The organism is Bradyrhizobium sp. AZCC 1693 (assembly GCF_036924745.1).
GTDB lineage: Bacteria > Pseudomonadota > Alphaproteobacteria > Rhizobiales > Xanthobacteraceae > Bradyrhizobium.
In genome coordinates, this window is the sequence record NZ_JAZHSD010000001.1 from 2,374,752 (window position 1) to 2,432,271 (window position 57,520).

The 57,520-nt window shown below is 63.8% G+C and carries 52 protein-coding genes and 1 pseudogene (2 of these 53 only partly in view); 30 read left to right on the forward strand and 23 right to left on the reverse strand.

The genetic code is table 11. The features are described from left to right. The 3 genes in view from V1293_RS11595 to V1293_RS11605 are tightly spaced (at most 33 nt apart) and all read right to left on the reverse strand, a layout consistent with a single transcriptional unit that may run on beyond the window. Positions 1-174: the 5' portion of a DUF1491 family protein gene (locus V1293_RS11595; protein ID WP_334509521.1), read on the reverse strand. The gene continues 171 nt to the left of window position 1, outside the view; the window shows 174 of its 345 coding nt (coding positions 1-174); the start codon lies at positions 172-174; its stop codon lies beyond the left edge, outside the window. Between the two features lie 33 nt (positions 175-207). After that, complete coding sequence (locus tag V1293_RS11600; RefSeq protein WP_334509523.1) at positions 208-936, reverse strand: peptidoglycan-binding domain-containing protein; 729 nt, start codon at positions 934-936, stop codon at positions 208-210. After that, positions 920-2,737: a sensor histidine kinase gene (locus V1293_RS11605; protein WP_334509525.1), complete on the reverse strand. Its 1,818-nt coding sequence runs from the start codon at positions 2,735-2,737 to the stop codon at positions 920-922. Before V1293_RS11605 ends, V1293_RS11600 begins: the two co-directional genes overlap by 17 nt. A 424-nt stretch (positions 2,738-3,161) precedes the next feature. On the opposite strand from V1293_RS11605, the gene V1293_RS11610 reads away from it, so the two are divergent. Together V1293_RS11610 and V1293_RS11615 are read left to right on the forward strand one after the other, a co-directional pair. Continuing rightward, positions 3,162-3,581, forward strand: a complete 420-nt coding sequence (locus V1293_RS11610; RefSeq protein ID WP_334509527.1) for a DUF5330 domain-containing protein — start codon at positions 3,162-3,164, stop codon at positions 3,579-3,581. A gap of 82 nt (positions 3,582-3,663) precedes the next feature. Further along, positions 3,664-4,092, forward strand: a complete 429-nt coding sequence (locus tag V1293_RS11615; RefSeq protein ID WP_334509529.1) for a SufE family protein — start codon at positions 3,664-3,666, stop codon at positions 4,090-4,092. Between the two features lie 71 nt (positions 4,093-4,163). On the opposite strand, the gene V1293_RS11620 is transcribed toward V1293_RS11615, so the two are convergent. Both V1293_RS11620 and V1293_RS11625 read right to left on the reverse strand, forming a co-directional pair. Further along, positions 4,164-4,577, reverse strand: a complete 414-nt coding sequence (locus V1293_RS11620; protein WP_108513078.1) for a MucR family transcriptional regulator — start codon at positions 4,575-4,577, stop codon at positions 4,164-4,166. 266 nt (positions 4,578-4,843) lie between these two features. After that, positions 4,844-5,743 carry a DUF308 domain-containing protein gene (locus V1293_RS11625; RefSeq protein WP_334509532.1) on the reverse strand — a complete coding sequence of 300 codons (900 nt, stop codon included), beginning with the start codon at positions 5,741-5,743 and terminating at the stop codon, positions 4,844-4,846. A 349-nt stretch (positions 5,744-6,092) separates the two neighbouring features. On the opposite strand from V1293_RS11625, the gene V1293_RS11630 reads away from it, so the two are divergent. The 4 genes from V1293_RS11630 (at position 6,093) to V1293_RS11645 (ending at position 10,236) form a co-directional block, all read left to right on the forward strand. Then, complete coding sequence (locus tag V1293_RS11630) at positions 6,093-7,742, forward strand: glycosyltransferase family 39 protein (protein WP_334509534.1); 1,650 nt, start codon at positions 6,093-6,095, stop codon at positions 7,740-7,742. Positions 7,743-7,854: 112 nt separating this feature from the next. Beyond that, positions 7,855-8,634, forward strand: coding sequence for a class II aldolase/adducin family protein (locus tag V1293_RS11635; RefSeq protein WP_334509536.1), 780 nt, complete (start codon positions 7,855-7,857; stop codon positions 8,632-8,634). Between the two features lie 30 nt (positions 8,635-8,664). Further along, positions 8,665-9,648, forward strand: a complete 984-nt coding sequence (locus tag V1293_RS11640; RefSeq protein ID WP_334509538.1) for an NAD-dependent epimerase/dehydratase family protein — start codon at positions 8,665-8,667, stop codon at positions 9,646-9,648. A 150-nt stretch (positions 9,649-9,798) separates the two neighbouring features. Then, positions 9,799-10,236: a VOC family protein gene (locus tag V1293_RS11645; protein WP_334516703.1), complete on the forward strand. Its 438-nt coding sequence runs from the start codon at positions 9,799-9,801 to the stop codon at positions 10,234-10,236. Positions 10,237-10,289: 53 nt separating this feature from the next. On the opposite strand, the gene V1293_RS11650 is transcribed toward V1293_RS11645, so the two are convergent. From V1293_RS11650 to V1293_RS11660, 3 genes are all read right to left on the reverse strand, one after another. After that, complete coding sequence (locus V1293_RS11650) at positions 10,290-11,690, reverse strand: M20/M25/M40 family metallo-hydrolase (RefSeq protein WP_334509541.1); 1,401 nt, start codon at positions 11,688-11,690, stop codon at positions 10,290-10,292. Between the two features lie 16 nt (positions 11,691-11,706). Next, positions 11,707-13,029, reverse strand: a complete 1,323-nt coding sequence (locus V1293_RS11655) for a glycosyltransferase family 87 protein (RefSeq protein ID WP_334509543.1) — start codon at positions 13,027-13,029, stop codon at positions 11,707-11,709. Between the two features lie 77 nt (positions 13,030-13,106). Further along, entirely contained in the window at positions 13,107-14,735 is a 1,629-nt protein-coding gene (locus V1293_RS11660; RefSeq protein ID WP_334509545.1) for a helicase HerA-like domain-containing protein, read from the reverse strand. Between the two features lie 336 nt (positions 14,736-15,071). Here V1293_RS11660 and V1293_RS11665 point away from each other — a divergent pair, with 336 nt between their 5' ends. The 8 genes from V1293_RS11665 to scpA all read left to right on the forward strand — a co-directional run bounded on the left by V1293_RS11665 (position 15,072) and on the right by scpA (position 22,324). Continuing rightward, positions 15,072-15,437, forward strand: a complete 366-nt coding sequence (locus tag V1293_RS11665) for a DUF2267 domain-containing protein (protein ID WP_334509547.1) — start codon at positions 15,072-15,074, stop codon at positions 15,435-15,437. 56 nt (positions 15,438-15,493) lie between these two features. Beyond that, positions 15,494-15,901 carry a DUF4332 domain-containing protein gene (locus tag V1293_RS11670; RefSeq protein ID WP_334509549.1) on the forward strand — a complete coding sequence of 136 codons (408 nt, stop codon included), beginning with the start codon at positions 15,494-15,496 and terminating at the stop codon, positions 15,899-15,901. Positions 15,902-15,975: 74 nt separating this feature from the next. After that, positions 15,976-16,833 (forward strand): dihydropteroate synthase, encoded by an 858-nt coding sequence (gene folP, locus V1293_RS11675; protein WP_334509552.1) that lies wholly within the window; start codon positions 15,976-15,978, stop codon positions 16,831-16,833. Then, positions 16,830-17,207 (forward strand): dihydroneopterin aldolase, encoded by a 378-nt coding sequence (gene folB, locus V1293_RS11680; RefSeq protein WP_334509555.1) that lies wholly within the window; start codon positions 16,830-16,832, stop codon positions 17,205-17,207. The genes folP and folB overlap by 4 nt, the downstream gene beginning before the upstream one ends. Position 17,208: 1 nt before the next feature. Further along, the gene (gene folK, locus V1293_RS11685) at positions 17,209-17,700 is read left to right on the forward strand and encodes a 2-amino-4-hydroxy-6-hydroxymethyldihydropteridine diphosphokinase (protein ID WP_334509557.1); all 492 of its coding nucleotides are present in this window, start codon (positions 17,209-17,211) and stop codon (positions 17,698-17,700) included. A 92-nt stretch (positions 17,701-17,792) separates the two neighbouring features. Continuing rightward, positions 17,793-19,661, forward strand: coding sequence for a methylmalonyl-CoA mutase subunit beta (locus V1293_RS11690; protein ID WP_334509560.1), 1,869 nt, complete (start codon positions 17,793-17,795; stop codon positions 19,659-19,661). Continuing rightward, the gene (locus V1293_RS11695; RefSeq protein ID WP_334509562.1) at positions 19,658-20,125 is read left to right on the forward strand and encodes a GFA family protein; all 468 of its coding nucleotides are present in this window, start codon (positions 19,658-19,660) and stop codon (positions 20,123-20,125) included. Before V1293_RS11690 ends, V1293_RS11695 begins: the two co-directional genes overlap by 4 nt. 42 nt (positions 20,126-20,167) lie before the next feature. Further along, positions 20,168-22,324, forward strand: coding sequence for a methylmalonyl-CoA mutase (gene scpA / locus V1293_RS11700; RefSeq protein WP_334509563.1), 2,157 nt, complete (start codon positions 20,168-20,170; stop codon positions 22,322-22,324). 62 nt (positions 22,325-22,386) lie between these two features. Here scpA and V1293_RS11705 read toward each other — a convergent pair whose 3' ends face one another. Continuing rightward, on the reverse strand, positions 22,387-22,560 hold the full coding sequence (locus V1293_RS11705; RefSeq protein ID WP_334509565.1) for a hypothetical protein: 174 nt from the start codon (positions 22,558-22,560) through the stop codon (positions 22,387-22,389). 323 nt (positions 22,561-22,883) lie between these two features. Then, complete coding sequence (locus V1293_RS11710) at positions 22,884-23,360, reverse strand: SRPBCC family protein (protein WP_334509567.1); 477 nt, start codon at positions 23,358-23,360, stop codon at positions 22,884-22,886. Positions 23,361-23,577: 217 nt separating this feature from the next. Here V1293_RS11710 and V1293_RS11715 point away from each other — a divergent pair, with 217 nt between their 5' ends. The 6 genes from V1293_RS11715 (at position 23,578) to V1293_RS11740 (ending at position 29,974) form a co-directional block, all read left to right on the forward strand. Beyond that, complete coding sequence (locus tag V1293_RS11715; protein ID WP_334509570.1) at positions 23,578-24,570, forward strand: tripartite tricarboxylate transporter substrate binding protein; 993 nt, start codon at positions 23,578-23,580, stop codon at positions 24,568-24,570. A gap of 35 nt (positions 24,571-24,605) precedes the next feature. Further along, the gene (locus V1293_RS11720) at positions 24,606-25,091 is read left to right on the forward strand and encodes a tripartite tricarboxylate transporter TctB family protein (RefSeq protein WP_334509572.1); all 486 of its coding nucleotides are present in this window, start codon (positions 24,606-24,608) and stop codon (positions 25,089-25,091) included. 3 nt (positions 25,092-25,094) lie between these two features. After that, positions 25,095-26,606, forward strand: coding sequence for a tripartite tricarboxylate transporter permease (locus V1293_RS11725; protein ID WP_334509574.1), 1,512 nt, complete (start codon positions 25,095-25,097; stop codon positions 26,604-26,606). Between the two features lie 51 nt (positions 26,607-26,657). After that, a complete protein-coding gene (meaB, locus tag V1293_RS11730) occupies positions 26,658-27,650 on the forward strand; it encodes a methylmalonyl Co-A mutase-associated GTPase MeaB (RefSeq protein ID WP_334509576.1) in 993 nt (330 codons plus the stop codon). Further along, the gene (locus V1293_RS11735) at positions 27,647-28,291 is read left to right on the forward strand and encodes a pyroglutamyl-peptidase I (protein WP_334509578.1); all 645 of its coding nucleotides are present in this window, start codon (positions 27,647-27,649) and stop codon (positions 28,289-28,291) included. Before meaB ends, V1293_RS11735 begins: the two co-directional genes overlap by 4 nt. A 312-nt stretch (positions 28,292-28,603) precedes the next feature. Continuing rightward, positions 28,604-29,974 carry a TIGR03808 family TAT-translocated repetitive protein gene (locus tag V1293_RS11740; protein ID WP_334509580.1) on the forward strand — a complete coding sequence of 457 codons (1,371 nt, stop codon included), beginning with the start codon at positions 28,604-28,606 and terminating at the stop codon, positions 29,972-29,974. An 11-nt stretch (positions 29,975-29,985) separates the two neighbouring features. On the opposite strand, the gene V1293_RS11745 is transcribed toward V1293_RS11740, so the two are convergent. The 4 genes from V1293_RS11745 to V1293_RS11760 form a co-directional block, all read right to left on the reverse strand. Then, positions 29,986-30,489, reverse strand: coding sequence for a TIGR03809 family protein (locus V1293_RS11745; protein ID WP_334509582.1), 504 nt, complete (start codon positions 30,487-30,489; stop codon positions 29,986-29,988). Between the two features lie 545 nt (positions 30,490-31,034). After that, positions 31,035-32,774, reverse strand: a complete 1,740-nt coding sequence (locus V1293_RS11750) for a S8 family serine peptidase (RefSeq protein ID WP_442894231.1) — start codon at positions 32,772-32,774, stop codon at positions 31,035-31,037. A 39-nt stretch (positions 32,775-32,813) separates the two neighbouring features. After that, on the reverse strand, positions 32,814-33,527 hold the full coding sequence (locus tag V1293_RS11755; RefSeq protein ID WP_334509586.1) for a hypothetical protein: 714 nt from the start codon (positions 33,525-33,527) through the stop codon (positions 32,814-32,816). Further along, positions 33,524-34,093: a sigma-70 family RNA polymerase sigma factor gene (locus V1293_RS11760; protein ID WP_334509588.1), complete on the reverse strand. Its 570-nt coding sequence runs from the start codon at positions 34,091-34,093 to the stop codon at positions 33,524-33,526. Before V1293_RS11760 ends, V1293_RS11755 begins: the two co-directional genes overlap by 4 nt. A 417-nt stretch (positions 34,094-34,510) precedes the next feature. Here V1293_RS11760 and V1293_RS11765 point away from each other — a divergent pair, with 417 nt between their 5' ends. Together V1293_RS11765 and V1293_RS11770 are read left to right on the forward strand one after the other, a co-directional pair. Next, complete coding sequence (locus tag V1293_RS11765; protein ID WP_442894232.1) at positions 34,511-35,656, forward strand: GGDEF domain-containing protein; 1,146 nt, start codon at positions 34,511-34,513, stop codon at positions 35,654-35,656. A gap of 63 nt (positions 35,657-35,719) precedes the next feature. Beyond that, a complete protein-coding gene (locus tag V1293_RS11770; RefSeq protein WP_334509590.1) occupies positions 35,720-36,847 on the forward strand; it encodes a DUF2336 domain-containing protein in 1,128 nt (375 codons plus the stop codon). A 104-nt stretch (positions 36,848-36,951) separates the two neighbouring features. On the opposite strand, the gene V1293_RS11775 is transcribed toward V1293_RS11770, so the two are convergent. Both V1293_RS11775 and V1293_RS11780 read right to left on the reverse strand, forming a co-directional pair. After that, complete coding sequence (locus V1293_RS11775) at positions 36,952-37,590, reverse strand: DUF1109 domain-containing protein (protein WP_334509592.1); 639 nt, start codon at positions 37,588-37,590, stop codon at positions 36,952-36,954. 2 nt (positions 37,591-37,592) lie between these two features. Further along, positions 37,593-38,138 carry a sigma-70 family RNA polymerase sigma factor gene (locus tag V1293_RS11780; RefSeq protein WP_334509594.1) on the reverse strand — a complete coding sequence of 182 codons (546 nt, stop codon included), beginning with the start codon at positions 38,136-38,138 and terminating at the stop codon, positions 37,593-37,595. Positions 38,139-38,466: 328 nt separating this feature from the next. Here V1293_RS11780 and V1293_RS11785 point away from each other — a divergent pair, with 328 nt between their 5' ends. Both V1293_RS11785 and V1293_RS11790 read left to right on the forward strand, forming a co-directional pair. Beyond that, positions 38,467-39,180, forward strand: coding sequence for a hypothetical protein (locus V1293_RS11785; RefSeq protein ID WP_334509596.1), 714 nt, complete (start codon positions 38,467-38,469; stop codon positions 39,178-39,180). A gap of 118 nt (positions 39,181-39,298) precedes the next feature. Continuing rightward, positions 39,299-40,078: an enoyl-CoA hydratase gene (locus V1293_RS11790; protein ID WP_334509599.1), complete on the forward strand. Its 780-nt coding sequence runs from the start codon at positions 39,299-39,301 to the stop codon at positions 40,076-40,078. Positions 40,079-40,231: 153 nt separating this feature from the next. Here V1293_RS11790 and V1293_RS11795 read toward each other — a convergent pair whose 3' ends face one another. Then, entirely contained in the window at positions 40,232-42,085 is a 1,854-nt protein-coding gene (locus V1293_RS11795; RefSeq protein WP_334509602.1) for an acetyl-CoA hydrolase/transferase C-terminal domain-containing protein, read from the reverse strand. 314 nt (positions 42,086-42,399) lie between these two features. Here V1293_RS11795 and V1293_RS11800 point away from each other — a divergent pair, with 314 nt between their 5' ends. From V1293_RS11800 to V1293_RS11820, 5 genes are all read left to right on the forward strand, one after another. Further along, positions 42,400-43,815, forward strand: coding sequence for a TolC family outer membrane protein (locus V1293_RS11800; protein ID WP_334509605.1), 1,416 nt, complete (start codon positions 42,400-42,402; stop codon positions 43,813-43,815). A gap of 129 nt (positions 43,816-43,944) precedes the next feature. Further along, entirely contained in the window at positions 43,945-44,916 is a 972-nt protein-coding gene (locus V1293_RS11805) for an alpha/beta fold hydrolase (RefSeq protein ID WP_334509607.1), read from the forward strand. Positions 44,917-45,061: 145 nt separating this feature from the next. After that, positions 45,062-45,484 carry a hypothetical protein gene (locus V1293_RS11810; RefSeq protein WP_334509609.1) on the forward strand — a complete coding sequence of 141 codons (423 nt, stop codon included), beginning with the start codon at positions 45,062-45,064 and terminating at the stop codon, positions 45,482-45,484. After that, positions 45,477-46,577 carry a hypothetical protein gene (locus V1293_RS11815; protein WP_334509612.1) on the forward strand — a complete coding sequence of 367 codons (1,101 nt, stop codon included), beginning with the start codon at positions 45,477-45,479 and terminating at the stop codon, positions 46,575-46,577. Before V1293_RS11810 ends, V1293_RS11815 begins: the two co-directional genes overlap by 8 nt. A 22-nt stretch (positions 46,578-46,599) precedes the next feature. Next, complete coding sequence (locus V1293_RS11820) at positions 46,600-46,911, forward strand: hypothetical protein (protein ID WP_334509614.1); 312 nt, start codon at positions 46,600-46,602, stop codon at positions 46,909-46,911. Between the two features lie 4 nt (positions 46,912-46,915). On the opposite strand, the gene V1293_RS11825 is transcribed toward V1293_RS11820, so the two are convergent. After that, positions 46,916-48,514, reverse strand: a complete 1,599-nt coding sequence (locus V1293_RS11825; protein ID WP_334509616.1) for an FAD-binding oxidoreductase — start codon at positions 48,512-48,514, stop codon at positions 46,916-46,918. Between the two features lie 275 nt (positions 48,515-48,789). Here V1293_RS11825 and V1293_RS11830 point away from each other — a divergent pair, with 275 nt between their 5' ends. Further along, entirely contained in the window at positions 48,790-49,755 is a 966-nt protein-coding gene (locus V1293_RS11830; RefSeq protein WP_334509617.1) for an amidohydrolase family protein, read from the forward strand. Here the strand turns inward: V1293_RS11830 and V1293_RS11835 are convergent. The 5 genes and pseudogenes from V1293_RS11835 to V1293_RS11855 all read right to left on the reverse strand — a co-directional run. Further along, positions 49,743-50,651, reverse strand: a complete 909-nt coding sequence (locus tag V1293_RS11835) for a methylenetetrahydrofolate reductase (RefSeq protein ID WP_334509618.1) — start codon at positions 50,649-50,651, stop codon at positions 49,743-49,745. The two genes, V1293_RS11830 and V1293_RS11835, sit on opposite strands and share 13 nt — an antisense overlap. A gap of 15 nt (positions 50,652-50,666) precedes the next feature. Further along, positions 50,667-52,113, reverse strand: a pseudogene (locus tag V1293_RS11840) (hypothetical protein). A 97-nt stretch (positions 52,114-52,210) separates the two neighbouring features. Then, positions 52,211-55,333 (reverse strand): efflux RND transporter permease subunit, encoded by a 3,123-nt coding sequence (locus V1293_RS11845; protein WP_334509620.1) that lies wholly within the window; start codon positions 55,331-55,333, stop codon positions 52,211-52,213. A gap of 27 nt (positions 55,334-55,360) precedes the next feature. Beyond that, the gene (locus V1293_RS11850; protein ID WP_442894233.1) at positions 55,361-56,551 is read right to left on the reverse strand and encodes an efflux RND transporter periplasmic adaptor subunit; all 1,191 of its coding nucleotides are present in this window, start codon (positions 56,549-56,551) and stop codon (positions 55,361-55,363) included. A 196-nt stretch (positions 56,552-56,747) separates the two neighbouring features. Then, positions 56,748-57,520, reverse strand: the 3' portion of a protein-coding gene (locus V1293_RS11855; protein WP_334509625.1) for a CoA transferase. 622 nt of this gene lie beyond the right edge of the window; only the last 773 of its 1,395 coding nucleotides appear in the window; its start codon lies off the right edge, out of view — the gene reads right to left on this strand; it ends in the stop codon at positions 56,748-56,750.

Consider the following 57,520-nt stretch of genomic DNA (forward strand, 5'->3'; position numbering starts at 1 on the left):
ATAGACCGTCTGCGGCGCGGGTGCGTACAGCATGGCGTTGCCGTCGAGCAGCGCCACCTTGACGAACACCGCCCCCGCCTCCTCCGCCCCGCGCTTGCGCACGGCGCCAAAAATTCCCTCGGTCTGGCAGCGGCGCAGATAAGCGGCCACCCAGATGCTTGATTTCAATCGCATGGAATCGACGATAGGACAGCGACCACGCGGAAGCTAGTCGATCGGATGCCCGATCATCGCCGTGAGCTCCTTCACCAGCCGATCGGACATTTGCCCGGTCACCGGGAGCTTGCGGTCGCGCTCGAATTTCGAGATTGCAGCCTGCGTGTCTGAGCCGACCGCGCCGGTCGGCTTCAACTGGCCATAGCCATATTGGGTGAGCGCGCGCTGCACCGCCGCCACGCGACGCGCGCCGGCGCTCTGCGCGGTGGCTGGAATCGACGCGGGCGGACGCGCCACATTCGCGGGCGCAGCAGTGGGCGCACCGGTCGACTTAACCACCAGATTGGCCATCGGGTCAGGGTTCTTGGAATCGCCCTTGGAATCGCTCCTCGGATCGCCGCTCTTGATCTCGACGTGTTTGGGATCAGCGCTCCTCGCCTCGACCGGCCTGATTTCCGGCGGCTCTGCGTCGACCGGCCGTGCGGTCAGTTCGACCGGGCGCGGGCGCGGCAGCGGGCTCACGGCGGCTTGCGGCGCCGGCAGCGTCACCACCGAGCCGAACATCGGCGAGGGATGCCGGCCGGCCTGCAGGAACAACGCATTGGCGAGGATGGCGCAGATCGCGGCAGCGGCGAGCAGGCCCGCGACCATGTCTTTCGGACTATGCAGGAGGATGCGCATTACAAGGCCGCGCTCTTCCTCCACCTCAATCGCAGCCGCCTTCGCGCCGCGGCGGCGGCGGCGCGGCATCTCGTCATCGTCGTCAATTCGCCTGGGCACGCTTCTTCACCTGATGGGCTTGATCCTGTGATTCCGGTCGCTGCGCCGGTTTCAGCGTCGCGACGTTGCTTGAAGGCGTCAGCAGCGGCGCAAAGTCAAGCGGCAAGGCAACTGTCACCGTGGTGCCCTCGCCGACCGTGCTCTGCACGTTCATCTCGCCATTGTGCAATCCGACCAGGCCCTTCACGATCGACAGGCCGAGGCCGGTGCCTTCGTGCTTGCGCTGATAGGTCTTGCCTGCCTGGAAGAACGGATCGCCGATCCGTGCGAGATCCTCGGCGTCGATCCCGACCCCGGTATCGGTGACACACAGCATCAGCCGCGATCCCTCGACCGTTGCGGAAACCGTCACGCTGCCGCCGCGCTCGGTGAACTTGATGGCATTGGCGACGAGGTTCAGTGCGATCTGCTTGAATGCGCGGGGATCGCCGTTCATCACCGGCAAGTCTTCCGCCGCGCGGGTGATCAGATCGACGCCGTTGTCTCGCGCCTTCAGCGCGAGCAAATTGCAGCAGTGCAGGAGCGCCGTGCGCGGCGCGAACGGTTCCGGCGAAACTTCGAAATTTCCGGTTTCCATCTTGGAGATATCGAGGATGCCGTTGACGACCGACAACAGATGCTGGCCGGAATCGTTGATCAACTGCGCGTATTCCTTGCGGCGCGCGGCATCGAGCATCATCGCCTCTTCATGCACGATCATCTCGGAGAAGCCGATGATAGCGTTCAGCGGCGTGCGCAATTCGTGGCTCATGGTGGCCAGGAATCGCGTCTTGGAGGCATCCGCCTGCTCGGCGGCGGTGCGCGCCAGTTCGAGGGCTTGCTCCTGGACCTTGCGGTCGGTGACATCGCGCATCACGGCGACGACATCGGCCTCAGGCGAAACCTGCTCGAGCGGCCGGCAACGCATCTCGACCCAGATGAAATCGGCGGAAATGTTCTGGCCACGAACCGCGTCGCGACGCAAACGAAATTCGACGCGTTGCTCGCTGCCGCGCGCGGCATCCGACAGCGCCGTGAGATAGGCCGGACGATCGACGACATGGACACGGTCGAACAGGCCATGGCCGGTGAGCCGTGGGCCCGGCGTACCGAGCATGGCTTCCGCCGCCGGCGAAATGAATTCCACGGCGCCGTTGCGGTTGTGACGCGAAATCACGTCGCTCATGTTTCGCGCGAGCAAGCGATAGCGGTCTTCCTCCACATAGAGCAGCGCCACCGAAGTGCGCGCCAGCGATTCCGCGCTGACGGCCAGTCCTGCCGCATAGAGCGTCGCGGAAGCGACGCCGGCCCCCATCAGGACGCTGCGCAGGGCCGCGTTCGATTCCGGCACCGGCAGGAAGTGAAAATGTCCGAGCGCGATCAGCAAGGCGACGCATGACAGCGCCAGCGCGGAAGCGAACGCGACCACGCGGCGCGAGGCCGACAGCGCGGCTTCCAGGGGAACGACGATGAGCCAGACCGCGGCGAATGATTCGATGCCGCCGGTGGTTATGGCGACCATCATGACGAGGCCCGCCAGCGCCAGCGCGGAGAGGATATGCGCGCCTTCGTAGCGGCCGGTGCGCGACAGGAACCAGGACAACAGAATAGGTGCGATCAGCCAGGCGAAAGCCGCGACCTCGATCGCCGTGGGCGCCCCGCGCATCGCCAGATAGAGCGGAAAAGCCGCCAGCGCCACCAGGCTGCCGAGCAGCCGCGGCGCCATGAACGCGTGATGACGCGCGCGCGTCAACGCATCATATCTTGCCGAGGGATGCAGCAAGGCATCGAGACAATCGCGGATGATACTCAAAACAGTCACGGCTCTCGCGCTTCGGCTTGTTCGTCAGACAGACGCGCCGGAACGCCCCCTCAATCTTTGCGCCACCGTGTCAGAGCGAACTTAAGCGAACGCTAAGGCGCCGGGAGCGACCGACCAACACGGTGCATTCGCGGGCGTTTCACGCCCTCGCACGACGCTCATTCGGCCCGGATGGTGAACGACAGGTTTAGAGCCCCATCGATCTATGGTTTCGAAATGGTGGATGCGCGAACGGCGCGGACTTTCACGCGATAGTTGGTCGTCAATCGAAAATTTACGCCGAATCGAATCATTGCAATTTTCAGCGAATTTTCGACGACTTTACCTCAATGCAAACACTTCCGATTTATCGACGACTGTTAGTCAGGAATAAAGCTGCGGTTTAACCGCAACACAACCATAAGAGACGGACCGGGGTCGCGAGATGTTTTTTCTGCTTCGCATGGCATTCTGGCTCGGGCTGGTGCTCGTGCTGTTGCCCAGGGAAAAGACGCCTGAATCGGACAAGGTGCCGCAGATCGGCGCTTCCGAAGCCGTATCGGCTGCGACCGCCGCCGTCTCCGACATGGGCCAGTTCTGCAAGCGCCAGCCGGCGGCCTGCGAGGTCGGCGGTCAGGCGGCGACGGCGATCGGCCAGCGCGCCCAGGATGGCGCCCGCCAATTGTACAAGATCATCACCAAGCCCGACCATCCCGGCGTTCCGGACAAGAAGCCGGACCATACCAGCTCGATCGGCGACGACGCCGGGCCCGTGGCCGTGAACGCGTCGCCCGCCGACGCGCTGACGGAGGACGATATGGCGATCGAATGGCGGCTGCCGCGGACGCCGTTGGCCTCAAAATAGCTTGCGGAACCGGTTCCATTTCCGTCGCTTTCGTTCGATCCGCATCCTATATAAGGCCTTACGGAAACGGACGCGGACCAAGATGACGATCGACGAAATCAGGGACAATTTCGAGCTGCTGGAGGAGTGGGACGACCGCTACCGGTACGTCATCGAACTCGGCCGCATGCTTGACCCGATGCCGGAGGCCGAGCATTCCGCGGAGAACAAGGTCAATGGCTGCGTCAGCCAGGTTTGGCTCTCCAGGCAGATCGATCGCAGCGGCAACGGCGAACCGCGGCTGAAATATCTGGGCGATAGCGACGCCCACATCGTGCGCGGCCTGATCGCGATCCTGCTGACGCTTTATTCCGGCCGCACGCCGCAGCAGATCCTGGCGACGGATGCGCTTGCCGTATTCAACGAATTCGGATTCCGCGAGCACCTGACGCCGCAGCGCTCCAATGGCCTGCGCTCCATGGTCGAGCGCATCCGCTTCGACGCTCGCGAAGCGCTGGCCGCGGCTTCCTGACGTTCAGAGCTTATGTTTGACGCGTTTTCTTTACGCGAACCGGTACCCACTTCGCTTGAAAACGCTTTGAACTATTTCCGCTTCCGCGCCTGCTGGCCGAGGCCCATCTTCTTGGCGAGTTGTGAACGCGCCACCGCGTAGTTCGGCGCCACCATCGGGTAATCCGGCGGCAGGCCCCATTTGTCGCGATATTGCTCCGGCGTCATGTTGTATTGCGTGCGCAGATGGCGCTTCAGCGACTTGAAGCGCTTGCCGTCCTCGAGGCAGACCAGATATTCCGGGGTCATCGACTTCTTCACCGACACGGCCGGCTTGGCCGGCTCGAGCGGTGTCTCGGGGCGGCCGCTCGACACGCGCATCAGCGCGGCATGGACCTGGCTGATCAGGTTCGGGATTTCCGAGGCCTGGGTCGGATTGTTGCTGAGATAGGCCGATACGATATTGGCGGTCAGTTCGACGGGCGTCTTGCTGGCGGAATCGGTCATGGCTCAACCTTTTGGGGTCACGAATGCATCTGTCGGCCATACGGTTCGGGCAGTATCCAACCGCGCCTATACATCAGTGGAGTCTCGTACGACTTGGCGAATATGAACGAAGTGCCGGGAAACTGACAAGAACGACGGCGCTTTATTTTCAAGGACGGGCTTCGCGGCAAGTATTGCCGGTATCAGAGCATTTCCAGCGAAAGCCTGCCCCGGACTTGACCCCGGTGGGGACCGGTTCGCGGCAAGCAAACGCGCCAGATTAACATCTAGGACCGCTGATCGAGATGCGCGCGCAGTTCGTCGATCGAAGCGAAGCGCATCATCCCTTCCGGCATCTGGGCCTCGATCGAACCGTCGGAATAGAGCGAATAGGCCATGCCATCGACAACGCCCGATTTCAGCACCGTCACCTCCGGCTGATCCTCAGGCCGCGCCGGTCCGCCATTGGGTTCCGCGAGCGTTGGGGGCATGCGGCCGCCACGCCGCTGCGGCGAAATTTCACCGGGCCTTGCGCGTTCCGCTTTCGGCCAGGCATCGTCGAACGATGCTGGCTGCGGTTCGGCGGTTTCGACCGGCGGCGCGGTGGGCGGCCGGGGGCGCAGGTCCGACGACAGCAGGTCGGGCGGCAACGTCTCGCTGGACCGTGCCTGGGCGCGCTCGCGCTCTTTTCGCGACGTCGATGAAAACAGCAAATTGCGCTTCGGTTTCGAAGCCGACGACGGTTCGGGGTGCATCGGTTCCGGAATCGGATGATCACGCAGGACAGCCTCGTTCTGCCACGGCGGCGGCGGCGCTGGAGCGAACGCCGGCGGCGGCGCTGGAGAGAAGGGCCCGGGACCGCCCGGCTGCTCGGCGGCCGGGAAGCCGCCACTGGCGGGGGCGGAATCCCGCGTCGCGGCAACGGGAAGCACCGGCCGCATCATGGCCTCACCTCGGGCGTCCCCGTGCGCTTCAGGCACGCCAGTGCCGAGCCGGCGCGCGATCGTCTTCAATTCCCTGACCGCCATCCAGAGCGCAAGCATCATGGCGCCGGTACAAACAGCCATCACACCGGTGATGATGAGCGTGTTGCCAGTACTGAATTCCTTGATCGAGATTCCATAGCCGGTCGCCAACAGGCCCGCCAAAACAAGGCCGATCCCTGCGACCAACATAACGAACATCATTGAACTAACCCCTCAGCCGCGCCCGAAACGCTCGCAAGCCGCCCACCCACGCCACGATACCGTCATATTGTCCGCACCGCCAACCGCCAATTACATCCAAGGTTCCGCGAGAGCATTGTCACGTTGCAGGATTCCGGTCGCAGGCATTTGTGCCGCCATTCAGGTGCCGTTCAGCCCACCGGCCGTAGTTTTACCGCCTACCAATTACTGCCCTTTTGTTGCATTGCATCAGGGATTTAAGCCACAATTCCCAATTACTTGGAAATGGAACTACGCTATATGGGTACCCGGGGAATGAGGCTCAAGAATATCCACGCTGGGCCATAGGGACGCTGGGTTACCAATCGCCATGTCATCGATCACGACTTCTGCCCTCGATACGCCCGCGCGGCGCTCGGTGGAGCGGACCTGCGACGACCTTGCCATCTTTGTGCTGGCCGTGGTCACCCTTGTCGCAGGCCTGACCTTCCGTGACTACGGGCTCGGCTGGGACGACTACACACACGCCGAATATGCCGACCTGCTGTTGCGGATGTATGGTTCCGGTTTCAAGGACACCGGCGCGCTGTCGTTCGCCAACCTCTATATGTATGGCGGCGGCTTCGACATGGCGGCGGCCCTGCTGCACAAGATCATCCCGCTCGAACTGTTTGAAACGCGCCGCCTGCTCGGCGCCGTCGTCGGCGTCATTGGCCTTGCCGTGACCTGGCGGCTGGCGCGGCGCGTCGGCGGCCCGCTTGCCGGGCTCGCGGCGCTGCTGCTGCTGGCGCTGTGCCCGACCTTTTACGGGCACATGTTCATGAACCCGAAAGACGCGCCGTTTGCCGTCTCGATGGTGATCCTGATCCTGGGTCTGGTGCGCCTCGCCGAGGAATATCCCGCCCCCTCGCCGCGAACCATCCTGATCGTCGGCCTCGGCGCCGGTCTCTCCATCGGCTGCCGGATTCTCGGCGGGCTGGCGCTGGTCTATGCGCTGGTGGGCTTCGTCCCGCTGCTGGTCGATGACGTCCGCACGCAAGGTTCACGCGAAGCGATCCGCCGCTTCGCCCATGTCATGTACGTGCTGCTGCCCGGCCTCGTGCTCGGATACCTGATCATGGGCCTGGTATGGCCGTGGTCGATCATGGAGGCGGACCATCCCTTCAAGGCGCTGACCTATTTCTCGCACTTCTTCGAAAAGCCCTGGAAGGAAATGTTCGACGGCGCGCTGGTCTCGGTGCCTGATATGCCGTGGTCCTACCTGCCGACGCTGTTTGCGCTGCAGCTTCCCGAGGTGTTGCTCGCGCTGCTGCTCGCCGGCGTCGTCGGCACCTTGATGTCGCTGTCGCGCGCCGACGTGTCAGCCCGCCGCAAGACCATCTTGCTGATGCTGACGCTGGCGGCCAGCCTGCCGCTGGTGATCGCGATGGTGAAGCGACCGGCGCTCTACAACGGCATCCGGCATTTCGTTTTCGTGATCCCGCCGATGGCGGTGCTCGCCGGCATATCGTTCGCCTGGGGCATGAACTGGCTCAAGAATAATCACCGACGCTGGCAGCCCGCCGCGCTGGCGGTGTTCACGTTCGGCCTGCTGTTGCCGCTCAGCGAGATGATCCGCCTGCACCCCTACGAATACACCCATTTCAACCACATCGCCGGCACCGTGCGCTCCGCCGACAATTTCTTCATGCTGGACTATTGGGGACTGGCGCTGAAGCAGGCATCCGATGGCCTGCGCGAAGAGCTGGTCGAGCGGCAGGAATCAGCGCCGCAGGGGCGCAAATGGAAGGTCGCGGTGTGCGGCCCGCAGCGTCCGGCGCAGGTGGCGCTCGGCCCCGATTTTACGATCGGCTGGGACAGTCAGTCCGCCGACTTCGCGATGACGCTGGGCGAGTTCTACTGCAAGGGCCTCACCGCGCCCGTCATGGTGGAAATCAAGCGTGACGATGTCGTGTTCGCGCGCGTCTACGATATCCGCGGCCGCGCCATCTCGACCCTTCTGGCCATTCCAGCGCCGTAGCGGCGCATCGCCGCGATAGCATGACTGCCACGCAGGACATCCGCCTTGCTGCCCGTCCGGCACAGGGCTAGGCTCGCCTTCGAAATCAACAATTTTTCGGAGAAAGCGCGCCATGTCGCCAGTCGAAGCTCGCCTGCAGCAGGTTCCGTCCGGCATGACGGACGCCGAGTGGAACCAGCGCGTCAATCTCGCCGCCTGCTATCGCCTCGTCGCGCTGTATGGCTGGGACGATCTGGTCGACACCCACATCTCGGCGCGCGTGCCGGGCCCCGACCATCACTTCCTGATCAACCCGTATGGATTGATGTTCGAGGAAATCACGGCGTCGAGCCTGGTGAAGGTCGATCTCCACGGCAATCAGCTCAGCGAGAGCGAATACAGCATCAACCCGGCCGGCTTCACCATCCATTCGGCGATCCACGAGGTGCGCGCGGACGCCGGCTGCGTGCTTCATCTGCACACGCCCGATGGAACGGCGGTCGCAAGCTGCATGGAAGGCCTGCTGCCGATGAACCAGACCGCGCAATTCGTCACCCACGACCTCGCCTACCACGACTATGAAGGCGTGGCGCTGGACCATGACGAACGCCCGCCGCTGCAGAAGGACCTCGGCAACAAGAACCACATGCTGTTGCGCAACCACGGCACGCTGACGGTCGGCCGTTCGGTCGCCTCCGCCTTCGAGCGCATGTACCATCTGGAGCGGGCCTGCACGATGCAGGTGCGCACCCGCATGCTGGGCCCGACCGCCTACCCGATCGAACAGGCCGTGATCGACAAGAACGAACAACTGTTCGGCAATGCCGACTTCGCGGAACGGCGCTCGACCAATCTGGTGTGGCCGCCGTTGCTGCGCAAACTCGACCGCATCGATCCCAGCTACAAGACCTGAGCCGGGCGAACGCGCGAAAGGTTTGGCGGCGTGACGGTATTGGTGACCGGCAGTTCCGGCCATTTGGGCGAGGCGCTGATGCGCACGTTGCAGGCGCAACGGCGCGAGGCCATCGGCATCGATGTTCTGCCCGGCGCGTTCACGCATCAGGTGGGCTCCATCACCGACCGCGCCTTCGTGCGACGGTGCATGACGCGCGTCACGACCGTGATGCATGCCGCGACGCTGCACAAGCCGCATGTGGCGACGCATAGCCGGCAGGACTTCGTCGACGTCAACATCACGGGCACGCTCAACCTGCTCGAGGAAGCCGCCGCAGCGGGCGTCAAGGCGTTCGTCTACACCAGCACCACAAGCGTCTTTGGCGACGCGCTGGTGCCGCCGCCGGGCGAACCGGCGGCCTGGATCACCGAAGACGTCACGGCGGTGCCGAAAAATATCTATGGTGTCACCAAGGCGGCTGCGGAGGATCTGTGCCAACTGTTCGCGCGCAATCATTCGCTTCGCACCATCGTGCTGCGCACCTCGCGTTTCTTTCCCGAAGAGGACGACAACCGCGCGGTCCGCGAGGTCTATGCCGACGCCAACATCAAGACCAACGAGTTCCTCTATCGCCGCGTCGACATCGAGGACGTGGTCAGCGCGCACCTGCTCGCCGCCCAATCCGCGCCAACGGCCGGCTTCGCCAAATACATCATCAGCGCCACCACGCCATTCGCGCGTCATGACGCGGCAGATTTGCGCGATCACGCGCCGCAAGTCGTTCGCCGTTACGTGCCGGACTATGAGGCCGGATTCGCACGGCGCGGCTGGACGATGACGCCTTCCATCGATCGCGTCTACGTCAACGACCGGGCCCGGGCCGAGCTCGGCTGGCAGCCGCGCCATGATTTCCGCGCGCTGATTGCGCGGCTGCGGGCCGGCGAGGACATCCGCAGTCCACTCGCGCGCGAGATCGGCAGCAAGGGCTATCACGACCGCGTTTTTGGCGAGGGACCTTACCCGGTGGAGTGAGCGGTGGACGCGCCGCGCAGATGTGCTAAACTACCGGCTACATACCTCTACACGTCCAAACGCCGCCCAATCCCGGGCGGCGTTTTTGCTTTTCGTAAGGCGGGCAAAGCGGAGCATGCCCCCGATTTCGAGACCTTGGAGATTGGAAACATGGCGCTCAAGCGGATGGACAACGTAGGAATCGTCGTCGAAGACCTCGGAGGGGCGATTGATTTCTTTCGCGAACTCGGCCTCGAACTCGAAGGGCGGGCCACGATCGAAGGAGAATGGGCCGGACGTGTCACTGGACTGGGCAATCAGCATGTCGAGATTGCCATGATGCGCACGCCGGACGGCCACAGCCGGCTCGAGCTCTCGCGCTTCCTTGCGCCGCCTGTCGTCGCAGATCACCGGAACGCCCCGGTCAACGCGCTGGGCTACCTCCGCGTCATGTTCGCCGTGGACGACATCGACGAGACGCTCGAAAGGCTCCGCACGCGCGGCGCGCAACTCGTCGGCGAAATCGTCCAGTACAAAGACGCGTATCGGCTGTGCTACATCCGTGGGCCTGAAGGGCTTCTCATCGGACTCGCCCAGGAACTCATCTGAGCGCCATACGAAGACAAATGGCGAAGAGCGACCGATGTCAGTCGTAGGACCTCCTACTTCGCCTCGGCCAGTGCTCCCAAAATCCGCGCCCAGGAGCGGATGCCCTTGTGATAGCTCTTCAGGTCGTACTTCTCGTTCGGCGAATGGATGTTGTCGTCGTCGAGACCGAAGCCGATCAGCAGGCTGTCGAGGCCGAGCGTGCGCTTGAAATCCGCAACGATCGGGATCGACGCGCCGGAGCCGACCAGCAGCGCCTCCTTGCCCCATTCCTCGGTCAGCGCGCGCTTGGCAGCCGCCAACGGCTTCATGTTCCAGTCGAGCGCGATGGCCGCCCCGCTGGAGTGCTCGGTGAAGAGGGCCTTGCAGTCGCCCGGAAGCCGCGCGGTGACATAATCGCGGAACGCCTTCTTGATCTTCTGCGGGTCCTGGCCTTCGACCAGACGGAAGGAGATCTTGGCGGAAGCTTCCGCCGGGATCACGGTTTTCGAGCCCTCGCCAGTATAGCCGCCGATGATGCCGTTGATGTCGCAGGTCGGACGCGAGGACACTTGCTCGATCAACAGGCGATCCTTTTCGCCGGCGGGGATCGAGAGGCCGATTGGCTTCAGGAACGACTCCGGCGTGAGGTTCAGGTTCTTCCACTGCGCCAGAATGTCCGGCGGCAGATCCCTCACACCATCGTAGAAGCCGGGAATGGTGATGCGGCCGTTGTCGTCAAACAGGCCGCCGAGGATGTTGGTCAGCACGCGGATCGGGTTGCGCGCGCCGCCGCCGAACACACCGGAATGCAGGTCGCGGTTGGCGGCCTTGATGGTGACCTCGTCATACACCAAGCCGCGCAGCGAAGTGGTGATGGCGGGCGTGTTCGGGTCCCACATGCCGGTGTCGCAGACGAGCGCGAAGTCGGCTTTCAACTCATCCTTGATCGCCTCGATAAACGGCACGAAATTCTTCGAGCCAACTTCTTCTTCGCCCTCGATCAGGATCGTGATGTCGACCGGCAGTGATCCCGTGACCTTCTTCCAGGCGCGGCAGGCCTCGATGAAGGTCATCAGCTGGCCCTTGTCGTCCTCCGCGCCGCGCGCGACGATGATTTTGCGGCCATCGGCATGGTCGGTGACGACGGGCTCGAACGGCGGGCGGTGCCATAGATTGAGCGGATCGACCGGCTGCACATCATAGTGGCCGTAGAACAGAACGTGCGGCCGGCCGTCGCTGCTGCCGTTCGCTTTGGCGACGATCGCGGGATGTCCCGCCGTCGGCCTCACCTCGGCCTTGAAGCCGAGCGTCGCGATGTCCTTCGCCAGATGATCGGCGGCCGCCTTGCAATCGCCGGCGAAGGCCGGGTCGGCCGAGATCGACTTGATCCGCAACAGCGCGAACAGCCGCTCGAGGCTGTTGTCGAAATCGGCGTCGATGTGATCGAGGACCGGCTGGATATTGGCGTTGGACATGGCTGATTATCCTCAATTACCCTTGGCTGTGAGCCTTGCTATTGGCATCAAGTTGTAGCTTGCCTATAGCCTGAGGCAAGGCGGCATCCGCAGCGGGTGGATGGCGCAGGTGCCAGACCAGCCCCGCTACGAGCACGACGGTGGCGGCAAGATTGTTGCCATAGGCCTGCAGATCAACCGGAAACAGCGGCAGCGACAGGCACAACAAGCCGCCCGCAATGGCAAGCAACGCCCAGGTTCCGGTTTTGACCGCCGGGCGCGGATCGTAGGCGGCGCGGTGGACCAAAACGGTGATCGGAAAGAACAGCCACAGGAAGTAATACTGGCGGGCCAGCGGCGAAGCCGCCGTGATCAGGCAAAACAGGATACCGATCTCTTCGGCATCCGAACGTTCGGTGCGACGGGACGCCGGCGGCATCACCGCAAGATAACCGAGCCCGATTACAAGCGAGATCGCCAGCACGATCCAGTTCGCCGTTCTGAAATCGACATCGACGACGTTCATCGTGCGCACGGGCTTGGACGGATTGTCCTGATTGTAGTTGACGGGCCGCGTCAGTCGGTGCGTCACCGCGATGATCGACTGATTGACCCATGACCAGTTCTGCTCGTCGCGCTGTCCGAACCCCTTCTCCGAACTGGTCCCCACCATGCCCTGGTACCAGGTCTTCAGCTCCGTGACATTGTGCTGGAAGCCGCGAAACGGCGCCGGCAGCACGAACAGGAACAGGCCGACGAACACCAGCATGCTCGCCGCTGCCGCCCATTGTCTTCGCCACACCAGATAAGGCAGCACCGCCACCGGAAACACCTTGATGGCGGCGGCGAGCGCAAACATGCTGCCTGCCATCCAGCCACGGTGATCGCGCAGCAACCAGAATCCGTAAAGCATCAGCGCCAGCAGCACGAGGTTCGGCTGGCCGAGGTCGAACATGTCGAACACGAAGGTGACGGTGACGAAGCCCGGAAGCGCTTCCAGCCGGGGCCCGGGCTTGCGCCCCGATCCCGCCATCGCGTGCGAGAACTGCGCCGTCATCCACCACGCGACGACATTGAGAAACGACAGGCAGAGATAAAGCGGGATCTTGCCGAACCAGCTCGGGATCGCGAGCAGCAACGCCGACAGCGGCGGATAGATGAATTCGAAATAGGTGGCGGGATCGTCGGGGTAGAGATTGCTGCCCTGCAGCACCTGCTGCCCCGCCCAGAACCACAGCGGATAGTCCTTGGTCTTGCCGTTGCCCCAGATTTCCGGGACCAGGACATCGGCAGTCAAGGCGATGCAGCAGACCAGAAACAGGATATCGAGCGGCCTTCGTAGCGACGGATATCTCAGCACGCGCTCGTTCCGGATTCAGAGGAGATTACGTCGCAGTTCTTCACGCGAAACCGACTGCCACTTCGCTCGAAAAAGTCTTACCGCCGCAGCAATCCGCCGAGCGCGCCGCGCACCAGCGCGCGCCCGACCGAACTGCCAAGCGATCCGCCGACCGACTTGCCGAGATCGGCGACAATGCCGCCGACCACCTTGTTGGTGACCGACCGCGTAACGTCGCGCGCAATCACCTGGCCAGTCGACAGCCTGCCGCGCTTGACATTGGTGCCGAAGATCGTGCCGACGATCGAACCGATCTGTCCGAGAACTCCGCCGCCGGCACCAGCGCCGCCATCCGCTCCATCCGCAGGCGCCGCCGTTCCGGCCACGCGCTTCTGCAGCATCTCATAGGCGGATTCGGCGTCGACCGCGGTATCATATTTGCCCTTGACCGGGCTGTTGTTCATGATCGCCTTGCGCTCCTCCGGCGTGATCGGCCCGATCCGCGCCGTCGGCGGCCGGATCATGACGCGTTCGACCATGGTCGGCGTGCCGCCGCCTTCGAGGAACGACACCAGCGCTTCACCCTTGCCGAGTTCCATGATGACGCGGGCGGTATCGAGCTTGGGGTTGGGTCGGAAGGTCTGCGCCGCCGCATTCACCGCCTTCTGGTCGCGCGGCGTGAAGGCGCGCAACGCGTGCTGCACGCGGTTGCCCAATTGGGCCAGCACCTTGTCCGGCACGTCGATCGGGTTTTGCGTGACGAAATAGACGCCGACGCCCTTGGAGCGGATCAGCCGGACCACCTGCTCGATCTTGTCCAGCAGCGCCTTCGGCGCATCGTTGAACAACAGATGCGCCTCGTCGAAGAAGAACACCAGTTTCGGCTTCGGCAGGTCGCCGGCTTCCGGCAGTTCTTCAAACAGCTCCGACAGCATCCACAACAGGAAGGTGGCGTAGAGCCTGGGGCTCTGCATCAGCTTGTCTGCAACCAGGATATTGACCATCCCGCGACCGTCGCTGTCGGTCTTCATGAAATCCTTCAGCGCCAGCGCCGGCTCGCCGAAGAATTTCGTGCCGCCCTGGTTTTCCAGCACCAGAAGCTGGCGCTGAATCGTCCCCACTGTCGCCTTGCTGACGTTGCCAAAACCCTGCGCGGCCTTTCGGATCTCGGCAAGCGGATCTTCTTCGGCATCCGGGCCCTTCTTGCTGCCGTTGGGCGCGATCGCGTCCAACAGCGACCGCAGATCCTTCATGTCGATCAGCGTCAAGCCGTTTTCATCCGCGACGCGGAATGCGACATTGAGGACGCCTTCCTGCACGTCGTTCAGATCGAGCATCCGCGACAGCAATAGCGGTCCCATTTCCGTAACCGTGGCGCGAACCGGATGGCCCTGCTCGCCGAACACGTCCCAGAACACCGTCGAGAACTGGTCCGGCTGGAATTTCAGGCCCATCTCACCGGCGCGCTTGAGGATGAAATCCTTGGCCTCGCCGACTTCGGAGATACCGGACAAGTCGCCCTTGATATCGGCCGCAAACACAGGAACACCGGCGCGGGCAAAGCCCTCCGCCATGACCTGCAGCGACACGGTCTTGCCGGTCCCGGTCGCTCCGGTGACAAGGCCATGCCGATTGGCAAGCGCAAGCGCAAGCCAGGCTGTCTCTTCGCCCTTCCCGATGAAAATCTTCTCGTCGGTATCAGCGGTCTTGTTATCGGAGGTCGCCATCACATCGCCTCATCGCGCATCGGGGAGCTCTAGGTGTCAAGTCACACCATCATATCGCATCCTGTCCGCTGATTGAAACCGTCAGCGGCACCGTCGCAGCGCACCAAGGACCGTGCCTCTCATACTTTTTTCCGACCTCCGGCAGAAAAAACGAGGGCGCAGCGCAATAACTCTGTATGAATCGGGCATTCACTCTTGCATCGCTGCAACACTCGCCGCGCGAATCGAGAACCACACCGCCTTGATGTGCGTTGATCGCTTGTATTTCAGATCGCAGGCGCTCAAGATCAATTTACAAGCAGACGACCCGGTAAAACCGGTTGGGGACGGGGCAATATGGACGAACTGATAGGACGGTTGGCCTCCAAGGCCGGCATCGATAGCGTTGTCGCTGAAAAGACCGTCGGAATCGTTCTGGGTTTTCTCCGTAACGAGGGGCCTTCCGACAAGGTTCAGGCCCTGATCGACCAAATTCCGGGTGCCGAAGCTGCGATTGCGGCCTCCAGCGGCAATGGCGGCTTCTCGCGGCTGATGGGCGGAGGCTTGATGGCGGTCGGCACCAGGCTGATGGCGCTCGGTCTGGGCATGAGCGAGATTCAAAACGTGGCGCGTGAACTTTTCAGGTTCGGCCGCGACAAAATCGGAGCGGATCAAATGGGCGAAATCATTTCAGGGACGCCGGGCCTCAGCCAGTTAGCGTAATAGCGTATCTCTTCTGAGCACATTCGGCCTGAGCACATTCTTTTTTATTGAGTATCATGACATATCCCCTCTCCGAGATCGAAGGCTTGACCGCCTACTCCGCCTCGAAGCTGAAATCGCAGGGCATTCGCACAACTGAAGCGCTGCTGGAAGCCGCCCGCACAGTCAAAGGACGCAAAGCGCTCGCGGCGAAGACCGGCATCAGCGAACAGCAACTGCTCGAATGGGCCAATTTTTCCGACTACATGCGAATTCCCGGCATGGGCAAGGCCAAGGCCGGCCTGGTGCGCGCGGCCGGCGTCACCACCGTGCGTGAGCTCGCGCTCCGCAATCCGGCGCGGCTCGCCCAGAACATGAAAGACGTGAATACCAGGTGCAAGCTGGTCCGGGTTCTGCCCTCCGAAAGATCGGTCGAGCAACTGATCGAGCAGGCGCGCAAGCTTGCTCCGAAAATCAGCTACTGAAGCCGGTCAGGACGGCGCGCGGGAGCCGGCTGTCACGCCTTGACTCGGCGGCGCGGACCGCGCAAAGCGACCGCATGATCGCAGCCAAGCCCAGACCTACCGCCGCGACCGGTCCGGCCGGTCATCCGGTGCTGCCTGCGCTGCTGTCCAGGCCCTATCCGGCGGTAATGGGCGTCCTGAATGTAACGCCTGATTCATTCTCGGACGGCGGGCAATTCGCCGCCCCCGAGCGCGCGCTGGCCCAAGCCCGGCGGATGATTGCCGAGGGTGCCGACATCATCGACATTGGCGCGGAATCTACCCGGCCCTACGGGTCGGAACCGATCTCGGCGGACGAAGAATTGAAGCGCCTGCAGCCGGTGCTGCCTGACGTGGTCGCGCTCGGAATTCCCGTGTCGATCGACAGCATGAAATCGGCCGTCGTCGCCTGGGCGCTCCATCAGGGCGCCGCCATCGCCAACGATGTCTGGGGCCTGCAGCGCGATTCCGGCATGGCTGGCCTCGTCGCCGAGCGCGGCGCGCCCGTCATCATCATGCATAACCGCGAGAGTGCCGATCCTGCTATCGACATCATGCAGGACATCGCCAATTTCTTTGCAGCCTCGCTCGACATTGCTGCCCGCGCCGGAATTTCGCCTGACAAAATTATCCTCGATCCCGGTATCGGCTTCGGCAAGACGCCCGAGCAGAGCATGACCGCACTGGCGCGGCTCGCTGAGTTGCAGTCGTTCGGACTGCCACTGTTGGTCGGCGCCTCGCGCAAACGCTTCATCAGCACGGTGACGCCGTCGGAGCCGCATCAGCGTCTCGGCGGCTCGATCGCCGCTCATCTGCTGGCGGCCCAGAACGGGGCGCGGATCATCCGGGCGCATGACGTCGCCGAAACCGTACAGGCGCTGCGCGTGGCCGCGGCAATCAGGGAACAGGGATGAGCGACAGCGATACGATCTTCATCACCGGCGTCGTCATCCATGCCCGCCACGGCGTGATGGAGCACGAGACCGAAGTCGGCCAGCGTTTCGTCATCGATCTCGAACTTTCCATCAATCTGTCGGAACCCTCACGCACCGATCACCTGTCCGACACCGTGTCCTATGCCAGTGTGGTGGCGACCGCGACGGCGGCGTTCAAGAACACCAATTACAAGCTGCTGGAGCGCGCCGCCGGCGCCGTAGCAGACGCGATACTCACGGCGTTTGCGCGCGTCGATGCGGTCAAGGTCACCGTGCACAAGCCGCATGCGCCGATCGCCGCGATCTTCGAGGATGTCGGCGTGGTGCTGACGCGCATGCGGCAATCGCCCTGACATGGCGGATGTGCTGATCGCACTCGGCGGCAATGTCGGCGACGTCCGCGCCACATTCAAGAAAGCCATCGCCAATATTTGCGGCATGACACAGGCCGCCCTGCTCGCGCGGTCTTCGGATTACACCACCTCGCCCTGGGGCGAGGAAGACCAGGCGCCATTTACCAATGCCTGTATCGAGATCGAGACCAGCCTCGATCCGCATGCGCTGCTGTTCACGCTGCACAAGATCGAGAAAAAATTCGGCCGTGACCGCGCTCATGAGACGCGGTGGGGTCCGCGCACCCTCGACCTCGATTTGATCGCCTATGATGACGTCAGGCTCGACAAGCCGGAACTGACGCTGCCGCATCCGCGGGCTTTCGAGCGCGCCTTCGTGCTGGTGCCGCTGGCCGAGATCGCGCCTGACCGTATCATTGCGGGACGCCGCGTCGCCGACGCGCTGGCGCAGCTTTCGATCGAGGGGATCCAGCGGCTGCCCGACCTGGATTGACCGGTAGGGGCCCAAAACAACCGTTTGGCTTGGCGGCCGCCCCGTGGCAATTTCCGGCCAAATCAAGAGACGACCAGGGAATAATGGGCCGGATGACCAAGACTGACGAGCTGACATTGGCCGCGGAGTTTCCGCAGGCGACCTACGAGGACTGGCGCAAGCTGGTCGACGGGGTGCTGAAGGGCGCGCCGTTCGAGAAACTGGTCAGCAAGACGTCCGACGGGTTGAAGATCGACCCGATCTATCCCCGCGCGAAAGGAGCCGCGCCGGTCGCCGGCCGTGCTGCGGCTGCGCCCTGGCAGATCATGCAGCGGATCGATCATCCGGATGCGAAAGCGGCCAACGCGCAGGCGCTGGACGATCTTGAGAACGGCGCGACGGGGCTGACACTCGTGTTCGCCGGCGCCAATGGCGCCCATGGTTTCGGGCTCGATCCTTCGGCGGAGGCGGTCGCGCAAGTTCTCGACGGTATTTATCTCAACGCCGGGATCGGCATCGAGCTTCAGATCGGTCCGCAGTCGCGAATGGCGGCCATTCACATCGCCGAATACATCAAGGGCAAAGGCATCGATCCCGCAGCCTGCGACATCCGCTTCGGCCTCGACCCGCTCGGGTCGTGCGCGGTGTGGGGCTCCAGTCCCTATAGCTGGGATGAGATCGTGCCCGCGGTCACCGGCGCGATCAAAGGCCTCGCCGCGATGGGCTTCAAGGGACCGCTCGCGGTCGCCGATGGACGCGTGATCCATGATGCCGGCGGATCGGAAGTGCAGGAGCTGGCATTCGTGCTCGCCGCCGGCATCGCCTATCTGCGCGCGATCGAACAGGCCGGGATTGCGCTCGAAGACGCGCAGGGCATGGTGTATGCGCGGCTCAGCGCAGATGCCGACCAGTTCCTGACGCTGGCGAAATTCCGGGCGCTGCGGCTGTTGTGGGCGCGGATCGAACAGGCCTGCGGCCTCACGCCAAAACCGCTGTTCATCGCGGCCGATACCGCGTGGCGCATGCTGACGCAGCGCGACGCTTACGTGAACATGCTGCGCGCGACGATGGCGACCTTCTCCGCCGGCCTCGGCGGCGCCAACGCCATCACCGTATTGCCGCATACGCTGGCGCTGGGTCTGCCGGATCCGTTCGCGCGGCGTGTCGCGCGCAACACGCAACTGGTGCTGCTGGAAGAGTCCAACCTCGCCAAGGTGAGCGATCCCGCAGCCGGCTCCGGCGGCATCGAGACATTGACAAAACAGCTTTGCGAATCTGCATGGTCGCTGTTTCAGGAGGTCGAAAAGGCCGGCGGCATATTCTCGGCACTCGAACAGAACCTGATCCAGCGCGAGGTCGCGGCAACCCGCGCTGCCCGCGAGGCCAATATCGCCAAGCGACGTGACGTGCTGACGGGTGCGAGCGAATTTCCGAACCTGCATGAGGCTGAGATCGCCGTCCTCGATGCGACGCCGGTGGTGCTGCCGCCCTATGGCGAGGCGAAATTCAAGTTCGATGCACTGGCACCGATGCGGCTGGCCGCGCCGTTCGAGGCGCTGCGCGACAAGTCGGATGAAAAGCTCAGGGCATCCGGCGCGCGGCCAAAAATCTTCCTCGCCAATCTCGGCACGGCCGCCAATTTCACCGCGCGCGCCACCTTTGCCAAGAGCTTTTTCGAGACCGGCGGCATCGAGGCGATCGATACCCAAGGTTTTGCCGACCCGGCCGCGCTGGCTGCTGCGTTCAAGGCGTCCGGCGCGGCTATTGTTTGCCTGTGCTCGTCCGACAAGGTTTACGCGGAACACGCGGCAGCCGCCGCAAAGGCCCTTCAAGCTGCCGCCGCGAGACATATCTATCTGGCAGGGCGGCCTGGTGCGCAGGAGGCCGCGCTGCGCTCGGCCGGCGTCGGCGATTTCATCTTTGCCGGCGGCGACGCGCTGGCGATGCTGCAGGAAGCCTGGCGGCGAATGGAGCAAGCATGACGGAAAACAACCACAAGATGGTCCTGACCGGCGGCTGCCAGTGCGGCGCCATCCGCTTTGCGGTGTCGGGGGTGCCAGCCAAGATCAGCATCTGCCATTGCCGGATGTGCCAGAAGGCATCGGGCGCCCCCTTTGCCTCCTTCGCCGACATCGAGCACGAGAACTTCACCTGGACCCGCGGCAAGCCAGCCGCCTTCCAATCCTCCTCCATCGCCCAGCGCGATTTCTGCTCCGACTGCGGCACGCCCTTAAGCTTTCGCCGGATCGGCGGCCCCCGGATCGAGATCATGACGGGCGCATTCGACCGCCCCGACCGGGTGGTGCCGACGCGGCAATATGGAACCGAATCCCGGCTCGGCTGGGTGGTCGGCATCGCCAACCTGCCGAGCCAGACGACAATGCAGAATTACGGGCCGGAGAAGATGGCGACCATCACCAGCCACCAGCATCCGGACCATGATTAGGGGTGACGATCCCCGACGTTCACATGTGCTACAATGGGTACCATGAGCCGCATACCGAACTTTGCAGATATCGCCTTTGAATCCACCGCGCCCGCGCAGCCCGCCGGCAGCGCCGAGCCGTGGCTGACGCCCGAGGGCATTCCGGTAAAACCCGGTTACAGCGAGGCCGACCTCGAAGGCATCGACTTCCTGGAGACCTGGCCGGGCGTCGCGCCTTATCTGCGCGGCCCCTACCCGACCATGTATGTCAACCAGCCCTGGACCATCAGGCAGTATGCCGGGTTCTCCACGGCGGAAGATTCCAACGCGTTCTACCGCCGCAACCTCGCGGCGGGACAAAAGGGCCTGTCGGTCGCGTTCGACCTCGCCACCCACCGCGGCTACGACTCGGATCATCCGCGCGTCTCCGGCGATGTCGGCATGGCTGGGGTTGCGATCGATTCCATCTACGACATGCGCACGCTGTTTGCAGGCATTCCGCTCGACAAGATGAGCGTGTCGATGACCATGAACGGCGCGGTGCTGCCGATCCTCGCACTGTTCGTGGCGGCCGCAGAAGAACAAGGCGTTCCGCCGGAGAAACTCTCGGGCACCATTCAGAACGACATTCTGAAAGAGTTCATGGTGCGCAACACCTATATCTATCCGCCGGCACCTTCGATGCGGATCATCTCCGACATTTTTGCCTACACCTCGCAAAAAATGCCGAAGTACAATTCGATCTCGATCTCCGGCTATCACATGCAGGAAGCCGGCGCGACACAGGACCTCGAACTCGCCTACACGCTGGCGGACGGCGTCGAATATCTGCGCGCCGGGCTTGCCGCGGGCCTCGATGTCGACCGCTTCGCGCCGCGGCTGTCGTTCTTCTGGGCGATCGGGATGAACTTCTTCATGGAAGTCGCCAAGATGCGCGCCGCCCGGCTTTTGTGGGCAAAGCTCCTGAAGCAATTCAACCCGAAGGACCCGCGCTCGCTGTCGCTGCGCACGCATTGCCAGACCTCCGGCTGGTCGCTGACCGCGCAGGACGTCTTCAACAATGTGATGCGCACCACGATCGAGGCGATGGCGGCAACGCAGGGCCATACCCAGTCGCTGCACACCAATGCGCTCGACGAGGCGCTCGCGCTGCCGACCGACTTCTCGGCCCGCATCGCCCGCAACACGCAACTGTTCCTGCAGCAGGAGAGCGGCACCAACCGCATCATCGACCCCTGGGGCGGGTCCTATTACGTCGAACGGCTGACCCGCGACCTCGCGGCGAAAGCCTGGGGCCATATCCAGGAAGTCGAGGCGCTGGGCGGCATGGCCAAGGCGATCGAGGCCGGCGTGCCGAAACTGCGCATCGAGGAAGCCTCTGCCAAGACGCAGGCGCGGATCGACGCCGGCAAGCAGGCCGTGATCGGCGTCAACAAATACAAGCCGGTCAATGAAGCCGCGATCGACGTGCTCAAGGTGGAAAACTCCACCGTGCGGCGGCTGCAGATCGACAAGCTGAAGCGGTTGCGCTCCGAGCGCGACCAGAAGGAAGTCGATTCTGCGCTGGCCGCATTGACGCGCAGCGCCGGCGAAGGCAACGGCAATCTGCTGGCGCTCGCGATCGATGCGGCACGCGCCAAAGCCACCGTCGGCGAAATTTCGGACGCGATGGAGAAAGTGTTCGGGCGTCACCGCGCTGAAATCAAATCCATCACCGGCGTCTACAAGCGGGAGGCGTCCGCCATGTCCAACCGGGTCGAAAAGGTGCAGGAACTGATCGATGCGTTCGAGACTGCCGAGGGCCGCCGCCCCCGCATCCTCGTCGCCAAGATCGGCCAGGACGGCCACGACCGCGGCCAGAAGGTGATTGCATCGGCGTTTGCCGATGTCGGCTTCGACGTCGATATCGGGCCGTTGTTCGCCACCGCCGACGAGGCGGCGCGGCAGGCGGTCGAGAACGACGTGCATATCCTTGGCGTGTCGTCGCTGGCGGCCGCCCACCTTACGGCTGTGCCGGAATTAAAGGCGGCGCTGAAGAAGCACGGCCGCGAGGACATCATGATCATCATCGGCGGCGTGGTGCCGCCGCAGGATTATGAGGCGCTGTACAAGGCCGGCGCAGAGGCGATCTTCCCGCCCGGCACCGTGATCTCCGACGCTGCAGAGGAACTGATCCACAAGCTCAACGCCCGGCTCGGGCACAGTGAGGCGGCGGAATAGCTCTCCGACACGGAGCGCGCATCAGTGAACGTCTTTTGCCGGTTGATTGGATGCGTCGATGCTCACGCAGCATCAAGGCTAACGTTTTGCGGCGGCAAGTCCGCCAACTCCGCTTCCAAATCCAGAACGATATCGTGTAGCAAACGTGCCGCGAGCGGATCCGTGGTCTCCTGCTCCATCGCTCGATAGCGAGCCACCTGATTTCTGCGCTCCTTCCAACTTTCGCTGTCAGTCATGATGATGTCCCCATGGTCTGACCCCCAAGCGCGGGCACATTGATGCCCCGAATTAAGGAATTATTGCGGCGCGGTAGTGGGAACCAACGGCCGCATCGCCACAAGATTTTCCCGCGAAGCCAGCGCAAAACAGCATTTGAGCGACCGCGTTGATCTGGTTTATCGCTTGCTAACAAGGCGGGACGTCATCACGACAATACCGAAGGCACCGAAGCAAGCGAGGCGCGACCATCTTATCGACGATGGCGTTAGGAGCGCAGGCCGTCACTGCCGTCGCATCGCAAGTGGAGCATGCCGATGTGGATTCTGATGTACATCTCCTCCTACTCCTCACGCGCGAAGGCGACCCAGTGCTCTCTCGAGCGAATGCGTCCAGTCCGGAATCCATGATTGAAACAGCGTCTGCCAGCGATCGGCATCCTGCGGCGCGGTATCGAGCCGAACTTTCCATTCGATGAAGGTCCGGTTGCCCTCGACGACCGGCAGCAGGTGCATCGCCCCTCATAGTGCGTCGGCGCAGGCGCATCCGGCGTCGCCGCGGCCGGAAACGGCAGCGGCTCGATGCCAGCATAGGTCAGCGTATGCGCTTCGTCGGAATGGCCGGCGAGCCGCTGCCTGATCCAGTTGCCGAGGTAGCAGAAGCGCCTGACTGCGCCGACTTCGTCGCCGCCCCTGTCGTCCTCGATCATGCTTTCGCTGACGCCCTCGATATAGGCCGGGTAATTGTTGAAATCGCGGATCAGGTCCCACACGGTTTCCAGGGGATGGTTCAGCACGGTGCTGTAATAGGCTGTCGTCATGATTTTCTCCGCCATCGATCGCGCCCGGTAATTGAGCCCCACATGGATACCTATTTCGGATAGCCCGATCGCCGCCACCCGATTTCCGGATCTGGCGCGATACCCACCGGCGACAATCCCCCTCATGCGCCAATGCCTTGCGACCACAACGCAAAGCCGCCTAGAATGTCGCATCACAAGAGCGCCCGGCCTCACGGGCGCCGCAGGGAGGACTACCATGACCAAGATTACCCGCCGCGCCTTTGCGGCTTCGTCCGCTGCTGCCGCGGCCGTCGCGGGTTTTGGCTTCAAGCCGGCTTTGGCGCAGGCCTATCCGGCACGGCCGGTGACCGTGATCGTGCCGTGGGGCGCCGGCGGCGGCACTGACGCGACCGCGCGGATTGTCGCGGCGCTGCTGGAGAAGGATCTCGGCCAGCCGTTCAATGTGGTCAATCGCACCGGCGGCTCCGGCGTGGTCGGTCATTCCGCGATCGCAACCGCCCAGCCCGACGGCTACACCATCGGCATGCTGACCGTCGAAATCTCGATGATGCACTGGCAGGGGCTCACGGAACTCGCACCCAAGAGCTACACGCCGCTGGCGCTGATGAACGAGGATCCGCCCGGCATCCAGGTCAGTTCCGCATCGCCCTACAAGACCGTGAAAGAGCTCGCCGACGCCATCAAGGCCGCGCCTGCCGGCAAGTTCAAAGCCTCCGGCACCGGCCAGGGCGGCATCTGGCACCTGGCGCTGGTCGGCTGGATGCAGGCGATGGGACTTGCGCCGAACCACGTGGCCTGGGTGCCGTCGAACGGCGCTGCGCCCGCGATGCAGGATCTCGCGGCCGGCGGCCTCGACCTCACCACCTGTTCGGTGCCGGAAGCGCGCGCCATCATCGAAGCCGGCAAGGCGCGCAGCCTTGCGCTGATGGCCACGGCCCGCAATCCCGCTTTCCCCGACGTGCCGACGCTGAAGGAGGCGATGGGCATCGATTATTCGACCGGCGCGTGGCGCGGCATTGCCGGACCCAAGGGCCTGCCCGCGGATGTCTCGGCCAAGCTCACGGCATCTTTGAAGAAGGTATTCGACTCCAAGGAGTTCAAGGATTTCATGAGCAATCGCGGTTTCGGAACGGTGTGGGGCGATGCGACCGAATTCGCCACCTTCATGGACAAGGGCGACGCCCAGATGGGCGTGGCGATGAAAGCCGCCGGCCTGTCGAAGGCCTGATCGCGCTTCATCGTTTCAATCCGCGGAGTTCGTCCATGCGTCTTCCCGATCGCGTCACGGGATTGTTTCTCGTTGGCCTCGGCGCGGCTGCCGCCTATGGCGGCTGGCAGTTGCCGCCGGTGCCCGGCCAGCCGGTCGGACCGAACGTCTTTCCATTGGTGATCGGAACGGGTCTGGCGCTGTGCGGGCTCGCGATCGCATTCGGGATCGGCCATTCCTTCGAAGAGGAAGAAGAGCTCATTCCGGTCGAGGGCGGCCAGCCGCCGCCACCGACCGGAAAGTTTTACGGCCTGCGCGCCCTGCTCCCGCCGGCGCTCTTGCTGTTCTACGTGGTGGTGGCCGACCGGCTTGGCTTCATCATCACGGCTGCGCTGATCGTGTTCGCAACGTCGACCGCGCTCGGCGCAAGGTGGAAGCTGTCGCTGCCGCTCGCCATGCTGGCGCCGATCGGCATTCATCTGATTTTCTCAAAGTTGCTGCGCGTGCCCTTGCCGGCCGGGCTGCTGCCGATGCCCTGGTGATCGATGCTTAACACCCTGATTGAAGCGTTTGCGCTCATTACCACCTGGGAAGTCATCGTCGCGATGCTGGCGGCATCGGTCTATGGCCTCGTCATCGGATCGCTGCCCGGACTGTCGGCGACGATGGCGACGGCGCTATTGGTCCCCGTCACCTTCTATCTGTCGCCGATCGCCGCCATTGCCACCATCGTCGCGGCCTCCTCGATGGCGATCTTCTCCGGCGACATCCCCGGCGCGCTGCTTCGCATTCCGGGCACCCCCGCCTCGGCGGCTTACGCGGACGAAGCCTACGCGATGACCCGCAAGGGCGAGGCTGAACTGGCGCTCGGGGCCGGCGTCTGGTTTTCAGCCGTCGGCGGCATCGCGGGCACGCTCTCGCTGATGATTCTGGCGCCGCCGCTCGCCGAGATCGCGCTGTCGTTCTCGACCTTCGAATATTTCTGGCTGGCGTTCCTCGGCCTGATGTGCGCCACGCTGGTCGCGCGCTCCTCGCCGGTGAAGGCGATCGCCGGCATGTTCATCGGCCTCTTGGTCTCCTGCATCGGCATCGAGAACCCCGGCGGCGTGCCGCGCTTCACGTTTGGGATAACTGATCTGTTCGGCGGCATCGAGCCGATCCCGGCGCTGGTCGGCGTCTTTGCGGTAGCGCAGGTGATGCGCGCGATGCTGACGCCGGAGCCGCCGCCGATCCCGCGCCGCAAGTTCGGAAGCATCATGGCCGGCCAGTGGCGGCTGACCAAAAAATATCACTGGCAGATGACGCGCGGGAACATCATCGGCATCATCATCGGCGTGCTGCCGGGCGCCGGCGCCGACATGGCCGCCTGGGTCAGCTATGCGATGTCAAAACGTTTCTCAAAAGAACCCGAGAAATTCGGAACCGGCCATGTCGAGGGCCTGGTCGAAGCCGGCGCCAGCAACAACGCCAGCATCGCCTCGGGCTGGGTGCCGTCGCTGCTGTTCGGCATCCCCGGCGATACCATCGCGGCGATTGCGATCGGCGTGCTCTACATGAAGGGGCTCAATCCCGGCCCGACGCTGTTCACCGAAAAAGCGTCGAGCATGTACGCGATCTACCTGATGTTCATCATCGCCAACATCATCATGATCCCGTTCGGCATCGTCATGATCCGTCTGGCGAGCTACGTGCTGCGCGCGCCGCGTTCAAGCGTGATGCCGGTCATCATGCTGTGCTGCGCGGTCGGCTCGTTCGCGATCGGCAACAACATGTTCGGCGTCGTGACGGTCGCAGCGTTCGGGATCATCGGCTACGTCATGGAGGAAAACGGCTATCCGGTCGCCGCCATGGTGCTCGGCATCGTGATGGGCACCATGGTGGAACAGGCGTTCGTCACCTCGCTGATCAAATCCGACGGCAGCATATTGCCGTTCTTCGAGCGTCCGATCGCCGCGATCCTCGCCGCCATGGCGATCGGCGCGCTGATCTGGCCGGTGCTGGTCTGGGTATGGCGGAAGCTCAAGGGCGGGGTCCCCGCCGCCGCGTCGGTACGCTGAAGGACGCGCGGGGGCCCTCGCCTGCATGGCGCGGGCGTTGTAAACCAAGCCATGACCCTGCCGAAGAATCCTTCCCCCGATGTCGGGAAACTCGCCAAAGAACTCCGCTCCGGCCACCGCGCGGCGCTGGCGCGCACGATCACGCTGATCGAGAGCCGGCGCGGCGATCACCAGGCGGCGGCGCGCGAGCTGGTGCAGGCGCTGTTATCAGACACCGGCAAGGCGGTCCGTGTCGGCATTACCGGCTCGCCGGGGGTCGGCAAATCCACCACCATCGATGCGCTCGGCATGTTCCTGATCGAGCGCGGCCACAAGGTCGCGGTGCTGGCGGTGGACCCCTCCTCGGCCCGCACCGGCGGCTCGATCCTCGGCGACAAGACGCGGATGGCGCGGCTGGCGAATTCCGAAAGCGCCTTCATCCGGCCCTCGCCGTCGTCGGGCACGCTGGGCGGGGTCGCCGCAAAGACCCGCGAGGCGATGCTGTTGTGCGAAGCCGCCGGCTTCGACGTCGTGCTGGTGGAGACTGTCGGCATCGGCCAGTCCGAAACCGCGGTCTGCGACATGACCGATTTCTTCCTGGCCCTGATGCTGCCCGGCGCCGGCGACGAATTGCAGGGCATCAAGAAGGGCCTGGTCGAACTCGCCGACATGATCGCGATCAACAAGGCCGATGGCGACAACATCAAGCGCGCCAATCTGGCCGCTGCCGAGTATCGCGGCGCGCTGCATATCCTGAGCCCCCGCTCGGAACACTGGCATCCGCCGGTCCTGACCTATTCGGCGCTGACCGGCACCGGCATGGACACGCTGTGGCAGAAGATCCTCGATCACCGCAGCGCCATGAACGCCTCGGGCGAGTTCGCCGCGCGAAGGCGCGAGCAGCAGGTGAAATGGATGTGGTCGATGCTGGAGCAGCGGATGATGGCGCGGTTGCGCGCTGACGCCGCGATCCGCGCCAAGGTGAAGAAGACCGAGACAGAAGTGGCCGAAGGCCGCGTCACGCCCGCGGTCGCCGCCGAGCAGATCGCGGAGTGGCTGCGGTGAACGAAAAACTTCGCATTCTCGTCACCGGCTTCGGCCCGTTTCCCGGTGCGCCCTACAATCCGACGCAGCCGCTGGTGGCACGGTTGACGCGGCTGCGTCGTCCTGCCTTCACGGACGTCGAACTGTCCAGCCACATCTTTCCGGTGACCTACACGGCGGTCGACCGCGAATTGCCGCTGGCCCTGCAAAAACACAAGCCACATGCGCTTCTGATGTTCGGCCTCGCTGGCCGCACCGGATACGTCCGGGTCGAAACCCGCGCCCGCAACGCCGTCACCATGCTATGGCCCGATGCCGCGCAAACCCGCGCGCGCAAGGGATCGATCGCCGATGGCGCGGACGCGCAGAGATTCGGCCCACACACCGCAAAACTGCTGCGTGCCGCCAGGGGCACCGGCCTCGATGCGCGGGCTTCGCGCGATGCCGGCAGCTATCTCTGCAATTACCTGAGCTGGCGTGCGATCGAGACAGTGAATGCCGATAGCGGCCCCCGCCTCGCCGCCTTCGTCCACATCCCGCCGCTGGCGCGCGGCGGCGCGATCAGGCGCAAGGGATTTCCGCGCATTACACTGGAAGAACTGGTCGATGCCGGCGAAGCGATGCTGCTGGAAATGGTGCGGCTGGCGCGACGGTCGAACTAGACTCTGTGGTCGTCCCTGCCTAGCTAGTGCGCAATTGCGCACGGGCGCAGGGACCCATAACCACCGTTGCTAATTGTGAGAAAAGCCGTCTGACCTTGTGCCCCTCCAACGGCCGCGGCGTATGGGGTCCCGGCTCAGCGCTCGCTACGCTCGCTTGGCCGGGACGACGTGGATTGATTGTCGTACCCAACATTAACCCTACCCTCAACAATCGCCTTTCTCTCGGTCAGTCTTCACCATGCCCGGCCGCATTTTCGCGATACCTATGACAGTGCGAATGCCGCGATCTGCATTGCGCGAGGGTCATTCACCATGGACATGAACCGCCGCCATCTCATTGGAGCGTCTGCCGCCGGCGTCGCCGGTGCGCTGGCAATGTCGCCCGACGCCGCGCGCGCCGCACCCCTCACCTCCGCGCTCGGGCGCGACGTCACGCAATACGGCGTGCGGCCCGGCAGCCCCGATGATCAAACCGCGAAACTGCAGCGCGCGATCGACGAAGCCGCGCGCGCGCAAGTGCCGCTGGCGCTGCCGCCGGGGGTCTATCGCACCGGCATGCTGCGCCTTTCGAACGGCTCGCAACTGGTCGGCGTGCGCGGCGCGACCAAACTCATATTCAACGGCGGCCCGTCGATGCTGCAGGGCGAGGGCGCCAACAATGTCGGCTTGACCAGCATCACTTTCGACGGCGGCGGCATTGCGCTGCCAGAGCGGCGCGGTCTCGTGCATTGCCTCGGCGGACGCGACGTCCGCATTGCCGATTGCGAAATCGCGGCCAGCGGTGGCAACGGCATCTGGCTGGAGCAGGTCTCGGGTGATATCTCCGGCAATATCTTCAGGAAGATCGCGACCACGGCGGTGGTTTCGTTCGATGCGCTGGGCCTGATCGTATCGCGCAACACCATCACCGACACCAACGACAACGGCATCGAGATTCTCCGCACGGCGATCGGCGATGACGGCACGCTGGTTCTCGACAACCGCATCGAGGACATCAAGGCCGGCCCCGGCGGCTCCGGGCAGTATGGCAACGCCATCAACGCCTTCCGCGCCGGCAATGTCATCGTGCGGGGCAATCGCATCAGGAATTGCGACTACTCTGCGGTGCGCGGCAATTCAGCCTCCAACATCCACATCACGGGCAACAGCGTTAGCAATGTACGCGAGGTCGCGCTCTATTCCGAATTCGCGTTCGAAGGCGCCGTCATCGCCAACAACACGGTGGATGGCGCGGCCGTCGGCGTCTCCGTCTGCAATTTCAATGAAGGCGGACGCATCGCCGTCGTGCAGGGCAACATCATCCGCAATCTGCTGCCGAAGCGGCCGATCGGCACCGCGCCGGACGACGACGCCGGGATCGGCATCTATGTCGAGGCGGACTCGACGGTGACAGGCAACGTGATCGAAAATGCCCCTTCGTTCGGCATCATCGCCGGCTGGGGCAAGTATCTTCGCGACGTCGCCATCACGGGCAATGTGATCCGCAACGCCTTCGTCGGCGTCGGCGTGTCGGTAATGCCCGGTGCCGGAACGGCGCTGGTCAACAACAACATGATCTCGGAAACCCCGCGCGGCGCCGTGGTCGGCCTCGATCATGCGCGTGCGATCACGACCGACCTGTCAGCCGAAGGCGCGCAGCGTTACGCGCAGGTGGTAGTCGGAGGCAATGCGGTGCGGCGGTAGTTCGCGCCCACCTACAGTGCGTTGCGCAGCAGCGGATAGCGTTCCTTCATCGTGTCGAGATCGAGCGGCTGCAACGGCATTTCGTCCAGCGCCGGCGCGTCGGGCACGGACGGCGCCTCGTCCGCGACGGCGAGCCGGCTCTCAAGCGCGACCAGAACATCAGCGGGGATTTCGCGCGGCGGCGCGGCCACAATCGGCGCCGGCTGCGGCTTCAGGTGCACAACCGGCTGACGGTACCCCGTATCGCGCGGCAGCGGCGTCGTGCGCCGGCGGCCAAGCCAGGTCAGGTCGATCGCAGTGTTTTCCAGCGAAGCCTCGCGGTTCAACAGGTCACGCCAGGTTTCGACGGCGGCCTTGGCCTCCTGGATGTTTTCGAGAAATTCGAGTTCGGTGTGATAGCGGCGCCAGCGCCCGCTCTCGAACAGTTCGGTGAGGTGTTCCAGCCGTTGCTCGGCAAGGTTGCACCAGCGCGCAACGATGTTGCGGCCGCGCGCCACGTCTGCAGGAAGTGCCATAAATCAGCCCGTATGAGAGAGACGGACGCAGACGCAACCGAGACGAATCAATTTGACGTGACACAGATATTCTGTGGAAAACTTTCTCGTTGTCCAGTACGTGGAGCTACGGATCGCGCAGCAATCGAAGAAATCCCACAAATACGGAGTTGTCATCGCTCTTCACAGTCAAGCTGCACGGCAGCATGGCCGTGCTGCGAGACGCGCCTCGATAATTTCGTTGAGAAGATCCGAGGAAATATCGGTGCATCGCGCACACCGACGGCGGCTTGTGGCTGACGAGCCCGCGCGGCGCCGCACGCGACGCAGCTTCTCCCAAAAACCTGTGCCGAAAATGAAAGACCCGTCCGGGGGGACAACCGGACGGGTCAAGCCATATGGGGCGCTTGGGGTGGATGGGCGCTCGCGCCGAATACAGCCGATGGGGAGGGATTACCGCTCCCACACAGATAAGTCGCAGCACCCTCGCCGGACGTTCAAAACGCCGGGCGATTTTTTTAACCTTGTGTTCTTGGCGATTGCCGCAAAAATCACGGCGCAGCGCGCTATTTCGCGGCGTTTACAGCCGATTTGTCCGACGCCATCGATGGCGGGGAGTCATTCAGCGCCCGGCTCACGGAAGCGTTATCGGCAGACGGGTCAAGCGCCGGCGTTTTTTCTCCCGCAGGCTTGCCTGAAACCGAGGCAAGCGGAACCGCCGGCGCGGCGGTCGCCGCGGTGACCGCAGCAAAGGCGTCGGCCTCGCCTGCTCCGAACTGATCGTCGCGGCCGGGGACGCCGAGATCGCGGGCGGTCCTCGTCAGGATCGCGCGAATATCGTTTGGCTTCAACGCAGGATTGCGCTCCAGCATCAGCGCTGCAACGCCGCTGACATAGGCGGCGGAGAACGAGGTGCCCGACGTGATCTGATATTTTTCATCCGGCGCCGGCAGGAAGATATCCGCGCCCGGCGCTGAGATCGCGATGTGGTTGCCCCGGTTGGACGCCGCGAACAGCTTGTCCTGCGCGTCGGTTCCGCTCACCGCAATGACGTTCGGATTGGCGGCCGGATAGAGCGGCGGCGATTTCGCCCCGGCGTTGCCGGCCGCAGCCACCATCAGGATGCCACGGCTCGCCGTCGCGGCGATCCCGCGCTCGATCAGCGGATCCTTCGGGCCGGCAAAGCTCATGTTGATAATCTGCGCGCCATGCTCGGCCGCGTAGTTCAATCCCCTCAAGATCACATAGGACGTGCTCTCCGCGCCCTTCGATCCCGCGCCGAATGCACGGATCGCGAGCAACCTCGCCTCCGGCGCGCTACCCATCAGTTTGGCGTGCGCGACGATCGCGCCGGCAATGCCGGTGCCGTGGACATGCGGACCTTCGCTGCTGTCGAGCGCGTCGAAACTGTCGGCGACCGAATTGGCGAGTTCGGGATGTTTGACGTCGACACCTGAATCGATCACCGCGATGGTGACGTTCATGCCGCGGGCGAGCGCGTGTGCCTGCGGCAGCCGAAGCTGGGCGACGGCGTATTGCGCGGCGTCCCCCTCGATCGCGGGCTTCTTCGCGTCCTGCAGGAAGTGACGGAAATTGAGCTGCACCGAACGCACGCTGCCGTCGGCCGCGAGTTCGCGGCGCACCGTGTCCACCGGCCTGCGATCGACGATGCGGAACAGGCCGATGGTGCCGCCGAGCAGCGGGAAAGTTTGCGAAGCGATGCGCTCCAGGCCATGGCGCCGCGCCAGTTCATCGGCCTCGGCGGTGGATAACGTGCCGTCGATTTCGGCGACGAGTTCGTTCTGGACCGCGCGCAGATTGACCGCGGCCTGCGTGTTGTTGTTGCGCGATCCGCTATTGCCCTTCTTGGCCGAGCCAGCATTGCCGTTGCCGCCGCCGGCCGACATGACCGGACGATCGAAGCATTCGCCGTCGGGACCGCGGAACGCATTCTGGCAAGCCGGATAGAGGTTGGGCGAAAACCGCGCATAGGGAAGCGTCGACGGCACGCCGGCCCCCGGGCGGACTCGCAGGGTCGAACTCATGGTGCCGATCCGGGACGGCGGCGTCCGCGCCACTCGATCGGCGCTCACGCTCGGCCGGGCCGCGATACTGGGATTGATCCGCGGCGTCACCGTTGGATTGATGGTAGGCGTCCGCGCCCCGACATTGAGATTGGGCGTGCGCATGATGCTCTGCGCATGAACCGCCGAGGCTGCGAAAGCCATTAATGGCAGAAACGCCGCCGACAAAATCAATGCCGTGCGGCGCGTCCTTATCAGCCAATTCGGGCCATCGTGAACCATGGAACCTCGGCCTTCCCGGGGCGCGCCGACAGCCTCTACTTAGGGCGTTGCGACCGCGAGGCTGACAATCTTCTCGCGCTGCAGTCTGGCGAGCAGGCCGGCGACTTCGTCCTTGCTCATCGCCTTGTTGCCGAACTGCAGCCGGAACATGCCGCCCTTGGCGCCGTCGACGATCGAAGCCTGGTAATTCTCGAGCAGCGCCGTGATGTCGGCGATACGGGCTTCCGGCGCAAACCGCACCAGCGCACGCGTCGGCGCGGCGCTGCCTGCGAGATCGCGCGTGATGGGCGCTGACGACGGCTCGTTCAGGCTGAGCGAAGCGGTCTGGAACGAGGCGGTCTGGTTCTTCATCAGCACGGCGCCGATCACGCCGGCCTGCAACAGCAGCGCCACGGCGCCGAGGCTCGCCGACCAGGCCAGGGTGCGCGGCGACAGCCGTGCGAAAAATTCCGATATCCGGGCGGACAGGCTGACCGAAAGCGATGGCTTGCGCACGGGCTCTCCGTCGATCGCAGCAAACAGCTTCGCCATGGCGCGCGCGGACGGCGCACCCAGGCTCTCGTTGAGGCTGATCGTCTCGGCATATTCCTCGCGGATGACGGCATACTGCCGGGCAAGCTCGGGATCGCCGGCCAGCGCGTCCTCGACACGGCGTGCATCGCGCGCGCTCAAGGTGCCGGCCGCGTGGAACGGCAACAGCATCTCGATATCGCTGGGCTCTTGATCCAGCATTTTTCTGCTCGCTGCCATCATGGCCAACCTCGCTCTATGCCTGCTGCCTTGAGCAACTCGGCCAATTTCTTGCGCGCATAAAACAGGCGCGTCTTGACGGTGTTCTCCGGAATTCCGACGATTTCGGCCACCTCTTCCACGGATTTCTCGTGGTAGTAGACGAGATCGACGATCTCCCGATGCTCTGGCGAAAGCGCCGTCAGGCACTTGCGCAACGCTTCACCCGTGTCCTTCTTCTGCACCACCACTTCCGGATCGTCGGACGTATCCTCGATCGCGTTGGCCGTCTCGTCGTCCAGTCCAGCGTCCTTGCGGCGCCTAAGTGCCGACAGGGCCTTGAACCGCGTAATCGCCAGCAGCCAGGTGGTAACGGCGGATCGGCCTTCGAACTTGCCGGCCTGACGCCACACATCAAGGAAAACCTCGCTGATGAGATCTTCCGCAATCTGCTCGTCCCTTACGAGCCGAAGCCCGAAACGGAACACCCTGACATGGTGCCTTCCGTAAAGCACCTGCATGGCGAGGCGGTCGCCTTGAGCGATCCGAGCGATCAGAATTTCGTCTGAAGCCGCCTGTGCCGCGTTCAATGGCCGTCTCGCAAAGTTGGTCTGACGGGAGAGGCCGGCGGTTCGATGTGAAAGGTGAGATTCTTCACATTACGGCAATGTCCGGATCGCATGTGTGACCTATCGCACAGACGAACATTACGAGGCCATTTTCCCGGCAAGGACGAGCTGAATCCTGGAATTGGTACCATAATACGGAAACACTTTCTTAAAGACGCGCCACCCGCAACCTTAGCAGGCTTCGCCGGCGGGGCAGCATCTGCGTACGCGCAAGGTTTCCCGCGCAAGCGGGTTCCGGGCTATCGGAATCCGGCAGATTTCCTTTGTGAAACAGTGCAATGGCAGGTTTTAACGGACCCGATTCGGCTTCAAAAGATACCAAACCTAAAGGCTTTATTCCCTAAAGTTTCGTCCGTCACACTCCAATAGCGACGGGACATGAGCAGCGCGGCTTCATTGCTTCAGGGGCAAGGCTCCCACAATACGGCCGCGCCGGTCCGACTGCCGGCGGAGGTATTGAAGCGCCGGGCCGGCCAGCGCCGCCAGATGCTGGCCGTGCAAGGGATCAGCTACGCGCTCATCACCTCGGTGCTGCTGGTCTATTGCTACGCCGGCACCATCCCGATCATTCTTCCGTCGGCCTATTTCCTTTCCGGCATCGGACTGGTCTCGGTCTTTGTCGTGTTGTCGGAAGCCCACTTCAATGACCGGTTCGAGGATCACTATCTCACGATCTTCCAGGTCGGCGGCCACGTCGCGCTTCAGCTCTGTTTCCTGCTGGCGGCGCCCGAAATCGGATTTGCCTTCCTCAGCGTCGTATTCCTGATCTTCGGATTCGGCGCACTGCGAATGACTTCGCGGCAGGCCATCATCACGTGGACGCTCACGATGATCGGCCTCGCCCCGATCTTTCTGCTGACCAGCACGCCGATCGGTCTGCCGATTGCCACCCCGACCGAGCGTGTCGCCGCGATGCTTTCCTACGTCCTCACGATCGGACAGTGCGCCTTCGTGGGACTGTATGGCAGCACCATGCGCAAGATGCTCTACGACCGCAGCTTCGAACTCAAGGAAGCGTACAAGCGGATCGAGGAGCTTGCCGAACTCGACGAATTGACGGGGGCGTCCAACCGGCGCTGCATCATGCGAATGCTGGAGGAGGAGATCGCCCGCGCGCCCCGCAGCGGATCGCCCTGCTCCATCGCGCTGATCGACCTCGACTGGTTCAAGCGCATCAACGACGCCTACGGCCACCCGACCGGCGACGAGGTGCTGCGGACATTCTCGATCACCATGTTCGCCAACATCCGCAGCATCGACCGGTTCGGCCGCTATGGCGGCGAGGAATTTTTGCTGGTGCTGCCCGACATGGACGCCGCCCAGGCGATGCGGGCGCTCGACCGGCTGCGCGCTATTACTGCCGATCTCGACTGGAGCGCGTTCTCGCCGGGCATGAAAGTGACGATGTCGGCAGGCGTTGCAACGCTTAATCCGAACGAGACGTCAGACACATTTCTCGCGCGCGCCGACAGCGCGCTTTATGCAGCCAAGGCGCAGGGACGCAACCGCATTACCCGCGCCTGATCCGACCTATTTCAGCTCCGGCGGCGAAGAATACGCCGCCCGCTTTTGCTCCAGGACAGAGTCATGATTTCGAAAGCCGCCAAGTCTTCCTCTCCCGGCTCTCCCTCTCCCGGAAATCTGCTCGACGAGTTGCAGTCCACCCTCGCGCACGGCACCGTCGCCCGCCGGGTAGAGACCCTGCGCCGGGTAACCGATCTCTTCATCAACGGCGCGGTGGACTATTCGGACGAGCAGGTCGGACTGTTCGACGACGTCTTCCAGTGCCTGATCGACCACATCGAAACCTCGGCCAAGATGCTCCTGGCCAACCGTCTCGCCCCGATCGACACCGCCCCGCCGCTCACCATCCGCGCGCTGGCTTTCGATGATGTCATCGAGGTGGCAGGTCCCGTGCTGTCGCAGTCGATGCGGCTCGACGACAAGACCCTGATCGAGAATGCGCGCAGCAAGAGCCAGGCGCATCTGATGGCGATTTCGACCCGCAAGACCCTGAGCGGCGCGGTCACCGACGTGCTGGTCCAGCGCGGCAACGATGAGGTGATCCAGTCGACCGTGAACAATCCCGGCGCGCAGTTTACCGAGCGCGGCTTTACCCGCCTCGTCAACCGCGCCGACGGCGACGACAATCTCACGACCTGCATCGGCCTGCGTCCGTCCGTGCCGCGGCATCTCTATCTGAAACTGCTGGCCAAGGCTTCCGACACGGTGCGGCAGCGGCTGGAGGCCGCCAACCCGCAGCAGGCGGCGCAGGTGCCGACGGTGGTCAAGGAAGCAACGCGGCGCGCGCGCTCGGCGACTTCGACGATCACCAAGGACACCGCGATTGCGCACGCGCTGGTCAAGTCGCTGTACGAGGACGGCCGGCTCGACGAATCCGAGGTGGCGTCGTTTGCCGCGGACGGAAAATTCGACGAGGCCAACGCCTCGATCGCAGCGCTTGCCAACGTGCCGGTGGCGATCGCCGAGAACATGATGATCGAAACCCGGGCCGAAGGCGTGATGATTCTGGCGAAGGTCGCCGGACTGTCGTGGCCGACGGTCAGGACCATCATCAGGATGCGCGACGAACTGTCCGGCGCGGAGCCGGCCGATCTCGCCGCCTGCCAGGACACCTATGAGCGGCTGCGGCCATCGACGGCGCAGCAGGTGCTGCGCTTCCACCGCATGCAGCAGAATTCGCCTGCCGCCTGAGCGGCTATAGCGTTTTCGGGCGAAGTGGACACCGGTTCGCGTGAAGAAAACGCGTCAAAACAAGAATCTAGAGCATCGGTTCTGATTCAATCAGAACCGATGCTCTAGTACCTGAGCAGCTTGGCTCCAGCGAGCGCGCCGATCGCGGTCACCAGCGCGGTGGCGATCGTGTACCAGGCCGCCACGAACAGCGGTGAATCGTCCGTGCAATGCGAGGCGTAGAGCGTCGCCGCCAGTCCCGCCGACAGCAATCCGGCGATGGCGCCAACGACCGCCGGCCGCGCCGGCGCGCCGTGGCGCAGCCCGATCAGCGCAGCAGCCAGCAGCGGCAGCGACAACACCGGGATCGCCACCATGCAGATCCAGGAGTTCTTGCCGACCAGCCGCGTCATCATCGGCAACCGTTGCGGCATCATCATCTCGCCGCCGATCGCCGCGGCCAAAATCCCGACCGGGGCCAGCAGCAGCCAGCCAAATCCGCGCAGCGAGGCCTCGGGCCGCGACAGATGCAGGCTGACGGCAATCGCCGCAATCGCCAGCGCCAGCGTCACCGCGAATTTCAGGTCGAAGAACGGGTTGCGCATCGCAACCATCACGTCGGGCCTGACGCCGAGCTCGGTAAAGAACATCAGAAGCGAGACCGGCGCCGCGGCCAAAAGCGCAAGCATCAGCGCAAAGCCGACGGGGCGCGCCCGGTGCGTATTGTCGGCCGCTAGCGTTCGAATGAGCTGATCGGTATCCATTCTCACTGTTCCCGTAGCTTCGCCGTCAGGCTGGCCAGCCCCCGGTGCAGCGCCACCCGCACCGCCCCCTCCGTCATCGAAAATTTCGCGGCGGTATCCTTGATCGAGGCGCTGTCGACCGCGATCGACTGCAACACGTCGCGCTGCCGCGCCGGCAGCGTCTGAAGCTGGGCCGCAACCTCGCTCGCCGAGGCGGTCTCGGCCGGCGCCTCGCCCGGCAGCGTCTCGGCGAAATCGTCGATATCGACGAAAATGCGCCGGCCGCGGCGGCGCAAGGCATCGATCAGCTTGTTGCGGGCGATCGCAAACAGCCATGGGGCAAACGGGGCGCTGACATCCCAGGTGTGCCGCTTCAGATGGACCGCCAGCAAAATGTCCTGCACGATGTCCTCGGATTGATCGACCGGTTGCCCTGCCCGCGCCAGACCACGGCGCGCCGCAGCCCGGAGCACCGGCGTGACGGCCTTGAGCAGGCGATGATACGCCGCACTGTCGCCTGCAATGGCCGACCGCATCAGGCCGGTCCATTCGTCATCCCGTTCGCGCAAGAGCGCTCCTACCCTGCAATTCGGTCGATCTTTCAATTTGTTACGTCAGGACGATTCGATCACGATTTCGTGATCGAAGATCCCGATGTATGCCCGCTGACGGCCCCCATCCGGGAATCGGGGCAGCCGGCTGTGCGGACGGCAGGCTCATAACATTGATTGCGCAGGCTCGCACCCGGAGGCAGCTCTCCCGTGGAGGCGCGCAGCGGCAAAAATCCCCGCCAGTACACACCCGCTGCAACACCATTGCCCAGCTTTTGCCCGGTGTTGCCCGAAGATTCCCATTTTTCGCCGAACTGTGGACACGGGGCGGGTTCTTTTTTCGCGGATGGGCGGCGGCCAATGGGGAGACTTCTACATGACCATCAAAGCCAGCGCGCGGTCGGCCTTGATTCTCGCAGCGGGACTTTTGGTAAGTTTCGCAGCACCACCGCCGGCGATGGCCGCCGGCACGGATGCGGATACCGCCACGGTCTCGAAGCCGGAGGGTGCGACGTCCGGCAAGTCCGTCAGGCACCTGAAGAAGCGCTACGCCCATCGTAAACACACGCGCGCGGCATCGAAATCCGAAGAGGCCAAGAAACCCGACGAAAAGCGGGTCGCAGACGCCAGTGGCGCCACCCCGCCCGCGATGCCGGAATGGCTCGCCAACGCCAATGCGCAAATGACTGCGGCCGATGCGGCCCCGGATGGCGCCAAGGACACTGCCAAGGCGATGTCGGCGGCCATGTCGGAGAAAGCCAACACGGTCCTGCAAGCGGCGACGGACAAACCAGCTGACGCGGAGGCGCCACCTGATACCGCCGCGGCTGCCCCCGACCAGCTCAACGAGACCGATCGGGCGCTACAACTACAGGAGGCCCCCGCCACCTCCACGCAGACGGTTGCGATGGCCTCGGCCAAACCGGCGGCGGAGGGCCCCGCTCAGGCCGCGAATAACGACAGTTCCACCCTGGACAACACCTCGCTGATCGGAAAGATCTTCATCGCCTTCGGCGCCCTGCTGACGATGGCGTCGGCCGCGCGGATGTTCATGGCGTAGCGGTCCGCGCTTGCGGATGCGACAAGGCGCGTCCGCAAGCCGCCTCGCCCACTTGTCCCACTTGAAGCCCACCCCGGCAGCGGGCACATTGCCCACAAATCAGCACCCGGGGTGGATCATGGCGACGTTCGAATACATCATTGTCGAGAGCAAGGGCGCGGTCGGCATCATCACGCTGAACCGGCCGAAAATGCTCAACGCGCTGTCGTTCGGCGTGTTTCGCGAGATCGCAGCGGCCGTCGACGATCTCGAGGCCGACGACAAGATCGGCTGCATCCTGCTCACCGGCAGCGAAAAGGCGTTCGCCGCCGGCGCCGACATCAAGGAGATGCAGCCGAAAAGCTTCATCGACATGTTCTCCAGCGATTTCGCCGCGATCGGCGGCGGCCGCGTCGCCGCCTGCCGCAAACCCACCATTGCCGCCGTCAGCGGTTATGCGCTCGGCGGCGGCTGCGAGCTCGCCATGATGTGCGACATCATCATCGCCTCCGACACCGCCAAATTCGGCCAGCCGGAAATCACGCTCGGCACCATCCCGGGCATCGGCGGCACCCAGCGGCTGACGCGCGCGATCGGCAAATCCAAGGCGATGGATCTCTGCCTCACCGGGCGCATGATGGACGCCGCGGAAGCCGAGCGCTCTGGCCTCGTCAGCCGCGTCGTGCCGGCCGACAAGTTGATGGAAGAGGCGCTGGCGGCTGCGGAAAAGATCGCCTCGATGTCGCGTCCCGCGGCCGCAATGGCCAAGGAAGCCATCAACCGCGCCTTCGAGACCCCGCTGTCGGAGGGCATGAACGTCGAGCGCAATCTTTTCCACTCGACCTTTGCGCTCGAGGACCGCTCCGAAGGCATGGCGGCCTTCATCGAGAAGCGCAAGCCGGTGAACAAGAACAGGTAGAGCGGCCCCCCGCTGTCGTCCCTGCGAAAGCAGGGACCCATACGCCGCGGCCGTCGTGTTGAAGCACGAGGGTGGATACATCTGTCTTGAACAACCACGTTCTGTGGTTATGGGTCCCTGCTTTCGCATTGCTTTCGCAGGGACGACGAGAGACTATTTTCCCCTGCTCCTTACCAGCGCCGTGTTGACCAGCGCGCGATAGGCGCGCTCGGCAAGCGTTGTCGGGCGATCGAGACCCAGCCGCGCCAGGCATTCAAGGTTCGAGGCATCCGGCGGCTGCCTTATCCCTTGCCACAGCAATCCGGGCAGAAGCAGCGGCGTCCGCTGCGCTTCCCGCAGCAATTGCAGCGCCGGGATCAGCCGTTGCTCGGCTTCGTCAAAATCGCTGCCGAACGGGAATGACGACAGCAGCCCCGCATCGCGCGCAGGTTTTAAGGCCTGCGCGATCCGCTCCGGAAAATTCTCGCGATGGCTGCGCGGAATTTCAAATTCCTTCGGCAGCTTGCCGGCGTCCTTGGCGATCCCGGCCAGTTCATCCTGGAAACGGGAATCCGTGACCGCCAGCATCGCCGCGATGGTCTCGGCGTCCGATTTTCCCCTGACGTCGGCAACGCCGTATTCGGTAACGAACACGTCGCGCAGATGCCGCGGGATGGTTTGGTGAGCGTAGTTCCAGCGAATGTTGGAAAGCGTCTTACGGCCCGCCTGCCGTGTCGATTCCAGCGCGAGGACCGACCGCGCGCCTTCAAGCGCGAACGCCTGCGCGACGAAATTGTACTGGCCGCCGACGCCGCTCACGACCTGGCCGTCTTCGAGGCCGTCCGAAATCGCGGCCCCCATCAGCGTCGCCATCATTGCGGTGTTGATGAAGCGCGCGTCGACCCGCGCGCGACGCTTGGCAGCCTCGTCGCCGTAGAGCTGGTTGGTGAAGGATACCGGCATCATCTGGATGCGCGCAAGTTGCTCGTCCGGCATTTCGCGCAACGCGCGATAGAACGATTTGGGTCCTAAGAAGAACGCGCCGTGCAGGGTCACGCCCTCGACCTCGCGCTTGAGAATACCGGCATCGATCAGGCCGAGAAACGCCTCGATCAGCATTTCGCTGACCCCATAAAGCCCCTTCGTGAACGGCGCGCTCTCCACGGGCTCGGCTCCCGGCGCGAGCCGCTTCATGATGGCGTGGAACTGCCCATTGTCGCGATGGCGGACGATCAGCCCCTGCGCGAGCGCATCGCCGACCTGCCCGATGCCGATCTGCAAGGTGCCGCCATCGGGCACGAGGCCCGCTGCATGAAGCCCGATCGCGTATTTGGTGTCGCTGACCGGCTCGGCCGGCGGCGCGAACAGCGGGAAATCCGTGTCGGGGCTGTCGAGCACCGCAGAGAATTCATCCGCGGGCAAGTCTCCCGCTCCCGGCATGAACGGCAGTTCGGAATTGACCTGGCCGATCAGCTTGAACGACGCCCGGCCTTGCCCGCGGGCGCGCAGGATGTCGAGCGTGGTGTCGGTGTTGCAGCTCAGGCTGTAGCGCGTCACGCCATCGACCACGCGTTTCGCGACCAGCTGGGTGACGACGTTCAGCCCGCGCGTCAGCAGGTAGGACGAGGCATGGGTATAGTTCGCGGAGATGTAATGCTGCTGCGCGAATGGCACGTGCAGCCATTTGCCGGCCAGGAAGAAGAACTCGATCACCTCGATGTTGGGCGGCAATTCACCGGCGTGCAGCGCGTCGGCATACGTCAGGTCGGGATACCCGCCGAACAGGCGATCGATCACCGGGCCGATGAAGCGCCGTTCGAGCAGGCTCGAGGGCCGCGGTTTTTCCAGCGTCAGCGCGGAAAACAAGGTGAGCTTGATCGAACGGTCGGCGGCGGCGCGCGCGTACAGCGCGTTGACGACATGGTTGGCCTTGCCAAGCCCGAGCGGCAAGCCGACCACGAGGTTGGTTCCGACATCGCGGATGATATCCTCCGCGAGCGCTTCGGGATCGGAAAACAGCTTTGGCATCAGATGCGAATCCGGGGCATAGCTGGGACGCCAACCGCCCTGAATCGGACGCCAGCCGGCGAAGCTATAGCGTATTTGCCGCCGGACTTCGTCTGTGACGAACGGGCAACAGCCAAGCGCTGATTTCACCGAATTAATGTACTGATGTCGCGCGGCAGTTTGCCTGTGGCGGCGCCGCCCCCTAAACAGGTAGACGAAGCGTCGGCGGGGGCGGACGGGCAGTGCATGATCGTGAAGATCATGCTCAAACAAGCAGATAGAGCAGGATGGCTCGAAGCAGGGTTATCACGTTCTTGTGTCGGCGACGGGATCAAATGGCTGGGCGTGCCGCTAGGGTTGGCCACGTTGAAGGGCGGTTGCTTCGATCGGGCATTTGCCTTGCGGCGGCTTGCTTTGCGTTTGCAGCGCCGGCCGCGCATGGTGAAAACCTTCCCGAGGCGCTGACCAAGGCCTACCAGACCAACCCCGCGCTCAATGCCGAACGCGCCCGCCAGCGCGCCACCGACGAGAACGTGCCGCAGGCGCTTTCGGGTTATCGGCCGCAGATCGTCGCTACTCTCTCCGCCGGCTTTCAGGCGGTGCGCAACCTGCTGCCCGACAACACCATCCAGTCGGCGAACCTGAAGCCCTGGACTATCGGCGTGACCGTCTCCCAGACGCTGTTCAACGGTTTCAAGACCGCCAACAGCGTCCGCGTGGCGGAACTGCAGGTGCAGTCCGGCCGCGAGGCGCTGCGCAATGTCGGCCAGGGCGTGCTGCTCGACGCCGTCACCGTCTATACCAACGTGCTCGCCAACCAGTCGCTGGTCGACGCGCAGCGCGCCAACGTGGCGTTCCTGCAGGAAACGCTCGGCATCACCCAGAAGCGTCTCAATGCCGGCGACGTCACGCCCACCGATACCGCGCAGGCCGAGGCGCGCCTGAGCCGGGGCCGCGCCGATCTGAACGCCGCCGAGGTCAACCTGGCCGTCAGTCAGGCCACCTATACCCAGGTCATCGGCAACGCGCCCACCCTGCTCCGCCCCGCCGATACCGTGGACCGCCTGCTGCCGCGCAGCCGCGATGACGCCACCGGGCTTGCGTTCCGCGAGCATCCGGCGGTGATGGCGGCAAGCTTTGATTTCGATGTGGCATCGACCTCCATCCGCGTCGCCGAAAGCAGCCTGATGCCGACCATCACGCTGCAGGGAAGCGCCAGCCGCAGCAAGCAGTCAGACCCCACGCTCGGCACCTTTGGGACCGACCAGGCCTCGGTGACCACCCAGCTTACCCAGCCAATCTATGACGGCGGCATGGCCGCCTCCCAGACCCGGCAGGCCAAGGAAATCGCAGCCCAAAGCCGGCAGGTGCTGGACCAGGTCCGCAACCAGGCCCGCACCGCCGCGGTCGGCGCCTGGGTCGCCAATGAAGGCGCCAAGATCGCGGTCACTGCATCCGAAGCCGAAGTCCGCGCCGCCACCGTCGCCCTGCAGGGCGTGCAACGGGAGGCCGCCGGCGGCCAGCGCACCACCGTCGACGTCCTGAACGCGCAGCAGGACCTGATCTTGGCCAAAGCTCGCCTGATCGGCGCGCAACGCGACCGCGTGATCGCCTCCTACACCCTGCTCAGCGCGATCGGCCGGCTCGACGTCAAAAACCTCGGCCTCAATACGCCCGACTATCTGCCGGAAGTGCACTACCACCAGGTGCGCGACGCCTGGCACGGCCTGCGGACGCCATCGGGGCAGTAGGTTGTATTTTCTCCCGGTGTTAACCGGACGCTGATCATGTCCGGTATTTTCAGTCGCCAGTATCCCCCATTGCTCTAAAACTCGGCCCGTTTCCTTCCCCGTTTTGATCGATCGTTTTTGCGAGGCCTCGTGGTTTCAAACATTCTGCGCTGGTCGGCTAACGGCTTGTTGGTCCTGTTCCTGTCCGTCATCCTTGTGATCACCTCATTTCGCCTCGCGGCGTCGATACGCGAAACCGGAGCGCGCGCCCAACTGGCGCCACGGACCGGCCACCTGGTGCCGACGCGTTCAGGCGGCGTGTTCGTGCAGGAGAAGGGTCCGGCGAATGGCATTCCCGTGGTGCTGTTTCACGGCACGGCGGCGTGGAGCGAGCTATGGCGGCATACCAGCGACGCGCTGGCGGCGGCCGGGTTTCATGTGATCGCCCTCGATCTCCCGCCGTTTGGATTCTCGGACCGTCCCGGCAGTTACACCCGGCAGGACCAGGCCACGCGGATCAACGATGTGCTTGAGACGCTGGAAGCTGCGCCCGCCATCATCATCGGTCACTCCTTCGGCGCCGGTGCCGCGACCGAACTCGTGATGCGATATCCGGATCGGGCGCGCGCACTGGTGCTGGTCGATGCGGCGCTCGGATTGACGGCTGCGCCGTCGGCCGCGCCCTGGGTGATCCAGCCGCAATGGATTCGCGAAATCCTGGTGTCGCTGACCATCACCAATCCGGTGGCGACGGAAACGCTGCTGAAATCGCTGATCGCGAAGAAGGAGCGCGCGCTGCCGGAATACGTCGCGATCCTGCAACGGCCGCTGATGCAGCGCGACAGCACGAGCGATATCGCCGACTGGCTGTATTATTTCCTCGGCACCGACACCGATGCCGCGAGCGCGGACCGCAACGCCTATGCGAAGCTGGAAGTCCCCGTCGCGATCCTGTGGGGCGACAAGGATACGATCACCCCGGTTGAGCAAGCCCTTGATCTCAGAACGCTGCTGCCGCCGGAGACGGGCCTGACGCTGCTGCCCGGGCTCGGCCACATTCCGCAGATCGAGGATCCCGGCATGTTCAACGATGCCCTGCTCAAGACACTTGGAAAACTCTAGAGCTTCGTTCCGATGGAATCGGAACGAGACTCTAGATTTTTGATTTGACGCGTTTTCTTGACGCGAAGCGGTCCCCACTTCGCTGGAAAACGCTTTAGACTGGGCAGAGATTCGACAAGTCTTACAGATCGCCGCCGGAGACATCATGGACATCATCAGATTGTGCGCCTGGGGCTATGCCGCCCTGCTCGGCTTCGTGATCCTTACCGGCTACATCCCGGCCTTCATCGACGCCAATGACATGATCTTCGGCCTGTTCCGGCGCACCTGGTACGCCGACGGGCTGCATCTCGTCTCGGCGCTGTGGGCGGCTGCGGCGGCGGCGACTTCGCGCCGCGCCTCGGAATTGTTCTTTCAATTGTTCGGCGTGTTCTACTTTGCCGACGGCGTGCTCGGCCTGCTCACCGGCAGCGGCTATCTCGACTTCGGCATCCTGATCAACGGCGTCCTCAACCTGCCGCTCTTGACGCGGTTTTTCGCCAATGCCCCGCATCTCGGCCTTGGCGGCGTGGCGATCCTGATCGGTTATGGGCTGGCGCCGCGGACGCGGTCCACCGTTCATGCTTAAATGGTTGCGGCGCATCCTGGCTGTTGTCGCGATCCTGATCGCGCTGTCGGTGCTTGTGCCGCTGGCCTATATCGAGGGGACGTGTCGCCCCTCTTCCGGTGTTAGTGCGGCCAGTGCACCGGCCGTGACCCTGCCCGCGATCGACGAGCCGGGCTACCGGCGCAAACTGAACAACACCTTCTTCACCTTCCCCGAATGGTACATCGTCTATTCGTTCGAGGATTTCGGCCGCTTCCTCGATCGCTCCAGCGAAAGCCGTTTCAACTATCTCGGTCATATCTTCGGGTTCTGGCAGAGCTTCTGCACCATCAACCGCGCGGTGCCCGCCACCGGCGAGTCGCTCACGGAGGTCAAGACCATGATCTACGTGATCGGCATCAGCTACTCCGCCGAATACGCCATCAAGGGACTTTATGAGAACACGGTTGGGCGCGTGTTCGAATGGATCAGGGGCGAGAAGCGCACGCCGCAGGACGAGTTCGGCCGCACCGTGCTGCAGGACTATGCCGCCTTCCTCTACACCATCCCCTGGTACAAATATCCGTTCCGCGACAAGCTCGACGGCCTGATGGCGATCTCGGCGCCGACGCCGAGCAGCTTGCGCAGCTGGGAGCGCGACTTCGCGCTCGGCGCGGAATATTTCGTCAAGATCGGCTACGCCGCGCTGATCCAGAAGGCGCTCGACGCCGGTGGCGACGACGAGCCGCGCGACATCATGTTCGTGGTCGCTGCGCTGCCGCCGCAGGTGCTGGCGAAGGAGCCGCGCATCAAGCCGATCCGTGCGCTCAACGCGCAATGGCAGCTCGTGCAGACACCGCGCTACAAGGCGCTGACCGAAATCCTGCAGGGCCTGCTGGATCAGGGTTTTGGCCTTGCGGAAATCGCCGGTAATCACGACATCCTCGTTACCGTGATTGCCCCTGACGCCGCCAAGCTCGACATCAAGGGCACGACGGAGCTGTTTTCACTGGAGCTGGATGCCCGGCCCGGGTTTCGCAGGGCCGGCCTGAAAGCCAGGATCGACCGCCTCGTCGACATCAACCTCGAGCTCAAGGCCAGGGGTGCGAGCATTGAGCACTTCTATGACTACTGACGGGCGTCAGCAGAACCGGACGTTGCCGCTGGGCCGGATTGCCGGCGCAATCGCCCTCGTCGTCGTCGGTTGGCTTGCGGTCGTCGTTGCGTTGACCTTTGGGTCGGCCCCCGGCAAATCGATGGCAATTATTGGTCCGCCATCACAGGCGCTGGCAGCGATCGCCAGGGCTAACGGCCGCATCCTCGCCTCGAACGACTACGTCACCATCGCACGTTCCGACGATGCCGGTTTCGTCGCGCGTCTTTATGCAGCGGGCGCGTTCTTGGTGCTGGATGCCGAACAGGCCGGTGGCTGCAGCGGCCTGCCGCCGAAGCGCACCGCGCAGCTTTGAAGCGCTACGACGCGTACTTCTGGTAGAACGTATTCGTGAACAATTCCGCCGGATCATACTTCCGCTTCGCCGCGAAGAAATCATTGATCTGTGGATACGAGCGCTGCAGCTGATCCTTCGAATAATAGAGCTGGTAAGGCAGGAAGAACCGGCCCTTGTGCGCGATGGTGAGGTCGATCAGTTCCTCCGTCGCCTTCTTCATCCGCCGGTTGCCCTCGTCATCGGTGGTCTGGTTGATGTAGAGCACCAGTGAGAACGCCGGCTCCGGCGAATAGGTCAGGAAATTGTTCTCCTGATGCACGACGCGCACGGAGGCATTCAACAGATTGGTCTTGTTGTCGGTCAGCACCTTGCGCATGCCGTCGACGAACGAGACGAACTGGCTGCGCGGGATGAAATATTCGTGCAGGATGTCGGTGTCGTTGGGCAGCGAGTTGCGCAAATAGGGCACCGAATCGTGCATCGGATCGTTGCGGTTGACGAGACAGGCCTCCGCCGACCCGATCGCCTGCGCGCGCGTCACCGTGCAACTTTCCATCCGGTGCTCGATGTGCTTTTCCGACAGCCATTTCATTTCCTGCAATAGCGGTCCCTGCTTGGACAGGTTGATGGTGAGCCGCCGCAATTTGGTGCCTGAGACCTCGCCGAGCGGCTCGCGTTTGAAATCGGTGCCGTCGACCTTGGTGTAGGTGTAGAGCAGCAATTCCTTCAGGAACGAGCTCGGCGCGGTCGAGAGGTGACCGTACATCAGGCCGATATTGCCGTCCTTCTCGATTTCCTTGGCGAACAGCGCCGGGAATTCCTTGTAATCCATCATGCGGCGCCCGGTCTGGTAGACCAGATTGTCGGCAATATCGAGCTCGGCTTCGACGATGACGCCGAACAGGCCGTAGCCGCCGACCACGAGATTGAACAGATCCTTGTTCTGCGTCGCCGATACCGTCTGCAACGAACCATCAGCCAGCATCACCTTCATCGACTTGATCGACTTCGCCAGCGCGCCGGCCTGATGGTCCATGCCATGGGCATTGACCGAGATCGAGCCGCCGACGCTGAAAATATCGGTCGACTGCATGGCGCGGACCGCAAAGCGCGGGTGCAGCACGTTCTGGATGTCGTGCCAGGTCGCGCCCGGCTGCACCGTGATCGATCGCGAGCCCTCATTCAGCACGATCTTGTTGAAGCCGCGCATGTCGAGCACGATGCCGCCCTTGCGGAAGGCGTGCCCGCCCATGCTGTGGCGCACGCCGGCGGTCGTCACCGAAAGCTTGTTGTCGCGCGCAAAGGCCAGCGTCTTCGCGACATCCTCGATGCTGCGCACCTCGACCACGCCGTAGATTTCGGTCTTGTTGAGGCAGCTCGCATCATTGATGCTGCCGCCAAGCTGCGACCATTTCACATCCTTGAGCGGCGCAATCGTCTTGATCCGCTCCAGATCGATTTTCGCCTGCTCGCCGCCGCCGACCGCCGGCCCGCAATCCTTTTCCCCGGAGGGATCGGCCGCCAGCGCCTGAAGCTTGCGATAGCTGTAAACGCCCAGCAACACGACGACCACGGCGGCAACGGACACGCCGGTTTTGAATTTTTGTGAAAATTTTCGCATGAACTGATTCCAGAGGATTGCGAGATATTCCGGGCGGGCGGATGATTAGTCAAATTTGGGTGGCTTCCGGTTCGATAGACCGGGCTGCGTTACTGAACCGACAAGGCGATGCAGCCAGACGCCGGACGCCCTTCCCGCGCCTCACTTCTCCCGATAATCTCCCCGCCGCACCACGGGCGAAATAACGCCCGGCGCCGAGGAGGAATGCGGAAGTCGACGGGCACCACGCCCTGCCGGACATCAACAATCAACAACATTATCCAGGGAGAACACCAATGCTGACGCGACGCAGTATGATGCTTGCCTCCATCGCCGCCGGAGTGATCATGAACAACAGAACCGCCTCCGCCAAAGCGGCGCAGCCGGCGACGCCGGTGAATTTCGACGTGCCCGCCGGCGCCTGCGACTGCCACACCCATATCCATCCGGACCCTGAGAAATTCCCGTTCTTCTCCGGCCGCGTCTATACGCCCGAACTGGCCTCGCCGGAGGAAATGACCGCCCTGCACAAGGCGCTGCACATGGAGCGCGTCGTGATCGTCACGCCCTCGATTTACGGCACCGACAACTCGGCCACGCTGTTCGGCATGGCGGCGCGGGGACCGACCGCGCGCGGGGTCGCGGTGATCGACGACAAGACGTCGGAGAGCGATCTCGACCTGATGGGCAAGGCCGGCATTCGCGGCGTTCGCCTCAATCTCGCGACCGGCGGCGTCAATGATCCGAGCGTCGCCCGGCCACGCTTCACGGCCGCCGTCGAGCGCATGAAAGGGCGCGGCTGGCACGTGCAGCTTTACACCAACCCGGCGATGATTACCGCGATCAAGGATCTGGTCATGGCCTCGCCGGTGCCGGTCGTATTCGATCATTTCGGCGGCGCACAGGCAGCCCAGGGCATCGAGCAGCCGGGCTTTGCCGATCTCGTGGGCTTGGTGAAATCAGGCAAGGCCTATGTGAAGATCTCGGGCGCTTACCGCGCCTCGAAACTGGCCCCTGATTATGCCGACTGCATACCGCTTGCCCAAACGCTGATCGCGGCCAATGCCGACCGCATCGTCTGGGGCACCGACTGGCCGCACCCGGATTCCGTCACCCCTCCGGGCAAGAAGATCAGCGATGTAACGCCGCTGCTCCAGATCGACGACGGGCGGCTCTTGAACCAGCTTCCGGTGTGGGCGCCGGACGCGGCGATCCGCAAGAAGATCCTGGTCGACAATCCGGCGCAGCTTTACGGGTTCTGAAGCCCGGCGCTCGACATCGCGGCCCGCTCAAGTCCTGGCGGGTCGCGGTCGCAAGTCCGCAGCCAGTCGCCGGCCTTGCGCAGGCCGCCGAACGGGAACAGATGAAATCCCGCGATCGAATCCGTTGCCGCCGCGGGCGCGCAACGCAATCCCCTGACGACGTCGTCCGGCCCTGTATCCATCAGCAGGCGGCCGAACCGGCCGATCTGGGCCCGCAGCGCGCGCATCGAATTGCCGACGCCGCAGCGGAGTGCGAATTTTGTCAATGTCGCCGGCGTCGCAGGCCCGGCAAGGCCGACGATGACAGGCAGATCGATACCGGCTCGATCGAGTTCAGCGATCCATTGCAGGATCGGGGTGCTCTCGAAGCAGAATTGCGTGACGACATCGACCCGCGTTCCGGTCCGCCGTCCCCAGTCGCGCCACGCCTTGAGCCCGTTCAGCGCGTCGCGCAACTCGAGAAATGGATGACCTTCGGGATGACCGGCGACACTCACACAGGCAATGCCGTGCACCTCGATCAATCCGCTGGCGCAGACATCGCGCGTCGATTTGAACGGGCCTCTGGCCGCCGCAACATCGCCCGCGACCAGCAGGATGCGCGTGACATCGGCTTCGCCCCGCGCGCGCGCCAGAAAATCATCCAGCGCTTCCCGCGAGGCCATTTCGCGCGCCGCGATGTGCGGCACCGGGTTGAAGCCTGCCCGGCGCAGCGCCGCGGCGGTCTCGACATTGTGGCGGTAATGGTCGCCGGGCAAGAACGTGATGGTAACATCCGTACCTTCAGCGAAATGGTCACGCAGTTCCGCGATCTGATGCCCGCGCGAGGAGATTTCGACTGAGGCCGACGACAGCAGCGCGGGTAGCCTGGAAGATGACGGATCGGAGACGGTCACGGGCGCCTCCCAAAATCATGCCGGCGCGCGGCGGCGCGAGATCACATAGGTTTCATCGTTGAACCACAGGCCGCCGTGCTTCTTCAGCACGCGGTCGGTGGCTTCGAGGTAGCGGCCGTCGCGGACCACTTCCGACAGCCTGTTGTCCTCGATCTGCGCCACGTAGATCGCAGCGTTCCAGGCCGCGAACAGCGTCGACGTACCAATCGGCCCGCTGACCTCGTCCGGCAGCGTGTGCATGTGATAGCGGAAGATCGAGCGCGCGTCGGAGGAGGCATTGAAATTATAGTGTCGGGCCGCCGCGCCAAGCTCGTGCTTGACCTGGCGCAGGATGGCGTAGCGGTCGGTCTTGAAGGGATCATCGCCCGGCCAGACCTGATCGATGATCTCGATGCCGGGATCCCGGCCGTGCGAATGGATGCCGATCAGCCGCCCGCCCGGCCGCAGCGACTTGACCAGCGGCGTCACCACTTTCGAAGCCTTGAACTCAACGCTCGCCCGCGCCCGGTAGGGCTGGGAAGCGATGACGAGATCGTAGTCCGCCATCACGCGGCCGGGCCGCGGCATGATCGGATCGAGCAGGAACGAATGATCCTCGCGCCGCAGCGTCAGGATCACCGGGCGCTGGTACACCGGATTGCCGGTGGTCGGACTGATCCCCGCGCGCCAGTTCTCGGCGAGGAAGCCCTCGAGCTCGCCGATCTGTTCGGCGAAACCGTGCGCGGTGTTGCCGGTCAGCGTGACATCTTTCCAGATCAGGCCTTGCGCTGACGTCACCGAGCGCGGCGTCAGCCATGGCGCTTCGGCGTAGTAGAGGTTGGTCACGACCAGCACGGTGGCGGGATGCTCGAACAGGCGGTCCGCCATCTTCTCCAGCATCAGGCGGACGTCTTCGTAGCTGATCTCTTTCGCCACGACATAGAGCGGCATGGTGGGGAAGCGCGCATGCACCGCCCGCATCACCCGCGACAGCACGGTGCCGTCGCCGACGCCGGCATCGAAGATGCGAAGCGCCGGCGGCGCCGGCTGCAGATTGCCGAGCTCGAGCGAGATGCGATTCCCGACCTCGCTCTTCTCGCCACAAGTCGAGACGAACAGCAGGTACTTTTGCCGGTTATCGAAGAATCGGAAGCCCGGCGGCGCCACGGCCGGGCCGGCAAGCAGCCGCGCCGTTCAGCGGTTTGGCGACCGGTGACGGCTGGCCTGCCGCGGCGGTCGAAGCGGGCTGGTGCTCGGCGAGATAGGCACGGACCTTGTCGAGCGTGCCGGTCGTGATCCTGGCGCCGTCGCGCAACCGCGACACCAGCTTGCCGTCGTTGACCACCAGCCGCCCGAAGGTTGATTCAGCGGTTTGTGTCTGACGGCAATAGTCGCGGATTTCGCCGAGAATCTGCTCGGCGGTCGGCGGCGATTTCGCCGGCTGCACGTGGCCGTTCTGTCCCTGGCTTTCCTCGATCCGCATGGTGTTCTCCCGCGCTGCCCGCATCAAGGGACGGCCACGGGATTGCGTCAACCACAAAGCGAGTGGGCAGGAAACATGGGCATGTGCCCACAGCGAATTAGCGCGCCCGGCGCGAGAATACCGAGATCAGCACCGGCAGCGTCACCAGGATCACGATCGGCGCCAGCATCATGCCGGTGACGACGACGATCGCCAGCGGCTTTTGCACCTGCGAACCGATCCCCTCCGACACCGCCGCCGGCAGCAGTCCGACGCCCGCCACCACGCAGGTCATCAGCACCGGCCGCAATTGCAGTTCGCCGGTACGGATCACCGCGCGCATCCGCTCATAGCCTTCGTCGATGAGCTGGTTGTACTGCGACAGGATGATGATGCCGTCCATGACAGCAATGCCGAACAGTGCAATGAAGCCGATCGCGGCCGACACGCTGAACGGGATGCCTGTGATCAACAGACCGAGCACGCCGCCGAAGATCGCCATCGGTATCACGCTCATGGCGAGCAGCGTGTCGACCATCGAACCGAAATTGAAGAACAGCAGCACGCCGATCAGTGCGAGGCTGATCGGCACCACGATCGACAGCCGCTTGATGGCGTCCTGCAGATTGCCGAACTCGCCGACCCATTCGACCCGCGATCCCGGCGGCAGCTGGACCTGCTCGGCGACCTTGTCCTGCGCTTCCTGGATCGCGCTGCCGAGGTCGCGGTTGCGCACCGAGAACTTGATCGGCAGATAGCGCTCCTGCTGCTCGCGGTAGATATAAGCGGCGCCCGAGATCAGGTTGATCGAGGCAACCTCGCTGAGCGGAATCTGCGTGATCACGCCGCCCTGCCCCGCCACGCCGATCCGCAAATTGTGGATCGCCTCCGCACTCTTGCGGTATTCGGGGGCGAGGCGAACAATGATCGGGAAATGCCGGTCGCTGCCGGGTTCATAGAGATCGCCGGCGCTGTCGCCGCCGACGGCTACCTTGATGGTGGCGTTGATATCGCCGGGTGACAGGCCATAGCGCGCCGCACGCGCCCGGTCGATGTCGATCTGGATGGTCGGCTGGCCCAGCGAGGTGAACACCGCGAGGTCGGTGACGCCCTGCACGGTGCCGAGCACGGATTTGATCTTGTTGGCCGTATCGGTCAGCGCCTGCAGATCGTTGCCGTAGAGCTTGATCGAGTTCTCGCCCTTGACGCCGGAGACGGCCTCCGAGACGTTATCCTGCAGATATTGCGAGAAGTTGAATTCGACGCCCGGGAATTTGTCCTGCAACTGCCCCAGCAATTGCGCGGTCAGTTCGTCCTTGTCGCGGGTGCCGGGCCATTCGCTGTTGGGCTTCAGGGGCGCGAAGAACTCCGCGTTGAAGAGGCCGGCGGCGTCGGTGCCGTCGTCGGGGCGTCCGTGCTGCGACACCACCGATTCCACTTCGGGGCGCGCACGGATCATCCTGCGCATCTCGTTGACGTAGGCGTTGCCCTCCTGCAGCGAGATGGTCGGCGGCAACGTGGCGCGGATCCACAGATTGCCTTCTTCCAGCTTGGGCAGGAATTCCAGCCCCAGCAATCGCGCGAACGCGATCGTCATCAGGACGAGCACAGCAGCACCGGTGAGCACGATTCTGCGGTTCGCAATCGCCCAGTTCAGCACCGGCACATACAGCCGGTCGAGCTGTTTCACGATCCAGGTTTCGGCTTCATCCAGATGCGAGGGCAGGATGATCGCGCTCAGCGCCGGCGTCACCGTAAAGGTCGCGATCAGCCCGCCCGCCAGAGCGTAAGCATAAGTCCGCGCCATCGGCCCGAAGATATTGCCCTCGACGCCGCTCAGCGTGAACAGCGGCAGGAAGGCGGCGATGATGATGGCGGCGGCAAAGAAGATCGAGCGCGACACGTCGGCGGACGCCGACATGATCGCGTGGCTCTTCATCCCCATCGTGGTCTCGAAGGAGATGTGGCTCTGCTCGGCAGCGGAGAGCGCGGTGGTCTGCGTCAGCCGCCGGAAGATCGCCTCCACCATGATCACCGTGGCGTCGACGATCAGGCCGAAATCGATCGCGCCGACCGACAGCAGATTGGCGGATTCGCCCCGCAGCACCAGGATGATGACGGCAAAGAACAGCGCGAACGGAATCGTCGCGCCGACGATCAGCGCGCTGCGGAGGTCGCCGAGGAATAGCCACTGCAACAGCACGATCAGGATGATCCCGACCACCATGTTGTGCAGCACCGTATGCGTGGTGATGTCGATCAGGTCCTTGCGGTCGTAGATCCGCTCGATCTTCACGCCGGGCGGCAGGATCGAGGAATGATTGATCTCGTGAACCAGCTTTTCGACGCGGGCGATGGTCGGCGAACTCTGCTCGCCGCGCCGCATCAGCACAATGCCCTGCACGATATCGTCGTCCTGGTCGAGGCCGGCGATGCCGAGCCGCGGCTTTTCGCCGATCGTGACTTGCGCGATGTCGCGGACCAGCACCGGATTGCCGCCCGACTGCGACACCATGGTGTTGTTGAGGTCGTCGATCGAGCGGATCAGGCCGACGCCGCGCACCACGGCGGATTGCGCGCCGATATTGACGGTGTTGCCGCCGACATTGATGTTGGCGTTGCCGATGGCCTGCAGCACCTGCGGCAGCGTCAGCCCGTTGGCGACCAGCTTGTTGAAATCGACCTGCAGCTCGTAGGTCTTGGTCTTGCCGCCCCAGCCGGTGACGTCGACGACGCCGGGCACCGCGCGGAAACGGCGCTGCAACACCCAGTCCTGCAGCGTCTTGAGATCGAGCACGCTGTAATTCGGTGGGCCTTTCAGGCGGTAACGAAAAATCTCGCCGGTCGGACTGAGCGGCGAGATGGTCGGCTGCGCACTGCCCGGCAACGGCGCAAGCTGCGACAGCCGGTTCAACACCTGCTGCAGCGCCTCTTCATAGGTGTAATCGAACGAGAACTGCAGTTTGACGTCGGACAATCCGTACAGCGAGATGGTGCGGATGGTGCGCAGGTTCTTGATGCCGGCGACCTGGGTCTCGATCGGGATCGTGATGTAGCGCTCGATCTCTTCCGACGACAGACCCGGGCTCTGCGTCACGATGTCGACCATCGGCGGGGTCGGATCGGGATAGGCCTCGATGTTGAGCTGCTTGAACGCGATCAGGCCGCCGACCAGCACGGCGACGAACATGGCGACCATCAAATAGCGGCGGCTGACTGCTAGGGCGACCAGGCGATCCATTCAGACCGGAGCTTTCAATGAGGGGGATCAGCTGCCGGACGCGGCGCGGTCGATGAACAGCGCACCCTTGGTGACGATCTGCTCGCCGGGTTTCAGATTGCCGACCACCTCGACGAGATCGCCATTGGTGAGGCCAGGCTTGATCTGACGCAATTCGATTGTCTTGTCCGGATGCGCGACCCAGATCCGCACCTGATCGCCTTCATAGATCAATGCCTGCTTCGGCACGCCGACCGCCGGACGGTCGCCCGCCGAATAGATCGTGACGTTGGCGAACATCTCCGGCTTCAGCGTGCCGTTCTTGTTGTCGATGGTGGCGCGGACCAGCAGCCGCCGCGTCGCAGGATCGATTGCGGTAGCGACGTAATTGATCCGCGCCGAAAGCGAACGGCCCGGCAGCGCCAGCACATTGAAGGTCACGTCCTGTCCGATCGCGACGTTCGCGCAATCGCTTTCGCGGACGAAGGCCGTCATCCAGACGGTGGAGAGATCGCCGATCACATAGACGGGGTCGCTGGCGCCGGCGTTGACGTACTGACCGGGGCCGATCTTGCGCTGGACCACGGTGCCCGCGATCGGCGCGAAGATGGTGGTCTCCGGATTGATGCGGCCCTTCTCCTGGAAGGTCGCGATGTCGTCGTCGGTGAGACCGAGAATTCGCAATTTGTTGCGCGCCGCCTGCATCGCCGTTTCCGACGAGCGCATGTCGTTCTGCGCCTGGATCAGCGTCGCCTGGCTTTGCTGATAATCCTTCAGCGGGACGGCCTTGCCTTCGAACAGGTCCTTGGCGCGCGTTCCCTGCAACTGTGCAAGTTCGAGCGCGGACTTCGCCTTGTTCATGGCGGTCATCGCCGCGATGAAATCGTTTTGCGCCTGAACGTTGTCGGCAGCCTCGATCACGAACAGCGGCTGGCCCTTGACGACGCTGTCGCCCGGCTTGGCCAAAAGCTTGGTGACGCGTCCCGCATAGGGCGAGAACACCGGCGTGGAGCGGTCTTCGTCGATCGCGATCTTGCCTTCGGTGACGTGCTCTGCGCGGAAGCCGCGTTCGGTAACGGGCTGGATGGTCAGGCTCGCCCATTCGGCCGGGCTCGGCGTGTAGCGCTGCAATCCCTTGCGGGACTGGCTCGAGACTTCCGAATGGCCGGCCTTGGTGCCGCCGATTTTCGTGAAGCCGTAGAAGCCCACGCCTGCGAGCGCCACGAACGCCAGGGCCATAGCCCAGCGCTTCCGACTAAGCGGCTGCCATTGCCTTATAAATTCTTTCAGCATGCGGCCTGGATACTCAGCGACGATTTGCCTCACCTAGGCGCTAATAGTGCCGAATTGGCATTTTACACAACCTAAAAAACGAAAATAGCTTTGCGGGTGAGGTTAAAGTTTGGAGAAGTAGGGCCGATGCCCCGTGGCTGCCTCATTCGCGTGCCGGCCATTGCGGCGGATGGCTGCCGAGCGGCATCGCCGGACGGGCCCAAAATGCCGGGGTTTTTGACAGAATCGCGGAGTGCCTGACCGATCGCAGCGCGCCAAAGCCTGAGTCCATGTCCTCGACGAGGGGCGTCACCGCCTCCCCCGTAAAATCACGGGTATTGAGGCCGTCGGCGACCCGGCCGAGATTCCACAGCCAGCGTCCGGTCTGCGCCAGCGACACCTGGACGTGCCAGCTTCCGCCTTCACGCGCCTGGCGCGCTTTGGCCATCATGGCGCCGAACGCCATGAAGTAGCCGGTGGCGTGGTCGAGCATCTGTGCGGGCAATTCCTTCGGTCCATCGACGCCGGCGGCCTGCCCCTCGGCGTGATTGAATCCGGTCGCCGTCTGCACCAGCGAGTCGAAACCGCGCCGCTCCGCCCACGGCCCGGCATAGCCATACGCCGACAACGTGACATAGATGATGCCGGGCTTGATGCGCGCGGCGTCCTTCGGCGAGAAGCCGAGACTGGCAATCGCGCGCGGCCGATAGCTTTGCGAAAAGATATCCGCTTCCGCCAGCAGATCGCGCAAGGTCGCCCGGCCCTGCTCGTTCTTGAGTTCGATAAAACTCGTCAGCTTGCCGCGACCGGTGTCGATGGTGAGCCACGGGATGGCCGGCAGGTCGGGCCCCGAGATCAGCAACACATCGGCGCCATGCGCGGCGAGCGTCCGGCCCGCCACCGGACCCGCGATCACCCGCGACAGATCGAGCACGC

Coding starts and splice junctions, on each gene's coding strand:
- V1293_RS11610 (WP_334509527.1), top strand. CDS start 3,162: ATGTTTTTTCTGCTTCGCATGGCATTCTGGCTCGGGCTGGTGCTCGTG.
- V1293_RS11615 (WP_334509529.1), top strand. CDS start 3,664: ATGACGATCGACGAAATCAGGGACAATTTCGAGCTGCTGGAGGAGTGG.
- V1293_RS11620 (WP_108513078.1), bottom strand. CDS start 4,577: ATGACCGATTCCGCCAGCAAGACGCCCGTCGAACTGACCGCCAATATC.
- V1293_RS11625 (WP_334509532.1), bottom strand. CDS start 5,743: ATGATGTTCGTTATGTTGGTCGCAGGGATCGGCCTTGTTTTGGCGGGC.
- V1293_RS11630 (WP_334509534.1), top strand. CDS start 6,093: ATGTCATCGATCACGACTTCTGCCCTCGATACGCCCGCGCGGCGCTCG.
- V1293_RS11635 (WP_334509536.1), top strand. CDS start 7,855: ATGTCGCCAGTCGAAGCTCGCCTGCAGCAGGTTCCGTCCGGCATGACG.
- V1293_RS11645 (WP_334516703.1), top strand. CDS start 9,799: ATGGCGCTCAAGCGGATGGACAACGTAGGAATCGTCGTCGAAGACCTC.
- V1293_RS11650 (WP_334509541.1), bottom strand. CDS start 11,690: ATGTCCAACGCCAATATCCAGCCGGTCCTCGATCACATCGACGCCGAT.
- V1293_RS11660 (WP_334509545.1), bottom strand. CDS start 14,735: ATGGCGACCTCCGATAACAAGACCGCTGATACCGACGAGAAGATTTTC.
- V1293_RS11665 (WP_334509547.1), top strand. CDS start 15,072: ATGGACGAACTGATAGGACGGTTGGCCTCCAAGGCCGGCATCGATAGC.
- V1293_RS11670 (WP_334509549.1), top strand. CDS start 15,494: ATGACATATCCCCTCTCCGAGATCGAAGGCTTGACCGCCTACTCCGCC.
- folP (WP_334509552.1), top strand. CDS start 15,976: ATGATCGCAGCCAAGCCCAGACCTACCGCCGCGACCGGTCCGGCCGGT.
- folB (WP_334509555.1), top strand. CDS start 16,830: ATGAGCGACAGCGATACGATCTTCATCACCGGCGTCGTCATCCATGCC.
- folK (WP_334509557.1), top strand. CDS start 17,209: ATGGCGGATGTGCTGATCGCACTCGGCGGCAATGTCGGCGACGTCCGC.
- V1293_RS11690 (WP_334509560.1), top strand. CDS start 17,793: ATGACCAAGACTGACGAGCTGACATTGGCCGCGGAGTTTCCGCAGGCG.
- V1293_RS11695 (WP_334509562.1), top strand. CDS start 19,658: ATGACGGAAAACAACCACAAGATGGTCCTGACCGGCGGCTGCCAGTGC.
- scpA (WP_334509563.1), top strand. CDS start 20,168: ATGAGCCGCATACCGAACTTTGCAGATATCGCCTTTGAATCCACCGCG.
- V1293_RS11705 (WP_334509565.1), bottom strand. CDS start 22,560: ATGACTGACAGCGAAAGTTGGAAGGAGCGCAGAAATCAGGTGGCTCGC.
- V1293_RS11710 (WP_334509567.1), bottom strand. CDS start 23,360: ATGACGACAGCCTATTACAGCACCGTGCTGAACCATCCCCTGGAAACC.
- V1293_RS11715 (WP_334509570.1), top strand. CDS start 23,578: ATGACCAAGATTACCCGCCGCGCCTTTGCGGCTTCGTCCGCTGCTGCC.
- V1293_RS11720 (WP_334509572.1), top strand. CDS start 24,606: ATGCGTCTTCCCGATCGCGTCACGGGATTGTTTCTCGTTGGCCTCGGC.
- V1293_RS11725 (WP_334509574.1), top strand. CDS start 25,095: ATGCTTAACACCCTGATTGAAGCGTTTGCGCTCATTACCACCTGGGAA.
- meaB (WP_334509576.1), top strand. CDS start 26,658: ATGACCCTGCCGAAGAATCCTTCCCCCGATGTCGGGAAACTCGCCAAA.
- V1293_RS11740 (WP_334509580.1), top strand. CDS start 28,604: ATGGACATGAACCGCCGCCATCTCATTGGAGCGTCTGCCGCCGGCGTC.
- V1293_RS11745 (WP_334509582.1), bottom strand. CDS start 30,489: ATGGCACTTCCTGCAGACGTGGCGCGCGGCCGCAACATCGTTGCGCGC.
- V1293_RS11750 (WP_442894231.1), bottom strand. CDS start 32,774: ATGGTTCACGATGGCCCGAATTGGCTGATAAGGACGCGCCGCACGGCA.
- V1293_RS11755 (WP_334509586.1), bottom strand. CDS start 33,527: ATGATGGCAGCGAGCAGAAAAATGCTGGATCAAGAGCCCAGCGATATC.
- V1293_RS11765 (WP_442894232.1), top strand. CDS start 34,511: ATGAGCAGCGCGGCTTCATTGCTTCAGGGGCAAGGCTCCCACAATACG.
- V1293_RS11770 (WP_334509590.1), top strand. CDS start 35,720: ATGATTTCGAAAGCCGCCAAGTCTTCCTCTCCCGGCTCTCCCTCTCCC.
- V1293_RS11775 (WP_334509592.1), bottom strand. CDS start 37,590: ATGGATACCGATCAGCTCATTCGAACGCTAGCGGCCGACAATACGCAC.
- V1293_RS11785 (WP_334509596.1), top strand. CDS start 38,467: ATGGGCGGCGGCCAATGGGGAGACTTCTACATGACCATCAAAGCCAGC.
- V1293_RS11790 (WP_334509599.1), top strand. CDS start 39,299: ATGGCGACGTTCGAATACATCATTGTCGAGAGCAAGGGCGCGGTCGGC.
- V1293_RS11795 (WP_334509602.1), bottom strand. CDS start 42,085: ATGCCAAAGCTGTTTTCCGATCCCGAAGCGCTCGCGGAGGATATCATC.
- V1293_RS11800 (WP_334509605.1), top strand. CDS start 42,400: ATGGCTGGGCGTGCCGCTAGGGTTGGCCACGTTGAAGGGCGGTTGCTT.
- V1293_RS11810 (WP_334509609.1), top strand. CDS start 45,062: ATGGACATCATCAGATTGTGCGCCTGGGGCTATGCCGCCCTGCTCGGC.
- V1293_RS11815 (WP_334509612.1), top strand. CDS start 45,477: ATGCTTAAATGGTTGCGGCGCATCCTGGCTGTTGTCGCGATCCTGATC.
- V1293_RS11825 (WP_334509616.1), bottom strand. CDS start 48,514: ATGCGAAAATTTTCACAAAAATTCAAAACCGGCGTGTCCGTTGCCGCC.
- V1293_RS11830 (WP_334509617.1), top strand. CDS start 48,790: ATGCTGACGCGACGCAGTATGATGCTTGCCTCCATCGCCGCCGGAGTG.
- V1293_RS11845 (WP_334509620.1), bottom strand. CDS start 55,333: ATGGATCGCCTGGTCGCCCTAGCAGTCAGCCGCCGCTATTTGATGGTC.
- V1293_RS11850 (WP_442894233.1), bottom strand. CDS start 56,551: ATGGCCCTGGCGTTCGTGGCGCTCGCAGGCGTGGGCTTCTACGGCTTC.